The organism is Rhodanobacter sp. G1 (assembly GCF_055397855.1).
Genome location: NZ_AP039674.1, coordinates 3,485,759 through 3,540,194, shown reverse-complemented (window position 1 = coordinate 3,540,194; position 54,436 = coordinate 3,485,759). Strand labels below are relative to the sequence as shown.

General features: G+C 67.6%; 56 protein-coding genes and 1 tRNA gene (2 of these 57 cut by a window edge). 46 read left to right on the top strand and 11 right to left on the bottom strand.

Translation table 11 applies throughout. The annotated features are described in order from the left end of the window. The 7 genes from ACZ5Z2_RS15730 to ACZ5Z2_RS15700 form a co-directional block, all read left to right on the top strand. Window positions 1–475 carry the 3' portion of an ATP-binding protein gene (locus ACZ5Z2_RS15730; RefSeq protein ID WP_464759497.1) on the top strand. The gene continues 320 nt to the left of window position 1, outside the view, so 475 of the gene's 795 nt are visible here — the last part of the coding sequence; the start codon falls outside the window, past its left edge; the stop codon is at window positions 473–475. 86 nt (window positions 476–561) lie between these two features. Then, complete coding sequence (locus tag ACZ5Z2_RS15725; RefSeq protein WP_464759496.1) at window positions 562–882, top strand: hypothetical protein; 321 nt, start codon at window positions 562–564, stop codon at window positions 880–882. Between the two features lie 2 nt (window positions 883–884). Further along, window positions 885–1,091, top strand: a complete 207-nt coding sequence (locus ACZ5Z2_RS15720) for a helix-turn-helix domain-containing protein (protein ID WP_464759495.1) — start codon at window positions 885–887, stop codon at window positions 1,089–1,091. A gap of 86 nt (window positions 1,092–1,177) precedes the next feature. Further along, window positions 1,178–1,375 (top strand): hypothetical protein, encoded by a 198-nt coding sequence (locus ACZ5Z2_RS15715; RefSeq protein ID WP_464759494.1) that lies wholly within the window; start codon window positions 1,178–1,180, stop codon window positions 1,373–1,375. After that, complete coding sequence (locus ACZ5Z2_RS15710) at window positions 1,372–1,587, top strand: hypothetical protein (RefSeq protein ID WP_464759493.1); 216 nt, start codon at window positions 1,372–1,374, stop codon at window positions 1,585–1,587. Before ACZ5Z2_RS15715 ends, ACZ5Z2_RS15710 begins: the two co-directional genes overlap by 4 nt. 39 nt (window positions 1,588–1,626) lie before the next feature. After that, window positions 1,627–2,235 carry a DUF6445 family protein gene (locus tag ACZ5Z2_RS15705; protein WP_464759492.1) on the top strand — a complete coding sequence of 203 codons (609 nt, stop codon included), beginning with the start codon at window positions 1,627–1,629 and terminating at the stop codon, window positions 2,233–2,235. A 9-nt stretch (window positions 2,236–2,244) separates the two neighbouring features. Beyond that, complete coding sequence (locus ACZ5Z2_RS15700) at window positions 2,245–3,021, top strand: hypothetical protein (protein WP_464759491.1); 777 nt, start codon at window positions 2,245–2,247, stop codon at window positions 3,019–3,021. 7 nt (window positions 3,022–3,028) lie between these two features. Here the strand turns inward: ACZ5Z2_RS15700 and ACZ5Z2_RS15695 are convergent, their stop codons facing one another. After that, a complete protein-coding gene (locus ACZ5Z2_RS15695; protein WP_464759490.1) occupies window positions 3,029–3,736 on the bottom strand; it encodes a hypothetical protein in 708 nt (235 codons plus the stop codon). Here ACZ5Z2_RS15695 and ACZ5Z2_RS15690 point away from each other — a divergent pair. The 8 genes from ACZ5Z2_RS15690 (at window position 3,726) to ACZ5Z2_RS15655 (ending at window position 9,308) form a co-directional block, all read left to right on the top strand. Further along, a complete protein-coding gene (locus tag ACZ5Z2_RS15690; protein WP_464759489.1) occupies window positions 3,726–4,145 on the top strand; it encodes an SET domain-containing protein in 420 nt (139 codons plus the stop codon). The genes ACZ5Z2_RS15695 and ACZ5Z2_RS15690 overlap by 11 nt on opposite strands. Before the next feature lie 377 nt (window positions 4,146–4,522). Next, entirely contained in the window at window positions 4,523–4,768 is a 246-nt protein-coding gene (locus ACZ5Z2_RS15685) for a hypothetical protein (protein ID WP_464759488.1), read from the top strand. A gap of 340 nt (window positions 4,769–5,108) precedes the next feature. Then, window positions 5,109–5,729: a guanylate kinase gene (gene gmk / locus ACZ5Z2_RS15680; RefSeq protein WP_464759487.1), complete on the top strand. Its 621-nt coding sequence runs from the start codon at window positions 5,109–5,111 to the stop codon at window positions 5,727–5,729. A 70-nt stretch (window positions 5,730–5,799) separates the two neighbouring features. After that, a complete protein-coding gene (locus ACZ5Z2_RS15675; protein ID WP_464759486.1) occupies window positions 5,800–6,627 on the top strand; it encodes an ABC transporter ATP-binding protein in 828 nt (275 codons plus the stop codon). Continuing rightward, window positions 6,624–7,397 (top strand): lipid asymmetry maintenance ABC transporter permease subunit MlaE, encoded by a 774-nt coding sequence (gene mlaE, locus ACZ5Z2_RS15670; RefSeq protein ID WP_464759485.1) that lies wholly within the window; start codon window positions 6,624–6,626, stop codon window positions 7,395–7,397. Before ACZ5Z2_RS15675 ends, mlaE begins: the two co-directional genes overlap by 4 nt. Before the next feature lie 40 nt (window positions 7,398–7,437). After that, a complete protein-coding gene (mlaD, locus tag ACZ5Z2_RS15665; RefSeq protein WP_464759484.1) occupies window positions 7,438–8,307 on the top strand; it encodes an outer membrane lipid asymmetry maintenance protein MlaD in 870 nt (289 codons plus the stop codon). A gap of 31 nt (window positions 8,308–8,338) precedes the next feature. Further along, window positions 8,339–9,016: an MlaC/ttg2D family ABC transporter substrate-binding protein gene (locus ACZ5Z2_RS15660; protein ID WP_464759483.1), complete on the top strand. Its 678-nt coding sequence runs from the start codon at window positions 8,339–8,341 to the stop codon at window positions 9,014–9,016. After that, complete coding sequence (locus ACZ5Z2_RS15655; RefSeq protein ID WP_464759482.1) at window positions 9,006–9,308, top strand: STAS domain-containing protein; 303 nt, start codon at window positions 9,006–9,008, stop codon at window positions 9,306–9,308. Before ACZ5Z2_RS15660 ends, ACZ5Z2_RS15655 begins: the two co-directional genes overlap by 11 nt. A 52-nt stretch (window positions 9,309–9,360) precedes the next feature. On the opposite strand, the gene ACZ5Z2_RS15650 is transcribed toward ACZ5Z2_RS15655, so the two are convergent. Further along, the gene (locus tag ACZ5Z2_RS15650) at window positions 9,361–10,218 is read right to left on the bottom strand and encodes an MlaA family lipoprotein (protein ID WP_464759481.1); all 858 of its coding nucleotides are present in this window, start codon (window positions 10,216–10,218) and stop codon (window positions 9,361–9,363) included. A gap of 198 nt (window positions 10,219–10,416) precedes the next feature. On the opposite strand from ACZ5Z2_RS15650, the gene rpoZ reads away from it, so the two are divergent. The 8 genes from rpoZ to ACZ5Z2_RS15610 all read left to right on the top strand — a co-directional run bounded on the left by rpoZ (window position 10,417) and on the right by ACZ5Z2_RS15610 (window position 19,191). Continuing rightward, window positions 10,417–10,704 (top strand): DNA-directed RNA polymerase subunit omega, encoded by a 288-nt coding sequence (gene rpoZ, locus ACZ5Z2_RS15645; RefSeq protein ID WP_192162576.1) that lies wholly within the window; start codon window positions 10,417–10,419, stop codon window positions 10,702–10,704. Between the two features lie 106 nt (window positions 10,705–10,810). Next, window positions 10,811–13,000, top strand: a complete 2,190-nt coding sequence (locus tag ACZ5Z2_RS15640) for a RelA/SpoT family protein (RefSeq protein WP_464759480.1) — start codon at window positions 10,811–10,813, stop codon at window positions 12,998–13,000. 16 nt (window positions 13,001–13,016) lie between these two features. Further along, window positions 13,017–13,553, top strand: a complete 537-nt coding sequence (locus ACZ5Z2_RS15635) for a cysteine hydrolase family protein (protein WP_464759479.1) — start codon at window positions 13,017–13,019, stop codon at window positions 13,551–13,553. Between the two features lie 65 nt (window positions 13,554–13,618). Next, complete coding sequence (locus ACZ5Z2_RS15630) at window positions 13,619–14,005, top strand: RidA family protein (protein ID WP_464759478.1); 387 nt, start codon at window positions 13,619–13,621, stop codon at window positions 14,003–14,005. A gap of 13 nt (window positions 14,006–14,018) precedes the next feature. Next, window positions 14,019–16,121, top strand: coding sequence for an ATP-dependent DNA helicase RecG (recG, locus tag ACZ5Z2_RS15625; protein WP_464759477.1), 2,103 nt, complete (start codon window positions 14,019–14,021; stop codon window positions 16,119–16,121). A 232-nt stretch (window positions 16,122–16,353) separates the two neighbouring features. Further along, complete coding sequence (locus tag ACZ5Z2_RS15620) at window positions 16,354–17,286, top strand: nucleoside hydrolase (RefSeq protein WP_464759476.1); 933 nt, start codon at window positions 16,354–16,356, stop codon at window positions 17,284–17,286. Window positions 17,287–17,344: 58 nt separating this feature from the next. Beyond that, a complete protein-coding gene (locus ACZ5Z2_RS15615) occupies window positions 17,345–17,590 on the top strand; it encodes a type B 50S ribosomal protein L31 (protein ID WP_192105394.1) in 246 nt (81 codons plus the stop codon). 305 nt (window positions 17,591–17,895) lie between these two features. Next, the gene (locus ACZ5Z2_RS15610) at window positions 17,896–19,191 is read left to right on the top strand and encodes a citrate synthase (RefSeq protein ID WP_464759475.1); all 1,296 of its coding nucleotides are present in this window, start codon (window positions 17,896–17,898) and stop codon (window positions 19,189–19,191) included. A 169-nt stretch (window positions 19,192–19,360) separates the two neighbouring features. Here the strand turns inward: ACZ5Z2_RS15610 and ACZ5Z2_RS15605 are convergent, their stop codons facing one another. Together ACZ5Z2_RS15605 and ACZ5Z2_RS15600 are read right to left on the bottom strand one after the other, a co-directional pair. Next, entirely contained in the window at window positions 19,361–20,029 is a 669-nt protein-coding gene (locus ACZ5Z2_RS15605) for a hypothetical protein (RefSeq protein ID WP_464759474.1), read from the bottom strand. A 71-nt stretch (window positions 20,030–20,100) separates the two neighbouring features. Continuing rightward, window positions 20,101–22,626, bottom strand: coding sequence for a penicillin-binding protein 1A (locus ACZ5Z2_RS15600; protein ID WP_464759473.1), 2,526 nt, complete (start codon window positions 22,624–22,626; stop codon window positions 20,101–20,103). 296 nt (window positions 22,627–22,922) lie between these two features. On the opposite strand from ACZ5Z2_RS15600, the gene ACZ5Z2_RS15595 reads away from it, so the two are divergent. The 11 genes from ACZ5Z2_RS15595 to ACZ5Z2_RS15545 all read left to right on the top strand — a co-directional run bounded on the left by ACZ5Z2_RS15595 (window position 22,923) and on the right by ACZ5Z2_RS15545 (window position 35,577). Next, complete coding sequence (locus ACZ5Z2_RS15595) at window positions 22,923–23,981, top strand: pilus assembly protein PilM (RefSeq protein ID WP_464759472.1); 1,059 nt, start codon at window positions 22,923–22,925, stop codon at window positions 23,979–23,981. Beyond that, window positions 23,981–24,706: a PilN domain-containing protein gene (locus ACZ5Z2_RS15590; RefSeq protein WP_464759471.1), complete on the top strand. Its 726-nt coding sequence runs from the start codon at window positions 23,981–23,983 to the stop codon at window positions 24,704–24,706. Before ACZ5Z2_RS15595 ends, ACZ5Z2_RS15590 begins: the two co-directional genes overlap by 1 nt. Further along, window positions 24,703–25,365, top strand: coding sequence for a type IV pilus inner membrane component PilO (locus ACZ5Z2_RS15585; RefSeq protein WP_464759470.1), 663 nt, complete (start codon window positions 24,703–24,705; stop codon window positions 25,363–25,365). Before ACZ5Z2_RS15590 ends, ACZ5Z2_RS15585 begins: the two co-directional genes overlap by 4 nt. Next, on the top strand, window positions 25,365–25,901 hold the full coding sequence (locus tag ACZ5Z2_RS15580) for a pilus assembly protein PilP (protein WP_464761727.1): 537 nt from the start codon (window positions 25,365–25,367) through the stop codon (window positions 25,899–25,901). The genes ACZ5Z2_RS15585 and ACZ5Z2_RS15580 overlap by 1 nt, the downstream gene beginning before the upstream one ends. A gap of 20 nt (window positions 25,902–25,921) precedes the next feature. Then, entirely contained in the window at window positions 25,922–28,231 is a 2,310-nt protein-coding gene (gene pilQ / locus ACZ5Z2_RS15575; protein ID WP_464759469.1) for a type IV pilus secretin PilQ, read from the top strand. A 140-nt stretch (window positions 28,232–28,371) separates the two neighbouring features. Next, a complete protein-coding gene (locus ACZ5Z2_RS15570; protein ID WP_464761726.1) occupies window positions 28,372–29,367 on the top strand; it encodes an AAA family ATPase in 996 nt (331 codons plus the stop codon). After that, window positions 29,364–30,299 (top strand): DUF58 domain-containing protein, encoded by a 936-nt coding sequence (locus ACZ5Z2_RS15565; protein WP_464759468.1) that lies wholly within the window; start codon window positions 29,364–29,366, stop codon window positions 30,297–30,299. The genes ACZ5Z2_RS15570 and ACZ5Z2_RS15565 overlap by 4 nt, the downstream gene beginning before the upstream one ends. Before the next feature lie 8 nt (window positions 30,300–30,307). Continuing rightward, window positions 30,308–30,814, top strand: a complete 507-nt coding sequence (locus ACZ5Z2_RS15560) for a DUF4381 domain-containing protein (RefSeq protein ID WP_464759467.1) — start codon at window positions 30,308–30,310, stop codon at window positions 30,812–30,814. Further along, on the top strand, window positions 30,807–31,787 hold the full coding sequence (locus tag ACZ5Z2_RS15555; protein WP_464759466.1) for a VWA domain-containing protein: 981 nt from the start codon (window positions 30,807–30,809) through the stop codon (window positions 31,785–31,787). The genes ACZ5Z2_RS15560 and ACZ5Z2_RS15555 overlap by 8 nt, the downstream gene beginning before the upstream one ends. Next, complete coding sequence (locus ACZ5Z2_RS15550; RefSeq protein ID WP_464759465.1) at window positions 31,784–33,772, top strand: tetratricopeptide repeat protein; 1,989 nt, start codon at window positions 31,784–31,786, stop codon at window positions 33,770–33,772. Before ACZ5Z2_RS15555 ends, ACZ5Z2_RS15550 begins: the two co-directional genes overlap by 4 nt. 92 nt (window positions 33,773–33,864) lie before the next feature. Continuing rightward, window positions 33,865–35,577 carry a BatD family protein gene (locus ACZ5Z2_RS15545; RefSeq protein ID WP_464759464.1) on the top strand — a complete coding sequence of 571 codons (1,713 nt, stop codon included), beginning with the start codon at window positions 33,865–33,867 and terminating at the stop codon, window positions 35,575–35,577. Between the two features lie 15 nt (window positions 35,578–35,592). Here ACZ5Z2_RS15545 and ACZ5Z2_RS15540 read toward each other — a convergent pair whose 3' ends face one another. Beyond that, a complete protein-coding gene (locus ACZ5Z2_RS15540; protein ID WP_464759463.1) occupies window positions 35,593–36,114 on the bottom strand; it encodes an O-acetyl-ADP-ribose deacetylase in 522 nt (173 codons plus the stop codon). A 46-nt stretch (window positions 36,115–36,160) separates the two neighbouring features. Between ACZ5Z2_RS15540 and ACZ5Z2_RS15535 the strand changes: the two genes are divergently transcribed. The 3 genes from ACZ5Z2_RS15535 (at window position 36,161) to ACZ5Z2_RS15525 (ending at window position 41,285) form a co-directional block, all read left to right on the top strand. Further along, the gene (locus ACZ5Z2_RS15535) at window positions 36,161–36,625 is read left to right on the top strand and encodes a MarR family winged helix-turn-helix transcriptional regulator (RefSeq protein ID WP_464759462.1); all 465 of its coding nucleotides are present in this window, start codon (window positions 36,161–36,163) and stop codon (window positions 36,623–36,625) included. A 222-nt stretch (window positions 36,626–36,847) separates the two neighbouring features. Then, window positions 36,848–37,945, top strand: a complete 1,098-nt coding sequence (locus ACZ5Z2_RS15530; RefSeq protein WP_464759461.1) for an efflux RND transporter periplasmic adaptor subunit — start codon at window positions 36,848–36,850, stop codon at window positions 37,943–37,945. 229 nt (window positions 37,946–38,174) lie between these two features. Then, window positions 38,175–41,285 (top strand): efflux RND transporter permease subunit, encoded by a 3,111-nt coding sequence (locus ACZ5Z2_RS15525; protein WP_464759460.1) that lies wholly within the window; start codon window positions 38,175–38,177, stop codon window positions 41,283–41,285. Here ACZ5Z2_RS15525 and dinG read toward each other — a convergent pair. Continuing rightward, complete coding sequence (gene dinG, locus ACZ5Z2_RS15520; RefSeq protein ID WP_464759459.1) at window positions 41,263–43,359, bottom strand: ATP-dependent DNA helicase DinG; 2,097 nt, start codon at window positions 43,357–43,359, stop codon at window positions 41,263–41,265. The two genes, ACZ5Z2_RS15525 and dinG, sit on opposite strands and share 23 nt — an antisense overlap. A gap of 111 nt (window positions 43,360–43,470) precedes the next feature. Between dinG and ACZ5Z2_RS15515 the strand changes: the two genes are divergently transcribed. Beyond that, a complete protein-coding gene (locus tag ACZ5Z2_RS15515; RefSeq protein ID WP_464759458.1) occupies window positions 43,471–46,377 on the top strand; it encodes a bifunctional diguanylate cyclase/phosphodiesterase in 2,907 nt (968 codons plus the stop codon). An 86-nt stretch (window positions 46,378–46,463) separates the two neighbouring features. On the opposite strand, the gene crp is transcribed toward ACZ5Z2_RS15515, so the two are convergent. Continuing rightward, a complete protein-coding gene (gene crp / locus ACZ5Z2_RS15510) occupies window positions 46,464–47,159 on the bottom strand; it encodes a cAMP-activated global transcriptional regulator CRP (protein WP_464759457.1) in 696 nt (231 codons plus the stop codon). 249 nt (window positions 47,160–47,408) lie between these two features. On the opposite strand from crp, the gene speD reads away from it, so the two are divergent. Then, the gene (gene speD, locus ACZ5Z2_RS15505; protein WP_192162830.1) at window positions 47,409–48,194 is read left to right on the top strand and encodes an adenosylmethionine decarboxylase; all 786 of its coding nucleotides are present in this window, start codon (window positions 47,409–47,411) and stop codon (window positions 48,192–48,194) included. Window positions 48,195–48,326: 132 nt separating this feature from the next. Here speD and coq7 read toward each other — a convergent pair whose 3' ends face one another. Then, window positions 48,327–48,968 carry a 2-polyprenyl-3-methyl-6-methoxy-1,4-benzoquinone monooxygenase gene (gene coq7 / locus ACZ5Z2_RS15500; RefSeq protein WP_464759456.1) on the bottom strand — a complete coding sequence of 214 codons (642 nt, stop codon included), beginning with the start codon at window positions 48,966–48,968 and terminating at the stop codon, window positions 48,327–48,329. A gap of 201 nt (window positions 48,969–49,169) precedes the next feature. Between coq7 and rplM the strand changes: the two genes are divergently transcribed. From rplM to ACZ5Z2_RS15480, 4 genes are all read left to right on the top strand, one after another. After that, window positions 49,170–49,598, top strand: a complete 429-nt coding sequence (gene rplM / locus ACZ5Z2_RS15495; protein ID WP_192107329.1) for a 50S ribosomal protein L13 — start codon at window positions 49,170–49,172, stop codon at window positions 49,596–49,598. 67 nt (window positions 49,599–49,665) lie between these two features. After that, window positions 49,666–50,058, top strand: coding sequence for a 30S ribosomal protein S9 (gene rpsI / locus ACZ5Z2_RS15490; RefSeq protein ID WP_077484758.1), 393 nt, complete (start codon window positions 49,666–49,668; stop codon window positions 50,056–50,058). Window positions 50,059–50,112: 54 nt separating this feature from the next. Next, window positions 50,113–50,186, top strand: a tRNA-Gln gene (locus ACZ5Z2_RS15485). 271 nt (window positions 50,187–50,457) lie between these two features. Beyond that, window positions 50,458–50,721 (top strand): hypothetical protein, encoded by a 264-nt coding sequence (locus ACZ5Z2_RS15480; RefSeq protein WP_464759455.1) that lies wholly within the window; start codon window positions 50,458–50,460, stop codon window positions 50,719–50,721. A 332-nt stretch (window positions 50,722–51,053) separates the two neighbouring features. Here the strand turns inward: ACZ5Z2_RS15480 and ACZ5Z2_RS15475 are convergent, their stop codons facing one another. From ACZ5Z2_RS15475 to ACZ5Z2_RS15465, 3 genes are all read right to left on the bottom strand, one after another. Then, window positions 51,054–51,458: a hypothetical protein gene (locus tag ACZ5Z2_RS15475; protein WP_464759454.1), complete on the bottom strand. Its 405-nt coding sequence runs from the start codon at window positions 51,456–51,458 to the stop codon at window positions 51,054–51,056. Further along, window positions 51,455–51,946, bottom strand: a complete 492-nt coding sequence (locus ACZ5Z2_RS15470; protein WP_464759453.1) for an Mpo1 family 2-hydroxy fatty acid dioxygenase — start codon at window positions 51,944–51,946, stop codon at window positions 51,455–51,457. The genes ACZ5Z2_RS15475 and ACZ5Z2_RS15470 overlap by 4 nt, the downstream gene beginning before the upstream one ends. Window positions 51,947–52,225: 279 nt before the next feature. Then, the gene (locus tag ACZ5Z2_RS15465) at window positions 52,226–53,122 is read right to left on the bottom strand and encodes a phosphoribosylaminoimidazolesuccinocarboxamide synthase (protein ID WP_464759452.1); all 897 of its coding nucleotides are present in this window, start codon (window positions 53,120–53,122) and stop codon (window positions 52,226–52,228) included. 116 nt (window positions 53,123–53,238) lie between these two features. On the opposite strand from ACZ5Z2_RS15465, the gene ACZ5Z2_RS15460 reads away from it, so the two are divergent. The 3 genes in view from ACZ5Z2_RS15460 to rpe are tightly spaced (at most 15 nt apart) and all read left to right on the top strand, a layout consistent with a single transcriptional unit that may run on beyond the window. After that, a complete protein-coding gene (locus ACZ5Z2_RS15460) occupies window positions 53,239–53,553 on the top strand; it encodes a c-type cytochrome (protein WP_464759451.1) in 315 nt (104 codons plus the stop codon). Further along, window positions 53,550–54,359 carry a co-chaperone DjlA gene (djlA, locus tag ACZ5Z2_RS15455; protein ID WP_464759450.1) on the top strand — a complete coding sequence of 270 codons (810 nt, stop codon included), beginning with the start codon at window positions 53,550–53,552 and terminating at the stop codon, window positions 54,357–54,359. The genes ACZ5Z2_RS15460 and djlA overlap by 4 nt, the downstream gene beginning before the upstream one ends. A 15-nt stretch (window positions 54,360–54,374) precedes the next feature. Continuing rightward, window positions 54,375–54,436 carry the start of a ribulose-phosphate 3-epimerase gene (gene rpe, locus ACZ5Z2_RS15450; RefSeq protein WP_464759449.1) on the top strand. Its footprint extends 607 nt past the window's final position, so 62 of the gene's 669 nt are visible here — the first part of the coding sequence; its start codon is at window positions 54,375–54,377; the stop codon falls past the right edge of the window.

Sequence of the window (54,436 nt, the reverse complement as noted above, 5' to 3'; positions counted from 1 at the left end):
CGCCAGCCTCGCCGAGAAGAAGAACCCCGGTTGGTTGGTGCTCACCGGACGCCCTGGCACCGGCAAGACGATGCTGCTGGGCTGCATGGTTCGCGCCCTAGCCGGCGTCCGCATCGTGTCGTGCTACACCACGCAGGCGGCCATGGGGCGCGAGTTCCGGGCCACCTACCAGCGCAATGCGGAGATCAGCGAGGCCGAGCTGTTCGACCGGTACGCCGAGGTGCCTGTGCTGATGCTCGACGAGCTGGCGGTCTTCAGCACCGAAGGCACCGACCGCGTGCTGTTCGAGTTGCTCGACACGCGCTACGCGAACGGACGCCCCACGGTGATCGCCACCAACCACCCACGCAACCGCCTAGAGGACGTGCTGGGCGAGCGCCTGTTCGACCGCCTGCGCGAGGCAGCCACGTTCCTCGCATTCGATTGGGAAAGTGCCCGCAAGCCGGCAGGCCAGCGAAACCAGACACCCGCGTGAATCTTCCCGACCAGCAGCCATCGAAAGCGAACGCACGATGTATCGGCGGCTCTGCAATTGCAGCAATCAGCTAGGAGTTGAAATCAATGGCATTCCAGAAAGGTGTTTCAGGCTGCCCGGGTGGCCGCACAGACCCACGCAAGACCAGGGCGCGCATTGCTATCACGCGCGTAGTCGAGGAAAACGCGGAGCGGATATCCGCCTGGTTCGAAGCTATCGCGCGTGATGATGGCCCCAAGGCGGCACTCGATGCGTTCCTCAAGCTCGCCGAGTATGCGCTGCCCAAGCTCCAACGGACGGAAATCAGCGGCGACTTCCAGTCACGTATTGGGCAGATGAGCGATGCCGAACTTGAAGAACGGATTGCAGAGCTACTGCAGGGAATCGCCGCGACGGGCAAAGGCTAATCGTGAGCGGCCATATCTGCCCGGATGGCCGACACGACGAAAGGGCGGCGGCGCATTACCTGGGAGTTCAACCGGGCACGCTGCGCGCGTGGCGTGCCCGTGACCAGGGGCCGGCGTACATCAAGGCCGGACGCATCTGGTACTCCCTGGAGGACATGGACGTGTGGCTCGCCAAGCAGCGGTATGCGCCAGCCAATGATCAAGAGTGATGCAAAGGTGTATGGATGTATTGCATTGTGTATGGATGTGCATCGATGAGGATGCCATTTCTGTCCCCATCGGGTTCACTAGGCCCATGGAACAGTCACAGGAAAAAGTCGTCGCCAAGCTTCGCATTGCACCGGAACTGCACCGTGCGTTGCGGATCATGGCCGCCGATAGGCATATGACCATCTCGGCTCTCGCGAGTGAGATTTTCTCTCTGGCGGTATCGCAAACCACTCGCCCCATTGCTCAGCCCAATGGGGCGAATCACTGCGGAGCGATGGCATGACTATTCCGTCGCAGATGGATGCCCGTGTCTGCCCTGATGGACTGTTGCAGGAAGACGCCAGCGTCGAGATCAAAGTCCACCCGACGATATATCGAACTTTGGGGGTCATCGCTGCCGACACGGGAAAGAGCGTCTCGGCTATCGCGAACGAATTCATCTACAACGCGCTGCCATGGTCGGGCATTCCCTTTGACCATAACAGCCCCAACTAGCGCCGACATGGCACGAGCAAATCAGCACGAGGCCACTGAATGAGCTATCTCGTTGTCGATGAATTCTGTCCCGAACTCGATCAAGTCCGATTCAGTGCGCTCGCTGCTGGCTTCGATACGTGGAAGCCGAACAAGGGCGAAGTCGGAAGCTCCGTCTACGAGGGCATGGGCTTCTGGGGTGACCACGCCCTGATGGTTCGTTCGCTGATGCGCGTCGTGGGTGGAGTCGTTCTACCGAACACCATGTATTTCCGCTACACGGTACCCGGCATGGAGCGCGCCTACATCCACAGCGATCGCGAGTCGGGCAATCACACCTGCGTTGTATATCTGACGGATCACGACGAGGAATACGGCACGGCGTTCTATCGGCACAAGCACACGGGCCTGATCGAGATGCCCTCGTTCCAGCAGATGCACGACGCTGGAATCCTGGAAGAACTCAAGGCCGACATGGTGTCGCGCGATCCGGCCAAGTGGGTGCAAACCGACTTCGTTCGCGGCCAGAAAAACCGGGCGTTGATCTTCAATGCGCCGCTCTTCCACTCACGCCTTCCCGTTGGCGGCATCGGTACGGACGCCACCGATGCCCGCATGGTGTGGGTGAGCCATTTCAACAAGCTGGCGCCTAACGGCGACTTCGCGTAGGAGAAGACCATGTCAGAGGTTTGGGTAGCGGCTGGAGCCGCCGTTTCTGCTGGCGCCGCCATCTATTCGGCCAACAAGCAAGCCGGTGCTGCCAAGGCTGCGGGAAATGCCAGCGCGCAGGCGGCGCAGGCCAGCATCGACGAACAGCGCCGCGAGTTCGACACCAACCAGCAGAACCAGGCGCCATGGCTCAACACGGGCAAGTCGGCCCTGTCGGTCTTGGCTGGCATGTCTGGCCTCAAGGATGATGGTTCGGGCATGTCGGGGAGTTCGCCGGACTACTCCGCGTTCTACAACTCGCCCGATTACCAGTTCGCGCTGCAGCAAGGTCAGGGCGCCTTGGATCGTGATGCGGCTGCGCGTGGAACGCTCTACAGCGGTGGACACACGGCGGACGCGATCAGCTTCGGTCAGGGACTCGCCAGCCAGCAGTTCGGCAACTTCTACAACCGGATGGCGGGACTCGCTGGCGTCGGCCAGACCACGGCCAACAATCTCGGCCAGCAGGGCATGCAGATGGCGTCGAACATCGGCAACCTGAACATGCAGAACGCCTCGAACCAGATGAACTCCAGCTACAACCAGGCGAATGCGTGGAGCAACTTGGCGGGGCAGGTGGGGCAGATCGGTGGGCAACTGGCTGGGTACTACATGAACCAGCCGTCCAACCCATGGAGCACCCCGATTGTGGGTTCCAACTATGCGACGCCCACCATCAGCGCGCCGAGCACATCGCTAACGATGCCGAACTACCACCCGACCCTTGCGCCGGTGTCTTACATGTAGCAGCAAACTATTGAGAAAGGCTGCTTACACGAGTCGGTGACGATGACCTGTTGTTAGGATCACGGAGCATCTTCACGACCGAGCGCGCGACTTGCGCAATATCGTCGCTGTGCTGCGGATCGGCCATGGTTGCCCATTCGCCAGTCAGATCCTTTCGCTGTTCGGGGCTGAGTAGGAGACGATTACAGCTCGCGGCACCTGGATCGCATCCCCTGATCAGCATTGCGGCCATGGTTGCGGTAAGGGCCAGATTGTTCATTGCGTCCTGCTGTTTCAGCGTGTCGGCCGCACTGTCGTTGATCAATTGGGCTTTCGGCAGTGGGTGGCCCGACAGTGCGGAGTTCACTCGATCAAGTATTCGCTGCGCACCCCAATGTAGCGTTTGTAGGGATGTCATCATCAGCTGAGCAGCTGTTGCGATCTTGTCGTCTGTGCTGTGCTGAAATGGTGCGACGAGTGACCAAGCACATTCCAGCCGCGAGAGGTTTGATCGAAGTGCATAGACCACATCGAACGGTGATTGCGGCGTCGCTGTGGTTGCTTTAAGCACCTCGTAGCCACCGGCTTGCGTTTGGTGATCTGCCAGTGTGACTGCTCTGAAGAATTGTCCGGCCTCATTGCTTGCGCCTGAACTTGGCAATGGGCAGACAGCAACCGCTTTTGCCGGTGCGAACAAGGCGGACAGTGCTAGGAGAACGGTGAGAATGCGGATCATGACGTTGCCCCCTATGTCAATGCGGAGAAGTGTAAGGCCATCCTGCCCCGCTGACTTTCAAGCGTTTCTCGATGAGATAGGGGTAACGCAGGCACAGATGGACATGGCTCGTGCCGCGTCTCCCCCTCCCGTGGAAGTTGCCGATGACCGAATCCACCGTGTGCAATCCTCTCCCATTGAGGGGCTTGGGGTATTCAGTGGCACTGGCTACAAGACAGGGGATCACGTCTGCACGTTGCGGCTTGGTGCGAGATGGACGGTATGTGGCCGGTATATCAATCACGCCCCGCGACCGAACGCCATGGCAATCATGGACGGGGACGGAACTATCGCTATCGCAACGCGTGATATCTGCGAGGGCGATGAAATCACCCTGGATTATCGCCAAGTCAAAGCGGCGCTTTCCTGAGAACGGGTGAGACAACTTGTCCCACCTGTTGAGGTAGCCAAACACGACACGCATCGCGCGCGAGGGCACCCCAGTCATCGGCCCGCGCCTGACTTTCGCGCGTCGGCTTCGCCTGGACGGCCCATCGGATGAGGCCTGACGGCTGGAGCATCGGCAGCATGCGTCAGTGCGCAGCATGGCGCTGTAGGCGCTCTCCGACAGCCTGTGTGGGCTCGTGGGGATCGGACAGGCTGATGCAGGGCTCCCTGACAATCCTGTCAGGGAATGCCGACATCGGTCAGTTCACCGCTCCGGCATCCTTGCGATTGCCTCGCGAGCCCAACTCTGGGGCGGCCATTGTCCAAGGCCTACCTTCAACCCAGCCCAAGGCGCCAAACATGAACATCCTGTTCGCCATCCGGGAAGATGACGCTGGCATGTGGTGCATCTGCCGCGCACAGACCTGCCTGAGAAACCGCCTCACCCTGGCGCAGGCCATCACCGAGGCGCGCAAGCTGGCACGGGATCACTACGAGCGAACCGGCTTGACCGCTTCCGTGGATCTGGTCAGTCCGGAAAGCGCGACCCGCTTAAGCCACTACGCTCGCCCCAGCACTGAGTCTGACGGCGCCGCTGTGGCCTAGCTTCGGGTGTTGCCCTGCTATCAGGGCGGAACAGGTGGTCACCGCGACGCGCTGGGGGCGAAAGGTAGGTGGCGATCATCCGGTGGCTCGCGCCTGGTCGGGCGGTACTGCATCCCCCGCTATACTGACGCCCCTGTCATCCAACGCACTATGCCGATGCCTAGCGCCCCATTTGGTTGTACCCATGCCTGTACCCACAGGGAAAAGCTAAGTGTGGGAACCCTTTTATGGCGCGGTTTGTGCGCCCTACTGGTGGTTTAGGTGCAATCCGGCAAGCCCTGGCCCCTCACCCCAACCCTCTCCCCGGCGGGGAGAGGGGGCGAACGGACTGCGCGCTTTCATGAATATTGAACCGAGCACCCTGTTCGTGGTCGCCGCGCCCTCCGGCGCCGGCAAGTCCACCCTGGTCAACGCGCTGCTGGAGCGCGAGCCGGCGATCTCGCTGTCGGTCTCGCACACCACGCGGCCGCCGCGGCCGGGCGAGCTGTACGGACGCCACTACTACTTCACCGAGCGCGCGGAGTTCGAGCGCGAGATCGCCGAAGGCATCTTCCTCGAACACGCCGAGGTGCACGGCAACCTGTACGGCACCTCGCGCGACAAGGTGGACGCGCTGCTGGCGCAGGGCCGCGACGTGCTGTTGGAGATCGACTGGCAGGGCGCGGCGCAGATCCGCCGGAGCAAGCCGGACTGCGTGAGCGTGTTCATCCTGCCGCCGTCGCGCGCGGAACTGGAGCGCCGTTTGCGCGGTCGAGGTTCGGACGCGCCGGAGGTGATCGATCGGCGCCTCGCCAATTCGCGGGGCGAGATCGCGCACGCCCACGAGTTCGACTACATCATCGTCAACGACCGCTTCGAGGAGGCGCTGGACGAACTGCAGGCCATCGTGCGCGCGGTGCGCCTGCGCAGTTCCTTGCAATGCCGCCGGCACGAAGCCCTGATCGCCGAGCTGCTGGCCTGAACGCCGCGCCATCGCCCGGGACGTTTCCCGGCTTGGCTGCCTTCCGCCGCTCCGCTAACGTAGCCCGCCTATGAACGCCGCCGCCCCCTCCGACGACACGCTGATCCGCATCCGCGGCCTCACCACCGTGCTCAACGGCAAGAAAGTCTTCGACGCGCTGGACATGGACATCCCGCGCGGCAAGGTCACCGCGATCATGGGCCCCAGCGGCACCGGCAAGACCACCCTGCTCAAGCACATCACCGGACAGATGCGTGGCGACGCCGGGCAGGTGCTGGTGGACGGAAAGAACGTGCCGGAACTGAACCGCGAGGCGTTGTACGCGCTGCGCGAGAAGATCGGCTACCTGTTCCAGAACTCGGCCCTGCTCACCGACTTCGACGTGTTCGAGAACGTGGCCTTCCCGCTGCGCCAGCACACGCAGTTGCCCGAGGTGCTGATCCGCAACATCGTGATGACCAAGCTGCAGGCGGTGGGCCTGCGCGGCGCGGCGCCGCTGATGCCCAGCGAACTGTCCGGCGGCATGGCGCGGCGCGTGGCGCTGGCGCGGGCGATCGTGTTCGACCCGATGCTGATTCTTTACGACGAGCCGTTTGTGGGCCTCGACCCGATCGCGCTGAACCAGGTGCTGAAGCTGATCCGCACGCTCAACCAGACGCTGGGCATCACCAGCGTGCTGGTGGCGCACGAACTGGAGGCGATCAAGCAGGTCGCCGACCATATCTACCTGATCGCCAACGGCAAGGTGGTGGCGCAGGGCGACCCGAAGACGATTGCCGACGACGGCTCGCCGTGGACGCGGCAGTTCTTCGGTGGCGAGGCGGACGGCCCGGTGCCGTTCCAGTACCCGGCCGGCGACTACGCCGAGGCGCTGGGTTTTCCGGGAGGCAAGGCATGAACGCGCGGGTCGGCGACGACAACATCGTGGTGCGCTCGCTGTCGCAGATCGGCGATTGCGGGCTGTTCCTGCTGCAGGTGCTCGCGGCGATCCCGCGCAGCCTGCGCCACGGGCGCGAGACGGTGCGCCAGCTGTGGTTCGTGGGCGCGATGAGCCTCACCATCATCATGACCTGCGGTCTGTTCGTGGGCATGGTGCTGGAGCTGCAGCTCTACCACGTGCTGTCGATGTTCGGCAGCACCTCGATGAGCGGCACGGTGGTGGCGATCGCGACCTACCGCGAGCTGGGGCCGGTGGTCACCGCGCTGCTGTTCGCGGGGCGCGCCGGCACCGCGATCACCGCCGAGATCGGCCTGATGCGCGCCACCGACCAGATCGCCGCGATGGAGCTGATGGCGGTCGATCCGCTGGCCTACGTGGCGGCGCCGCGCTTCATCGCCGGGCTGTTCGCGATGCCGCTGCTGTGCTGCGTGTTCTGCGCGCTGGCGGTGTTCGGCGGGCACCTGGTGGGCGTGTCGTGGCTGGGCATCGACAACGGCACGTTCTGGTCGAACATGACTGCCACCGTGGACGTGTGGCAGGACATCGTCAGCGGCGTGATCTGGAAAAGCCTCGCCTTCGGCGCGGTGGTGGCGCTGATCGCGGTGTTCCAGGGCTATACCGCACCGCCCACCAGCGAGGGCGTGGCCTACGCCACCACCCGCACCGTGGTCGCCTCGTCCATCGCCATCCTGGCGCTGGACTTCGTGCTGACCGCGTTCCTGATGTGACCGTTTCGATGATGACCCGATTTCCCCTGAGGATGCAGCCGTGAGCCAGAGAAAATCCTATGCCGTCGGCACCGGCCTGTTCATCGTGCTCGGCTTCGCCGCGCTGGCCTATCTCGCCACCCAGACCAGCTCGGTGGCGAACCACAACCAGGGCGCCAGCTACACGGTGGACGCGCAGTTCGAGAACGTCGGCCAGCTCAAGGAGCGCGCCCCGGTGAAGATCGCCGGCGTGCGCGTGGGCCAGGTGCAGTCGATCGCGCTGGAGCCGGGCAAGTCGGTGGCCGACGTGAAGCTGGCCATCGACAAGCGCTATGCCGACATCCCCGCCGACTCGGTGGCGACGATCTTCACCAGCGGCCTGCTCGGCGACCAGTACGTGGGCATCGAGTACGGTCACGCCAAGAAGTACGTGGCCGACGGCGGTAAGCTGGCGCTGACCCGTTCCAGCGAGCCGCTGGAGGAGATGATCGGCAAGTTCTTCGGCGCCGGCGGCGCGGCCGACAACATCGGCGGCAGCTACGAAGTCACCGCCCGCTTCAGCAACGTGGGCACGCTGTCGGCGGGCTCGCCGGTGAAGATGGCGGGCGTGCCGATCGGCCAGGTGCTGTCGGTGCAGGCCGAGCCGGCCAAGCTCGACGCGCTGGTGACGCTGGCCATCGACAACCGCTACAACCAGATTCCCGACGACTCCGCCGCCGCGGTGTTCACCAGCGGTTTGATCGGCAGCCAGTACGTTGCGATCCAGCCCGGCGGCTCGCCGGACATGCTGAAGAACGGCGACGAGATGATCCTCACGCAGTCGGCGATGCAGCTGGAAGACCTGATCGGCAAGTTCCTGGTCAACGGTTCCGGCAGCGGCGACGGCAAGCAGGGCGCCAACCCCACAACGACCCCCGCCGGCAAGCATTGAGCCGGCACGCGACAGACACAGGAGTTTCCGCATGATGCGTCATCTGGCCCTCGCCCTCGCCGTCGCTTTCGGCGGCACGCTCGCCGCGCCGGCCTTCGCCCAGCAGGCGGCGCAGCAGCCCGCCGCCCAGCAGACACCGACCCAGGTGGTGCAGGGCATCACCCAGCAGCTCGATGCCGCCGTGGCCGGCCACAAGGCCGAGCTGCAGCAGAACCAGGAGAAGCTGATCGGCGTCATCAACGGCGTGTTCCTGCCGCACTTCGACGTGGATTACGCGGCGATCCTGGTGCTCGGCCAGCACGCGCGCGAGGCTTCTCCCGGGCAACGCGCCGAGTTCGCCAAGGCGTTCTACAACTCGATCACGCGCCGTTACGCGCAGGGCCTGCTCAACTACACCGCGGGCGTGGTGAAGGTGCTGCCGACCGACGCCGGCGACCTCAACGCCAAGCGCAGCGTGGTGCGCACCCAGGTGGCCACCGGCGACGGCAAGACGGTGTCGGTGGACTTCGTGTTCCGCAAGACCGCCAGCGGCGAGTGGAAGGCCTACGACGTGGTGATCGAAGGCATCTCCTACATCACCAACTACCGCAACCAGGTCGATGCGGAGATCCGCAAGGTCGGCCTCGACCAGCTGATCAAGAACCTGCAGACCCAGGGCGACCAGGCGCTGAAGTCGATGGAGCAGGACGGCAAGGGCCATGGCGGCTGACGGCGGGTTCAAGCTGGATCGCGCCACGCCAGGAGCGCTGGCGCTGTCCGGCACGCTGGGCTTCGCCACGGCTGCTGCGGCCTTGCGGGACTTGAGCGAGGCGCTGCGCGCGGGCGATCGCACGCAGCTCGACCTTGCCGGCGTGCGCAGCAGCGACAGCGCCGGGCTGGCATGCATGCTGGCGGTGCTCGCCGAGGCGCGCGGACGTGGCCAGGATGTGGGTCTGCTTCACGTGCCCGAAGGCATGCGCACGCTCGCGCAGGTCAGCGGCGTGGAAGCGCTGCTGGGTTGAGCCGTGCCGAGGTACGCATGCGGAAACGGGGCCAGCTGGCCCCGTTCTCGTTTCATTGCTTCGCTGGCGTCGTCGATGCCGGTGCCGATGTCGATGAGCCTTGCTGCTGCTCCCATTGCTTCTGCTGTTCCAGCAATTCGTCGGGATCGAAGCCCTGCTGGTCGACACCCTGCATCTTCTCGATCACCTCGGCCGGCGGGTTGCCGTCGTACAGCATGTACAGCCGGCGCTGGCGATACGCGTCGCGCAGGAAGGCATAGGGATCGTAGGCGGATTGCAGGAAGCCTTCCGCGTCGATCAGCTGCGAGCGCATCGACACCACGTACAGCACCTGCGGCAGGTAGTACTGGCCGTAGCTGAAGTAGTGGGTGCGCGCGACGATGCTCAGCGGATCGAAGAAATAGCCGTCCACCGGGTAGTGCCATATATCGCGCGCCGTGCTGGGGCCGAGCAGGGGCAGCATCACGAAATCGCCTTCCGGCACGCCCCAGCGCGCGAGGGTGATGCCGAAGTCGGTGCTCTGCTGCGGTAGCCCCAGTTTGGTGGCGGGATCGAAGATGCCGCCCACGCCGACCGTGAGGTTGATCAGGAAGCGCCCGGTATTCCCCAGCGCCTGCGAAGGCCGCGCCTGCAGCAGGTCGTTGGCGATGGTGACCGGCAGCTCGATGTTGGTGAAGAAGTTGTTGACCGCGCGCCGCACCGGCGGATTGGTCACCTTGCGGTAGCCCACCGCCGCGGGGCGCAGCACGGCCTTGTCCAGCGTGTCGTTGAACGCGTAGACCTTGCGGTTGACCTTCTGCAGCGGATCGTCGGTGCGCGGCGGCGCGATGGCGCAGCCGGCCAGCAGCACCACGGCAAGCAGGGTCAGGCTGCGGCGCGGGAAAAATCGGGACAGTGGAGGCATCGGCATGGAGGCGCGGCCAGGTGGGGAGCGTGGCTGGGGGGGCGTTGGGATTTTAATAGTGTACTGCCTGGTTTTATATCTTGCACGGGTTTCGCCGTGCTTTCGCATCCCGTTGGCGTCCGCGCACGGCTTGCGTTGCCAGTCCGGCGCCGGCTGCTCTAAACTGTCACCTTGTATAAGTCTATATTTCCCTAAGGATTTGGCATGGCACGCATTACCGTGGAAGACTGCCTCGAGGTGGTCGACAACCGATTCGAGCTGGTATTGATGGCGACCAAGCGCGCCCGTCAGCTCGCCAAGGGCGCCGAACCGGCAGTCAACCCGAACAACGACAAGCCGTCGGTGCTTGCGCTGCGCGAGATCGCCGGTCGCCGCATCGACCAGGCCACCATCGACGAGATCGACAAGGCCGAGCGCGAGCGCGCCGAGCGCGAGGCGCTGGAATGGGCTGCCGCCGAGGTGGATGACGACCTCAAGGTCGGCGACGATTGATGGAGTGTGGCTGTAGACCGCGCACGCATCGCATCGGGGCAACCGATGGACATGCACGCGCGGTCGGCCGCCTTCAGCCCTGCCGCATGACCGCGCCGTTGGCGCGATGCCTCAGGCGAGTCCTCCAATGACCGCCGCCAGCACGCCAGTCGTCATCGATCCCGCCTCGTTGCCGCCGTACGTGCTGGCCTTGAAAGACCAGCTTGGCTATCTGCCGGAAGCGCAGCTGCAGCGGGTGCTGCGCGCGTTCGAGGTCGGCGCGCAGGCGCACGAAGGGCAGACCCGCAAGAGCGGCGAGCCCTACATCACCCATCCGGTCGCCGTGGCCGGCATCCTCGCCGAACTGGGCATGGACGCCGAGACCATCATCGCGGCGATCCTGCACGACACGCTGGAAGATACCGCGCTCAGCCGCAGCGCGCTGGCCGCCGAATTCGGCGAGACCGTGGCCGAGCTGGTGGACGGCGTCACCAAGCTGGACAAGATGCGCTTCGGCAGCCGCCAGGAGGCGGATGCGGAGAGCTTCCGCAAGATGCTGCTGGCGATGGCGCGCGACCTGCGCGTGATCCTGATCAAGCTGGCCGACCGCCTGCACAACATGCGCACGCTGGGCGCGAAGGACGCGCCATCGCGCCGCCGCATCGCGCGCGAGACGCTGGAGATCTACGCGCCCATCGCGCAGCGCCTGGGCATGAACGCGATCAAGGCCGAGCTGCAGGATCTCGGTTTCCGCGCATTGCATCCGGATCGCTACCGCGTCATCAGCGAGCGCATCCGCGCCGCGCTGGGCAACCGCCGCGAGGCGATGGGCAAGATCGAGGCCGCGTTGTCGCAGCGGCTGGCCGGCGAGCACCTGTCGGGACGCGTGGTGGGGCGGATCAAGTCGGCGTGGAGCATCTATTCCAAGATGCGCCACGAGCACAAGAGCTTCGCCCAGCTGATGGACGTGTACGGCTTCCGCGTGGTGGTCGACAGCGCGCTGGATTGCTACAAGGCGCTGGGCGTGGTGCACGGGCTGTACAAGCCGGTGGATCGGCGCTTCAAGGACTTCATCGCGATCCCCAAGGCGAACGGCTACCAGTCGCTGCACACCGTGCTGCTCGGCCCGTTCGGCGCGCCGATCGAGGTGCAGATCCGCACCGCCGAGATGGACTCGGTGGCCGAGCGCGGCGTGGCCGCGCACTGGGCCTACAAGACCGATTCGGGCCCGGCGAACAGCGCGCAGGCGCGCGCGCGCGAGTGGCTGTCCTCGCTGGCCGACAGCCAGATCAACACCGCCTCGTCGGCCGAGTTCATCGAGAACGTCAAGATCGACCTGTTCCCGGACGAGGTCTACCTGTTCACCCCGCGCGGCGACATCCTCGCCTTGCCGCGCAACGCCACCGCGCTGGACTTCGCCTACGCCGTGCATACCGACGTGGGCGACCACGCGGTGGCCGCGCGCGTGGACAAGAAGCTGCTGCCGCTGCGCACGCGGCTGGAATCGGGCCAACTGGTGGAGATCATCACCGCGCCGTCGGCGGTGCCGAACCCGGCGTGGCTGGAATCGGTGGTCACCGGCAAGGCGCGCACCGCGATCCGCCAATACCTCAAGCACCTGCAGCACGAGGACGCGGTGGACTTCGGCCATCGCATGCTCGACCGCGCGCTGGACGCGCGCGGCAGCAGCCTCGACGCGATTCCGACCGACGTGCTGGATCGCTTCCTGCACGAAGCGCGGCTGAAACGGCTGGAGGAGCTGCTGGCCGAGATCGCGCTGGGCAACCGCATGCCCGACGTGGTGGCGCGCCACCTGCTGGCGCTGCGCGACGGCCAGTCCGACGATGCCGCGCCGGGCGCCGGCATGGCGCACGACAAGATCCGCATCACCGGCGCCGAGCGCGGCGTGCTCAGCTTCGCCAATTGCTGCCACCCGCTGCCGGGCGATGCGATCTTCGGCTACCTGTCGCCGGGCAAGGGCATCGTGGTGCATCGCGAGGAATGCCCGAACGTGGCCGAACTGCGCAAGTCGCCCGAGCGTTGCGTGGCGATCGAATGGGATCACGACGTGCAGGGCGACTACCGCGCCGAGCTGCGCATCGAGGTGATCAACCGCCCCGGCGTGCTCGCCACCATCGCCGCGGCCATCGCGGCGGCGGACTCCAACATCGACAACGTGGAATACGTCGAGCGCGACCTTGCCGCCGCCGCCCTGCTGTTCGCCATCGAGGTGAAGAACCGCAAGCACCTTGCCGAGGTGATCCGCCGCGTGCGCCGCACCGGCGTGGTGAGCGGCGTCTACCGCTATCCGCTGTGACGCGCAGGGCGCCGCGATGGGTTCCACGACCGCGCTACTGGTGATCGACCTGCAGGCCGGCGTGCTGGAAGGCTGCTTCGACGTCGAGGGCGTGGTCGCGCGCGCCGGCACCCTCGTGGCGCGCGCGCGCCGCGAAGGCGTGCCGGTGGTCTGGGTACAGCATGAGGAAACGGAGATGCCGCACGGCAGCGCGGGGTGGCGGCTCATGCCGGGTCTTGTGCCGACGCCTGGCGAGGCGACGATCCGCAAGACCTACTGCGACGCCTTCGTCGACACGCCCTTGCGCGGCGTGCTCGACGGCCTCGGTGCGAAGCGGCTGGTGCTCGCCGGCGCGCAGAGCGACTACTGCATACGCGCCACCGCGCAGCGCGCGGTGACCGAAGGCTATTCCATCGCGCTGGTCAGCGACGTGCACACTACCGCCGATGCCGCCTTCGGAGGCGTGGCGATCAGCGGCGAACAGATCGTGGCGCACCTCAATCGATCCGTCGGCGGCCTGGCGTGCCCGGGCGTCGCGGTCGAGCTCGCCACGCACGATGCCGTGATGTTGTGACGTCTGCGACGCGGGGCCTGCTCGTTTAGACTGGCGGGCCTGAATGCAGCCGCGAGGTTCCCGCCATGCCGTCCCGCCAGATCATCGCCACCACCCATGCGCCCGCCGCCATCGGCCCGTATTCGCAGGCGGTGCGCGTCGGCGACACCGTGTATTTCTCCGGGCAGATCCCGCTCGACCCGGCCACCGGCAATCTCGTCGGCGGCGACATCACGGCGCAGGCGCGGCGCGTGTTCGACAACCTGGTGGCGGTGGCGCAGGCGGCCGGCGGTTCGCTGGCGGAGGTCGTGCGCGTGGGCATCTACGTCACCGACCTGGCCAACTTCGCCGAGGTGAATGCGGTGATGGCCGAGTACTTCCAGCAGCCGTATCCGGCGCGCTCCACCATCGAGGTATCGGCGCTGCCCAAGGGCGCGCAGGTGGAGGTGGACGCGATCATGGTGCTGGGCTGATCCGCATCGCCCGATGACGAGCGTCGCCGTCGCAGCGGATGCAGGCGCGCAGCCCGTGGCCGGGCTGCCGGGCGTGGGGCCGGCGCTGCAGGAGCTGTTGCGCAAGCTGGGCCTGGAGCGGGTGCAGGATCTGTGGTTCCACCTGCCGCTGCGCTACGAGGATCGCACCTGCGTCACCGCCATCGCCGACCTGCGTCCGGGCCAGAGCGCCCAGGTGGTGGGTACGGTCGAAGCGGTGGAGCGCGGTTTCCGTTATCGCCCGCAGCTGAAGGTGGCGATAGCCGACGACTCGCAGCAAACCCTGCAACTGCGCTTCTTCCACTTCAACCGTGCGCAGGCCGAACAGCTCGCGCCGGGAGCGCGCCTGTTGTGCTTCGGCGAAGTACGCCATGCGGCGCAGGGGCTGGAGATGGTGCATCCGCAATACCGTCGGCTGGCTGCGGGCGAGGATGCCGCGGTGGAGGATCGGCTGAGCCCGGTCTATCCGACCACCGAAGGGCTGGGGCAGAAGCGGCTGGCCGGCGTGATCGCCAAGGCGCTGGCCTTGCTGCCGCCGGAGTCGGCGCTGGAGCTGATTCCGCACGACCTGTGCGCGGCGCATGGTCTTGCCTCGTTGCGCGATGCCCTGCTCACCGTGCACCGCCCCCCGCCCGATGCGAGGCTGGATCTGCTGCTGCATGGCCGGCATCCCGCGCAACAGCGCCTGGCCTTCGAGGAACTGCTGACCCAGCACCTCAGCCTGAAGCGCATGCGCGCGGCCGTGCAGAGGCGCCGGGCGCCGCGGCTGGCCGCTGCGGGAGCGTTGCGCGAGCGCTTGCTGGCGTCGCTGCCGTTCGCGCTCACCGCCGCGCAGCAGCGCGTGGACGCGGAGGTGCGGCGCGACCTCGCGCAGGCGAGCCCGATGCTGCGGCTGGTGCAGGGCGACGTGGGTTCGGGCAAGACCGTGGTCGCGGCGCTGGCGGCGCTGGCGGCGGTGGAGTCCGGCCAGCAGGTGGCGCTGGTGGCGCCCACCGAGCTGCTGGCCGAACAGCACCTGCGCAATTTTCGCCACTGGCTGACGCCGCTGGGCGTGGACGTGGAGTGGCTGGCCGGCAAGCAGCAGGGCAGGGCGCGGCAGGCGGCGATGTGCCGCGTGGCCGAGGGCGCGCCGGTGACAGTGGGCACGCATGCGCTGATGCAGGAAGGCGTGGCGTTCGCACGGCTGGGGCTGGTGATCGTGGACGAACAGCACCGCTTCGGCGTGCAGCAGCGTCTCGCGCTGCACGACAAAGGGGCCGATCATGCGCGCGGCGAGGTGCCGCACCAGTTGGTGCTCACCGCCACGCCGATACCGCGCACGCTGGCGATGAGCGCCTACGCTGACCTCGACGTGTCCGCCATCGACGAATTGCCGCCGGGCCGCACGCCGGTGCAGACGGTGGCGGTGTCCAATGCGCGCCGCGCCGAAGTGGTCGAGCGCATCCGCGTAGCCTGCGCCGAAGGGCGCCAGGCCTACTGGGTATGCACGCTGATCGAGGAGTCCGAGCAGTTGCGCGCGCAGGCTGCCGAGGTGGCGCACGTGGAACTCTCCGCCGCGCTCGCCGGTTGCAGGGTGGGCCTGATCCACGGCCGCCTGAAGCCGAAGGAGAAGCAGGCGGTGATGGACGCGTTCAAGGTCGGCGAACTGGCCGTGCTGGTCGCCACCACGGTGATCGAGGTGGGCGTGGACGTGCCCAACGCCAGCCTGATGGTGATCGAGAATTCGGAGCGCCTCGGACTGGCCCAACTGCACCAGTTGCGCGGTCGCGTGGGTCGCGGCGCGGTGGCTTCGAACTGCGTGCTGCTGTACCAGCCGCCGCTGGGACAGCTCGCGCGCGAGCGCCTGGCCGTGATGCGCGAGACGAACGACGGATTCCGCATCGCCGAGAAGGATCTGGAGCTGCGCGGCCCCGGCGAAGTGCTGGGCACGCGCCAGACCGGCCAGCTCAGCTTCCGCATCGCCGACCTTTCGCGCGATGCGCACTTGCTGCCTGCCGTGCAGCAGGTGGGCGAGCGTCTGCTGGCCGGACATCCGCGCGAGGCGGATCGGCTGATCGCGCGCTGGATCGGCGGCGCGGCGCGCTACGCAAGGGCGTGACTTTTGCGATCATCCCCGATCGCGAAAAAATCGTCTGGAACGATTTTTGACATCGCGTCAGCGATGGCCCAAAGGGCGGCCGCCAAGGATGGCGGTCGCAAGATCAAACGGGCGGCCGTCCTTGGCCGCACTTGGTCGGTATTTTTGCAATCATCCCCGATTGCGAAGGTCAAACGGGCGGCCATCCATGGCTGCACTTTTCAATTCTTGTGACTATCCATCCATGGGCACCATGAGCAAACCGCAACTGCTGATCGACACCGACCCCGGCGTGGACGACGCGCTGGCCATCCTGATGGCGCATGCCCATGCCGACATCGCCGCGTTGAGCGTGGCCGCCGGCAACGTGGGGCTGGGCCACACCGTGCGCAACGCGCGCACCCTGCGCGACCTGCTGGGCGCCAGTTTCCCGGTATTTCCGGGTTGCGCCACGCCGCTGGTGCGTGCGCCGGACGAGGATGCCGCCTTCGTGCACGGCGCGGACGGCCTGGGTGACGTGGGCTTCCCCGAACCCGAGGCGGCGGCCGAGGACGAGGCCGCTGCGCTGGCGCTGCTGCGGCTCACCCGCGAGCGTCCCGGCGAGTTGACCCTGGTGGCGCTGGCGCCGCTGACCAACCTCGCGCTGGCGCTCAGGCTCGACCCGACGTTGCCGCAGCGCGTGAAGCGGCTGGTGGTGATGGGCGGCGCGGTGACCGGCCACGGCAACACCGGCAAGGTGCCGGCCGAGTTCAACGTGGGCTTCGATCCGGAGGCCGCGCATGTGGTGTTCGAGGCTTTTCCCGCCTTCGACCTGGTCGATTGGGAAGCCACGTTGCGCCACGGTTTCGACGACGCCGAGTTCGACGGCTGGATCGCCGCGGGCGACCATCGCGCGAAGTTCTTCGCGCAGGTGTTCCGCACCGCACGCGAATACAACGCCACGCACGACCGCAACGGGGTGGTTGCCGCGGATGCGCTGGCGATGGCGGTGGCGATCGATCCCGCCATCGTCGTGCGCAGCGAGACGCGCGCGGTGGCGGTGGAGCTGGACGGCCGCCTCACCCGCGGCGCCACCGTGGTGGATTGGGCGAAGCGGCTGGGCTGGCGCGCGCAGGCGCGCATCGTGCTGGAAGTGGATCAGGCGCGCTTCGCGGCGATGGTGCGCAAGGCGCTGGGCGCGGCTTGACGCACTGCCGCGCGGCTGGTTACACTTTCCCTCTTTTCACGTTGCAACAGAGCCCGTCATGAAGCCCGATATCCATCCGAATTACCGCCCGGTGGTGTTCCAGGATCTGTCGTCCGACTTCGCGTTCCTGACGCGTTCGACGATTGCCGCCAAGGACACCGTCAAGTGGACGGACGGCAACGAGTACCCGCTGATCAAGGTGGATATCTCCAGCCATTCGCACCCGTTCTACACCGGCAAGCAGAAGACGCTGGACGTCGGCGGCCGCGTCGACAAGTTCCGCAAGCGCTACGCGCAGAAGTAAGCGCGTTCCGCGTCCGCCGCGTTGCGGCGGCCCGAAGCATCCGCACACGGGGCAGGCAGCAGCCTGCCCCGTGTGTTTTTGCGCCTCTCGTCATTGGCGGAACCCCTCGCGACATCGCTGGCGCGATGCCGGAAACGCCTGGCGATTCCGGCGTGCGGCGTACGACCATCCGCGAACGCATGGCTGTTTGCCGTTGTGCGATAATGAACGGATTGCATCGAGGCATTTGCTGGTTCGGTGCCTGTTCCCCTTCGCCACGGCGCCGCCCCACGGCCCTGGCGACGACCCATGCTAAGGAGGTTCCCGTGTCCGATTCCAAGACTGTGAAGCTGGTGGACGAGTCGACCCAGCGCAGCAGCACCATGCCGCTGGTTTCCGGCACCCTCGGCCCGGCCTGCATCGACATCAGCACGCTGTACAAGGACACCGGCCACTTCACCTACGACGTCGGCTACGGTTCGACCGCCAGCACCAAGAGCGCGATCACCTACATCGACGGCGACCAGGGCGTGCTGCTGTACCGCGGCTACCCGATCGAACAGCTGGCGGAGAAGTCCAGTTTCCTCGAAGTGGCCTACCTGCTGCTCAACGGCGAGCTGCCGAAGCAGGACGAGTTCGCGGCCTTCGAGAACCAGATCACGCATCACACGATGATGCACGAGTCGCAGAAGCGCTTCTTCGAAGGCTTCCACCACGATGCCCATCCGATGGCGATGCTGGCTGCTTCGGTGGCCTCGCTGTCGGCGTTCTACCACGACGATCTCGACGTCGAGAATCCGGCCGACCGCAAGCTCGCCGCGATTCGCCTGATCGCCAAGATGCCGACCATCGCGGCGGCCTGCTACCGCTACTCGATCGGCTGGCCGTTCCGCTATCCGCGCAACAACCTCGAATACGTCGACCGCTTCCTGCACATGATGTTCGAGGTGCCGAGCGAGCCGCTGCAGATGAACCCGGTGGCGGCCAAGGCGCTGGATCTGCTGTTCATCCTGCACGCCGACCACGAGCAGAACGCCTCGACCTCGACCGTGCGCTTGGTCGGTTCCACCGGCGCCAATCCGTACGCCTCCATCGCCGCGGGCATCACCGCGCTGTGGGGGCCCGCGCACGGCGGTGCCAACGAGGCGGTGCTCAAGCAGCTCCAGGAAATCGGCACGCCGGACAACGTCGAGTCGGCGGTGCTGCGCGCCAAGGACAAGAACGACAGCTTCCGCCTGATGGGCTTCGGCCATCGCGTGTACAAGAACTTCGACCCGCGCGCGAAGATCATCCGCGAGATGTGCCACAAGGTGCTGGCCGAGCTGGGCGTCAACGACCCGCTGCTGGACGTGGCGATGAAGCTGGAAGAGGCGGCGCTGAAGGACGACTACTTCGTCGAGCGCAAGCTGTACCCGAACGTGGATTTCTACTCCGGCATCATCTACAAGGCGCTGGGCATCCCCACCGAGATGTTCACCGTGATGTTCGCCATCGCCCGCACCGCCGGCTGGATCGCGCACTGGATCGAGCAGCACGAAACCCCCGGCGCCCGCATCGGCCGCCCGCGCCAGATCTATACCGGCGCCGGCGTGCGCGACTACGTGGCTTCCGGCAAGCGCTGAGCGCCTGCTCTTCTCCCTCTCCCCTCCGGGGAGAGGGCTGGGGAGAGGGGTCATTCTTGCCTCGATCTTTAAAGAGGCGGTGCCCCGAGCCAGCGCCTCCGCGAGCACCCGCCCCTCACCTCAATCCTCTCTCCGAAGGGGAGGGGAGGCAAAAGTGCCGTGCGTCTCGCTAGCGCAGCGCGGCCAGCCTGTGCTCCAGCGATTCGGCTTCGTCGGCGGCCAGCAGTTCTTCCACGGCGGGCAGGGCGGCGCGGCGCATCGGCTTCTCGTCGACGCGATCCAGCGGCGCCTGGCGCAGCGCGTCGTGCGGCAGCACCGTGAGGTCGAACGACAGCGCGTCGGCGGCGAACAGCAGCACCGGGAATTCGGCCTGTTCGTCGCGGCTGGTGCGCAGGCGGCGCGTCTGCGCCTCGAACGGCACGCCGTGTTCGTGCAGGTGGCGGTGCACGGCATCGGGGTCGTCGCTGAACACGTGCAGGCAGATCGCCGAATGCGCGTCGGCGGTGCCGTCGAGCACGGCGCCGACCAGCCGCGGCTCGAAGCGGGCGAGGAAACGCATCGCCTCCACCGCCGCCTCGCGGCGTTCCTGCAGCAGGCGCGGCTGGCTGTCGGCGTGAAACAGGCGCTGGTGCTCGCGCAGCGCCTGCTCGATCTCCTGGTTGCGCGGCAGCGCCTGCTCGTCGAGGATGCCCAGCCGCTCGGCGGCCTTGAGCTTGGCGCGGTGGAAGTCGCGGATGCCGTGCTCGCTCATCAGGCGGGCGGCTTCCTGCGCCACGCGCAACCGGTTGCGCTGCTGGCGGTCACTTGCATGGATGCGGTGATGTTCGCCTCGTGCCATGTCGGTTCCTCCGCCGCGTGCGCGGCCAGACTAGCGCACGCGGCGGGATACCGGAACCGGTTGATCCGCGCTCAGAAGATGTTGAACGGGTTCTGCTGTTCCTGTTGCTGCTGAGTGGCCTGGCTGCGCAGGCGCTCCAGGTCTTCGACCTTGAAGTACTCGGTCATGCTGTCCGCATCGTCCGGCGTGGTGGGCAGGCCGCTGGAGCGGTCGATCAGCGCGGTGGCGATGCCCGGCGGCATCGGCAGCGAATTCTCCGGCTGGCCCTTCAGCGCGGCGCCCATGTAGTCCATCCAGATCGGCAGCGCCGCCTGGGCGCCGAACTCGCCGTGGCCCAGCGAGCCGTAGTTGTCGAAGCCCACCCATACCGCGGTGGAGACATCGCCGTTGAAGCCCAGGAACCAGGCGTCGCGGAAGTCGTTGCTGGTGCCGGTCTTGCCGGCAAGGTCGGTGCGACCCAGCGACTTGGCCGCGAAGCCGGTGCCGCGCAGTATCACGTCCTTCATCAGCGAGGTGATCAGGAAGTCGGTGCGCGGGCCGAGCACGTGCGGCGCCAGCACGGGCGCGTGCTCGCCGTTGCCGGCGTCCGCCGGGAGGGTTTCCACGCCGGAATCGTCGGTACTGGCGGCGCTGGCCGGGGGCGCGGCGCTGGCGTCCACGGCGAGCCGGTTGGCCGGGTGCCTGCCCATGTCCGCGGGCGGCGGGCCGGCGGGCGCGTTTTCCAGCAGGCGCGCCTGGCATTCGCGGCAGGCGCGCGCGGGGTTGGCGACGTAGACCGGCTTGCCGTCGCGGTCGTCGATCTCGCTGATGAAGTACGGCGTGACCAGGTAGCCGCCGTTGGCGAACACCGCGTAGCCGCGCGCCATGTTGATCGGCGACACGGAGGCGGTGCCCAGCGCCATCGACAGGTTGGCCGGCAGCGCGTCCAGCGGGAAGCCGAAGCGAGTGATGAAATCGCGCGCGTAGCGTACGCCGATGGCGTCGAGCAGGCGGATCGATACCAGGTTCTTCGACTGCACCAGCGCTTCGCGCAGGCGCATCGGGCCGGCGAACTTGTCGTCGTCGTTGCTCGGCGTCCACAGCCCGCCGGGGCGCGAGGGGTCGGGCAGCGCCAGCGGCGCGTCGTTGAGGATGGAGGCCGGCGTGAAGCCGTGGTCGAACGCCGCCGAGTACAGGTAGGGCTTGAAGCTGGAGCCGGGCTGGCGTGCCGCCATCACCGCGCGGTTGAACTTGCTGCGGGCGAAGTTGAAGCCGCCCACCAGCGCCTCGATGGCGCCGTCCTCGGGCCGGATCGAGGCCAGCGCGCCTTGCACGGCGGGGATCTGCGCCAGTTGCCAGCCGCCCTTGTCGTCCTGCGTCACGCGCACGATGTCGCCGCGCTTGAGCACCGCGTCCACGCGTTTCGGCGCCGGGCCGCTGCGGCTGTCGTTGATGTACGGGCGCGCCCACGCCACGGCGGGGAGGTCGAGGTTTACGCTCTGGCCGGAAGCGAGGAAGACGGTGGCCGAGCCGGCGGAGCTGGCGGTCACCAGGCCGGGCGCGAGGCCGGAGACGTCGCCGAAGCCGGCCAGCGCGCGCGCGTAGTCCTGCGCGCCGGCGTCGTCGGCGAGATCCTGGTGGGCCTCGGGGCCGCGCCAGCCGTGGCGGCGGTCGTAGTCGATCAAGCCCTTGCGCACGGCGTCCACCGCCACCTGCTGCTTCGCGCTCTGGATGGTGGTCTTCACCACGTAGCCTTCGGTGAGCGCGTCGTTGCCCAGGCGGTCGAGCACCTGCCGGCGCACCATCTCGGCGAGGTAGGGCGCGTTCACCTGGATCGGCGCCTCGTGCGGCGCGGCGTTGTTCGGCTCGGCGACGGCCGCCTTGTACTGCGCCTCGGTGATGTAGCCGTGCCGCAGCATCTCGCTCAGCACCCAGTTGCGCCGCGCCAGCAGGCGCGCCTGGCTGTTCAGCGGGTTCACCAGCGAGGGCAACTGGAAGGTGGAGGCGATCGCCGCGCACTGCGCGATGCTGAGCTGATCCAGCGTCTTGCCGTAGTAGTACTCGGCGGCGGCGGCCACGCCGTAGGAGCGGTGGCCGAGGAACATCTTGTTGAGGTACAGCTCCAGGATCTGATCCTTGCTCAACTCCTGCTCCATGCGCAGCGCGGTGAAGATCTCGATCAGCTTGCGCGAGTAGAGCTTCTGCGGGCTGAGGAAGAAGTTGCGCGCCACCTGCTGGGTGATGGTGGAGCCGCCCTGCACCTTGTCCCCGCCGGCCAGGATCACGTGCCAGCCGGCGCGCACGATGCCGTGCCAGTCGACGCCGGGGTGGTGGTAGAAGTCGGCGTCCTCGGCTGACAGCACGGCGTGCTTGAGGTTGTCCGGCACGTTCGCGATGGCTATCGGGATGCGCCGCGTCTCGCCAAAGGTGGCGATCAGCTTGCCGTCGGCGCTTTCCACGCGCAGCGGCACCTGCATGTGGTAGTCCTTCAATACGGCCACCGAAGGCAGCCTCGGCGCCACCAGCCAGTACGCCACGCCGATCGCGAGTACCGCCAGCAGGAGGCCCGAGAACGCCAGGATCACTGCCCAGCGCAGCAGACGCTTGAAAATATGCATGTGTCGCGGATCGCCTGTGTCGAAACCCGGCAGAGTATAGAGGTTGTGCCGCCGGCCACTTCGGATCGGCACATCTTCGGATGCCGGGTTGTCCGGGGCGCAAGATGCTGCGTTCGCGCCGAAGCGTGGCCTTCGTCACGTCCCGGAAAGGCGTTGATTCAAATGTGGGCGCCATCACGGGAAATACATGAAAAAAACTCGCCAGGCCATTGCGGGGGCGTTAATTTTTCGATCTAATGCGACCGCGCATCGGTCGGAAACCCGGCCTTGCCGCCCAGGGGCAAAGGGGGAACACCGTGGGGCTCTTCACACCCAAGAAGCCGGCACTGATCGGCGTCGACATCAGCTCGACCGCAGTCAAGCTGCTGGAGCTCAGCCAGTCGGGCGGGCGTTACCGCGTGGAGCATTACGCGGTTGAGCCGCTGCCGCCGAACGCCGTGGTCGAGAAGAACATCGTCGAGGTCGAAGCCGTGGGCGAGGCGATCCGCCGTGCGCTGGCGCGCTCCGGCGCCAAGCTCAGGACGGCATCCGCCGCGGTGGCCGGCTCGGCCGTGATCACGCGCATCATCCCGATGCCCAGCGAATTGAGCGAAGAAGACCTGGAAGGCCAGATCCAGGTCGAAGCGAACCAGTACATCCCTTACCCGATCGAGGAAGTGAGCCTCGACTTCGAGGTACTGGGCCCGGTGCGCGACAACCCGGAAATGAACAACATCCTGCTCGCCGCCTCGCGCACCGAGAACGTGGACATGCGCGTGGCCGCGCTGGAGTTGGGCGGGCTCACCGCCAAGGTGGTCGACGTGGAAGCGTTCGCCATGGAAAACGCGTTCGCGCTGCTCGTCGATCAGCTCAACGTCGGCCGCGACGCGCTGGTGGCGGTGGTGGACGTGGGCGCCACCATGACCACGCTGTCGGTGCTGCGCAACCAGCGCACGATCTATTCGCGCGAGCAGGTGTTCGGCGGCAAGCAGCTCACCGACGAGATCATGCGCCGCTACGGGCTCTCCTACGAGGAGGCTGGCCGCGCCAAACGCAAGGGCGGCCTGCCCGAGTCCTACCAGAGCGAGGCGCTGGAGCCGTTCAAGGAATCGCTGGTGCAGCAGGTCAGCCGCCTGCTGCAGTTCTTCTTCGCCGGCAGCGAGTACAGCAAGGTCGACCAGGTGGTGCTGGCCGGCGGTTGCGCCACCATCGACGGCATCGCCGGGATGCTCGAAGAGCACATCGGCGTGCCCTGCGTGGTGGCCAACCCGCTGGCGCGCATGTCGATGTCGCCCAAGGTGCAGGGGCAGACGCTGTCCCAGGATGCGCCGGCGCTGATGGTCGCGGTCGGCCTCGCCCTGAGGAGCTTCGACTGATGGCACACGTCAACCTCCTGCCCTGGCGTGCCGAGCGGCGCAAGCTGCGCGAGCGCGAATTCTTCGGTCAGCTCGGCATGGCCTTCGTGGCCGGCCTGGGCGTCGTGCTGCTGTGGGCGCTGTGGATGGGCGCGAGCATCGACAACCAGAACGACCGCAACACCATCCTGCAAGACGAGATCAAGCAGGTCGACGTGAAGATCGCCAAGATCAAGGATCTGGAGAAAGTGCGCGAGCACCTGCTGGCGCGCAAGCAGATCATCGAGCAGTTGCAGTCCGACCGCTCGAAGATGGTGCACCTGTTCGACGAGCTGGTGAAGACGATCCCGTCCAGCGCACGCCTCACGTCGCTCAAGCAGGCCGGCGACACCATGTCGCTGGACGGCGTGGCGCAATCCAACGCCAGCGTGGCCGAGTACATGCGCAACATCGAAGTCTCGCCGTGGATGGGCCACGTGGATCTGCGCAGCACCGTCAACAGCCACGACGCCACGCGCATGCCCTACGGCTTCGGTCTGACCGTGAAGCTGAGCAAGCCGAAGGCGGACGACAACGGCGCGCCGGCTGGCGCCAGCACGGCTGCGGCGCCGGCGAATGCCGGCAGGCCCTCGGCATCGCTGCCGCCCGCTCCTGCCACCGCTCCCGCCGCGAAGCCGGCTGCCGCGCCCTCCAAGCCGGAAGCCAAGCCGACTGCTGCAGCCGCCAAGGGAGGGGCCAAGGCATGAAACTCCTGGACGATCTGCGCGGCCTCGACCGCAACAACATCGGCGGCTGGCCCAAGTCGGTCAAGATCTTCTTCACCACCTTGCTTTTCCTGGTGGTGGTGCTGGCCGGCTGGTACTTCTATGTCAGCAGCCAGCAGGACGAACTGGCCACGCTGGCGAACAAGGAAGAGCAGCTCAGGAAGGAGTTCAGCGAAAAGCAGGCCAAGGCGGTGAATCTCGATGCGCTGCAGCAGCAGCTCGACGAGATGAAGGACATGCTGCGCCAGTTGTTGCGCCAACTGCCCAGCAAAACCGAAATGCCCGAGCTGCTGATCGACGTCTCGCAGACCGCGTTGTCCGCCGGCCTGCAGGTGGATTCCTTCGTGCCGCAACCCGAGGTGCCGAAGGACTTCTACGCCGAGAAGCCGATCCAGCTGAAGATGGTGGGCACCTACCACCAGTTCGGTGCCTTCATCAGCGGCGTGGCATCGCTGCCTCGCGTGGTGATCCTGACCATGCATGATGTGTCGCTCACGCCGCAGCATGCAAGCAAGGACGGCACCTCCACCGACGGCCAACTAGTGCTGCAGGGTACGGTGAAGACCTACCGTTACCTGGACGAGGACGAGGCCGCCGCAGCCGCGAAGGGCACGGCCAAGAAGGCGGGAGGGCGCAAGTGATGAAGCTGTCCACTGCCATGAAGCCGGCGACACTGTCGCGTATCGCCCTGCTGCTGGTCGCCGTGCTGATGCTGGGGGGCTGTACCCGCGGCACCAGCGACCTGCGCGAATGGATTTCTCAGCAGAAGGCCAAGAAGGGCGTGCCGATCCCGCCGCTGCCGGTCATCAAGACCTTTGAAACCTTCACGTACGCCGACCAGGATCTGCGCGATCCGTTCGGGCCCAGTGCTGCCGAGCAGGAAACCACCAACGCGGGCCCGCGGCCGGATCAGAACCGGCCCAAGCAGCCGTTGGAAATGTTCGCACTGGACAGCCTCAAGATGGTCGGCACCATCGGTACCGGGCCGGGTACCGAGGCCCTCATCAAGGATCCGCAGGGCGTGATCCACCCGGTACACGATGGCGAATACATGGGCCAGAACTATGGCCGCATCACCGCGATCAGCGACGACCACATCGACCTGGTCGAGCTGGTATCCAACGGCAATGGTGGCTGGATGGAACGTCCGACCAGCGTCGCACTCGGCGAGAAATAGGGGACACAGGGGCTGATGCAATGAGCAACCACATTCAATCCGTCCGGGGCCGGGTCATGCGCCACGCCATTCGTAGTCTCCTTTCGCTATTGCTGCTCGCCGGTGCGGGTTTCAGCCAGTCCGCGCTGGCTGCCAGCAGCACGCTGAAGGACATCAACTACACCACCCTGCCAGGCGGCAGCGTGCAGTTGCACCTGAATTTCATCGGTGCGGTACCGCAGCCGCGCATCTTCACCACCGACAATCCGGCACGCATCGCCATCGATTTCGCCGATACCGGCACCACGGCGCAGCGGCATACCGATATCGGGCAGGGCGCCACGTCCGGCGTCTCGGCCGTATCCGCTGGCGGCCGCACCCGCGTGATCGTGGAGCTGATGCGTCCGGCGTCGTACCAGTCCGCGATCGAAGGCAACAGCCTGGTACTTACGGTCGACAATAGTGGAAACGGCGCAGCGCAGACGGCGGCAGCCGCTCCGGCGCAGCGTAGCGTCACCACCGCGGCCATCATCGATCCATCCAAGCGCCTGCCGGCGACCGCCGCTGGCGCCATCAGCATCACCAACATTGATTTCCGCCGTGGCGCGAACGGGCAGGGTCGGGTGCTGATCACCTTCAGCGGCCCCGGTGCCGATGCGCAGATGCGCACCATCGGCGACAAGGTCGAGGTCAGCATCCCGAACGCCAACGTGCCGGCGAACCTCGCGCAGCGATTGGATACCGTGGACTTCGCCACGCCGGTGCAGTCCGTCAGCACCCACACCGGACTCGCCGGCGGCGTGCAGATGACCATTGCCACCAAGGGGGTGGTCGACACTGCGGCCTGGCAGGAAGGCAACCAGTACGTGGTCGAGGTGGCCGCGAAGAAGGGCGACAATCCGAATATGCCCGCGGGCGGCAGGATTGGCTCGCTGGATCAGCACCCGGTCTACACGGGCACTCGCGCCACCTTCAACTTCCAGGACATCCCGGTGCGCTCGGTGCTGCAGCTGATTGCGGACACCTCCAAGCTCAATATCGTGGCGGCTGACAGCGTCACCGGCAGCATCACACTGCGCCTGGTGAACGTGCCCTGGGATCAGGCGCTGGATGTGATCCTGCGCGCCAAGGGCTTGGACAAGCGTCGCGACGGCAACGTGATCTGGGTGGCGCCGCAGCAGGAACTGGCCAAGTACGAAGAGAACGTCGCCGACGCGCGCATGAAGGCCGAGGACAACGCTCCGCTGGTCAGTACCTACATCCCGATCAGCTATGGCAAGGCGGCCGATATCGCCAAGTTGTTGACCACCGGTAGCATGCAAGGAGGCGGTGGGGCGGCCGGTGCGAGCGCGTCGCGCGGCTTCCTCTCCCCGCGTGGCAGCGTCTCCTTCGACGAACGCACCAATACCCTGCTGCTCAACGACACCGCCGACAAGACCGAACAGGTTCGCAAACTGGTGGCTGTGCTGGACAAGCCGGTGCAGCAGGTGCTGATCGAGTCGCGCATCGTGATCGCCTCGGACAGCTTCACCCGCGATCTGGGCGTGAAGTGGGGCGTATCGGGTACCCGGGTCAATAGCAACAACATCGTGTCGACCAATCCGACTGGCGATGGTGCCGGCCAGTATGCAACCAACGTCTGGAACAACAACGTCAACTACCAGAACGCGATGAGCGACTGGGTGGCGAACGGTGCACAGGGCGCCCAGCCGCATCCCGGCTCGGTCACGATTCCGGGCGGCTACAATGTCAACCTGCCAGTGACCAATCCGGCTGGCCAGCTTGGTCTCGCCATTCTTGGCAAGAACTATCTGGTCGATCTCGAGCTGTCGGCTGCGCAGACCGAAGGACGTGGCGAGGTGATCTCCAGCCCGCGTGTCATCACCGCCAATCAGCAGGAGGCTGTGATCCGCCAGGGTCAGGAAATCGGCTACGTCACCTATCAGGGAGGCGTCGGTGGTGGTACCGCCACTGGCCAGACCGCTTCGGTGCAGTTCAAGGATGCGGTGCTGGAGCTCAAGGTCACGCCGACCATCACTGCCGACAACCGCGTGTATCTCGCGATCAACGTGAAGAAGGATTCTCTGGACAAGTTCCTCACCACGCCGAACGGCCAGGTGCCGGAGATCAACACCCAGTCGGTGAACACCTCGGTGCTGGTGGATAACGGCCAGACCGTGGTACTCGGCGGCATCTACGAGATCAACAAGAGCAACACGGTGACCAAGGTGCCCGGCCTGGGCGATATCCCCGGCATCGGTTTCCTGTTCCGCAATACCAGTCGCAACAACACCAAGGCGGAACTGCTGATCTTCGTCACGCCGCGCATCCTCAACGATTCGTTGCAGTAAGTCGCTACGTTCATGCGATATGCAAGGGGGCGGCTTCGGCCGCCCCTTTGCGTTGCGGGCCTGAATGCGCGGATACCGTCGACTAAACTTCCGGGCTCCGCCGCGGTCAACAGCGGCGACCTGACGCCGGAACCACCATGATGGACATGCCTGAAACCCAATCCCGCAGCCGTTTGCAACAGGCTTTCGCGCAACTGCGCGACGAATTGCGGACTTGCATCATCGGCCAGCCGAAGCTGGTGGATTGCCTGCTGGTGGCGTTGCTCGCCGACGGCCATCTGCTGGTGGAAGGTGCGCCCGGTCTGGCCAAGACCACCGCGGTGAAGGCGCTGGCCGCGCGCATCGAGGCGGATTTCCATCGCGTGCAGTTCACGCCCGACCTACTGCCTGCCGACCTCACCGGCACCGACGTGTTCCGCCCGCAATCCGGCAATTTCGAATTCGAGCACGGGCCGCTGTTCCACAACATCGTGCTGGCCGACGAGATCAACCGCGCCCCGGCCAAGGTGCAGTCGGCCCTGCTTGAAGCGATGGCCGAGCGGCAGATCACCGTGGGCCGCGCCACGCGCCCGTTGCCGGAGCTGTTCATGGTGATGGCCACGCAGAACCCGATCGAGCAAGAGGGTACGTTCGCGTTGCCAGAGGCCCAGCTCGACCGCTTCCTGCTGCACGTCACCATCGGCTACCCCGATGCGGCGGCCGAGCTGGCGATCCTGCGCCTTGCTCGCGAACAGGCCAGCCGCCGCGCGCATCCGGCACCCGCATCCGCGCCTGCGCTGAAGCAGTCCGACGTGTTCGCCGCGCGCGATGCCGCGATGGCGCTGCACATGGCGCCGGCGCTGGAGGAATACCTGGCCCAGCTCGTGCTGGCCACGCGCGACGCGGGCCGTTACGGGCCGGAGCTGAAACGCTGGATCGCCTGGGGCGCCAGCCCGCGCGCCACCATCGCGCTGGATCGCTGTGCGCGCGCGCAGGCCTGGCTGGCCGGCCGCGACTACGTGTTGCCCGAAGACGTGCACGCCATCGCGCACGAGGCGCTGCGCCACCGCGTGCTGCTCAGCTACGAGGCGGAGGCGGAGGGCGTGCGCAGCGACCAGGTGATCGCCCGCTTGCTGGATCTCGTGCCGCTGCCGTGAGCGCCGTGTCGCCGAATCGTGTCGATGGCGACGGCCGCACGAGCGTGTCGCTGGCCGAACTGATCGCGTTGGGCGCGCGCGCCGGACGCGCGAAGCTGTTGCCGTCGGAGAGCCGCGCGGCGCGCAGCGGCGCCCAGTCTAGCCGCCTCTACGGGCGCGGCATGGACTACGCCGAGTCGCGCGTCTACCAGGCCGGCGACGACGTGCGCCGGCTGGACTGGCGGCTCACCGCGCGCAGCGGCAGGTTGCACACCAAGCTGTTCCAGGAGGAGCGCGAAGGCCGCCTGCTGATCCTGCTGGACACCCACGCCAGCCTGCGCTTCGGCACCCGCGTCCGCTTCAAGTCGGTGCAGGCGGCACGCGCGGCTGCCATCGCTGCCTGGCTGGCCGTGCGCGCAGGCGAACGCGTGGGGATGATGGCCTTCGGCAACCACGATCGCCTGCTGCGTCCGCAGGGCGCCGCGCGTGGCGCGCTCGCCGTGTGCGGCGCGCTGGCGGAATGGGATGCGCAGCCGGCGACGGATCGCGCCGAGCCCTTGTCCGAAGCCTTGCTGCGCGCACGGCGCCTGCAACGCGGCGCCAGCCGCGTGCTGCTGCTCAGCGACGGATTCAGCGCAGACGACGAAGCGCGGCAGCACCTGCTGGAACTGAAGGCGCGCGCCCACGTCGGCGTGCTGGTGGTGGCCGATGCGCTGGAACGCGAGCCGCCGCCGCCGGGCCGTTATCCGCTGGAACACGATGGCGAGCGCCGCGACGTGGTGCTGCTCGGCGAGCGCCAGCGGCGCGAATTCCAGCAGGCCGTGGGCAGCGGCCCCGCACGATTGGAAGCCCTGGCGCGCGGCGCGGGCCTGCGCTGCCGCGTGCTCGACACGCGCGACGATCCGTTGCCTGCCGTCGGCGATCTGCTGGGTGCGACGGGGATGCGGCGATGATGCCTTCCATGCCTCCGTCGAACGGCCCGGTGCTGCGCGACATCCACCTGCCGCCCGCGCCCGCGTGGTGGCCGTTCGCGCCGGGCTGGTGGGTGCTGGCCGGGCTGGTGCTGCTGGCGCTGGCCGTCGCCGCGTGGTTCTGGCGCCGCCATCGGCGCCTGCGGAAACAGTGCCGCCTGCTGCTGGACGAACTGGAAAAGCTGGCGGCCCGCCATGCGCGCGATGGCGACGCCGTCGCGCTGGCCGCTTCGATTCACCAGTTGCTGCGCCGCGTAGCGCGTCGCCACGACGAAGCCGCGACCCGGCAGCGCGGCGACCGTTGGCGACAGACGCTGGCACGCGTACCGGTGGCGACGGCCGTGCTGGATCGCCTGATGGCGCTGGAGCAGGCGATCTATCGGCCGCAGGCACAATTCGACGCGCCTGCCACGCTGGCCGCGGCGCGCGACTGGCTGCGGGCGGCGGCACGTCCACGCGCGTGGAAGTCGCTGGGCACGGAGACGGGCCATGTTTGAATTCGCGTGGCCTTGGCTGTTTCTGCTGCTGCCGCTGCCCTTGCTGCTGCGCCGCGTGCTGCCGCCGGTAATGCCGGGGCAGGCCTTGCGCCTGCCGCAGCCGGGCCTGCGTCTCGCGGCGACGGGCGGCAACGCGGCGCGCAGCGCCACGCCTTGGCTGCTGGCGCTGGCATGGTCGTGCATGGTGGTGGCCGCCGCGCGCCCGCAATGGGTGGGGCCGCCGCAGGCGCAGCAGCGCAGCGGTCGCGCCCTGCTGCTGGCGGTGGATCTCTCCGGCAGCATGAACACGCAGGACATGGAACTGGCCGGCCAGCCGGTGAGCCGCTTCGGCGCGGTGAAGGCGATTGCCGGCAACTTCATCGACCGTCGGCGCGGCGACGAGATGGGCCTGATCCTGTTCGGCAGCCAGGCTTTCCTAGTGACGCCGCTCACCTACGACCTCGACGCGGTGCGTGCGCAACTGCAGGGCGCGGCGGTGGGGTTGGCCGGCAGCGAAACCGCCATCGGCGACGCCATCGCCATCGCGGTGAAGCGCCTGTCCGCGCTGCCGGAGCAGGCGCGCGTGCTGGTGCTGCTCACCGACGGCGTCAACAACGCCGGCAGCATCGCGCCGCTGGAGGCCATGCGCGCTGCCAAGGCGGCCGGCGTGCGCATCTACACCGTGGGCATCGGCGCGGAGCGCATGCGTGTGCCGGGCTTCTTCGGCGCGCAGATCGTCAACCCTTCGGCCGACCTCGATGCGGCCATGCTGACCAAGCTCGCGGACGAAACCGGCGGCCGCTTCTTCCGCGCCACCGACAGCGCGCAACTGGCCGACGCGTATCGCGCCATCGATGCGCTGGAGCCGATGCGGCAGCACGGCCCCAGCCTGCGGCCGCGCACGGAATGGTTCGTCTGGCCGCTGGTGGCGGCGCTGTTGTTGTGGTTGCTGGCCGCGTGGCCGCGCTGGCGTGCGCGCGAGGTGGCCGCATGAGCGCGGCGCTGGCGCAATTCCACTTCCTGCGGCCGTGGTGGCTGTATGCACTGCTCGTGCTGCCGTGGCTGCTGTGGCAGGCCTCGCGGCGCAGCCGTGGCCTGCAGGCCCTGTCGCGGCTGGTGGATGCGGAGCTGTTGCCGCAACTGCTGGAGGGGAGCGCCACGCGGCAGCGCCTGCCGCTGGGCCTGCTCGCGCTGGCCTGGCTGCTGGCGGTGCTGGCGCTGGCCGGGCCGACGTGGAGCCGCGTGGAGCAGCCGCTGTACGCGCGCCGCGCCGCGCAGGTGGTGGCGATCTCGTTGTCGCAGCGCATGCTGTCGCGCGACGTGGCGCCCAGCCGCATCGACCTTGCGCGCCACAAGGCGCACGACTTGCTCGCGGCGAACCGGGACGGCCTGAACGCCCTGGTCGGCTACGCCGGCGAGGCCTTCACGGTGGCGCCGCTCACTTCGGATGCGCACAGCCTGTCCACCCTGCTGGACGCGATGGCGCCGGACACCATGCCGGTGGACGGCGAGAACGCGGCGGCGGCGATCGCGCGCGGCGCCGCGCTGATCCGCGACGCCAAGGCCGGCGGCGGTTCGCTGGTGCTGATCGCCGACAGCGCGGACGCCTCGGCGCGCCAGGCCGCGCGCCAGGCGCTGGCCGAGGGCGTGCGCGTCTCCGTGCTGGGCGTGGGCACGCCGCAGGGCGCGCCGGTGCCGCTGCCGGGCGGCGGCTTCCTGCACGATGCGAACGGCAACCTGCAGCTCGCCGCGCGCGACGATGCCGCCCTGTCGGCGGTGGCCGAGGCCGGCGGTGGCCGCTATGTGGCGATGACGACGGACGACGCCGATGTCGCCGCGCTCAAGGACGAATTGCGCGCCGGCTCCGCGCAGGCCGCGCAAGGCCTGCGCGGCGACGAATGGCAGGATCGCGGCCCGTGGCTGCTGCTGCTCCTGCTGCCGCTGGCGGCATTGGCCTTCCGCCGCGGCTGGTTGCTGCTGTTGCCGCTGGTGTTGCTGCCGTTGCTGCCGGGCACGGCGCACGCCACGGGTTGGCGTGACCTCTGGCGGAACCGCAACCAGCAGGCCGCCGCGGCGCTCGCGCGCGGCGACGCGAAGCAGGCGATGCAACTGGCGAACGATCCCGCCCTGCGCGGCGCGGCGGCCTATCGCGCCGGCGACTACGCCGCCGCCGCACAGGCATTGCGCGCGGCAAAGGGCAGCGACGCGAGCTACAACCTCGGCAACGCGCTGGCGCGCGAAGGCCGCTACGAGGACGCGATCCACGCCTACGACGAGGCGCTCAAGCGCGATCCCGCCAATGCCGACGCGAAGGCGAACAGGCAGGCGGTCGAAGACTGGCTGCGCAAGCAGAAAAACCAGCAGCAGGAACCGCAACAAAACTCTTCTTCGTCGCAGCAGCAACAGAAGCAGGGCGGATCATCCTCGTCGCAGGGCAAGGGCAGCGACGGGCAAGGCGCGGGCCAGAAGAACCAGGGCCAGGACGGCAAGGATCAGCAAGGTCAGAATCAGCAAAGCCAAGGCAAGGCCGATGGCCAGTCCGGCAAGCAGCAAGGCAAGGATGCGAAGCGGCAAGGCCAGCAGGATCCCTCGGGCGATGCCGGTGGCCAATCGCCGCAGGACAAGGCGAAGCAGGGCGATCAAGCGTCCGCAGGAAATCCCGGCACCCAGCACGGCGACCAGGCGCAACCGACGCCCGCGCAGCAAGCCGCCCAGCAGGCGCAGGCCGAACAGGCGCAGCAGGCACTGAAGCGGCAGCTCGACAGGCAACTGGGCACGCCCGGCCAGCAGGCCGCGAAGCAGCCGCCAACCCATGAGCTGGGCGCGGAAGCCGCCGACGATCCGCAGGCCAAGCTCCCGGCGGATGTGCGCCAGGCCCTGCAGCGCGTGCCCGACGATCCCGGCGCCCTGCTGCGCCGCAAGTTCCAGCTGGAATACCAGCGCCGCCATGGCGGTGCGCCCGACGAGGATGGGCCGTGATGCTTCGACGACAGGGTTTGCTTCCGTGGCCGTCCTTGGCCGCGAGAACCGAATGGACGGCTATTCTGCACTGTTCATTTTTGCGCTCGTCCATGATCGCGAAGGTCAAACGGGTGGCCATCCATGGCCGCACTCTTCAGTATCTGTGCCTGTTGCTGTTTCTCGCCGTGCCGCTGGCGGCGCGTGCGGCCAGCGTGCAGGCCACGCTGGATCGGGACACCGTGCAGCTGGGCGAAACGGTGACCTTGAACCTGCACATCACGGGAACCGGCAGCGCGGCGATGCCCGATCTCGGCCCGCTGACGCAGGACTTCGACGTGCTCGGCAGCTCGCAGAGCAGCAACCTCAGCATCGTCAACGGCCAGCGCAGCGCCGAGCTGGTGATCGGCGTGGTGCTGCGGCCGAAGCACGTGGGCACGCTCGCCATCCCGTCGCTCGTCGTGGCCGGCGCGCAGACCGCGCCGCTGCAGCTGCGGGTCGATCCGCCGGATCCGGCGGCTGCCGCGGCGACGGGCAAGAGCGTGTTCATGGAAGCCGAGACCGAGCCGAAGCAGGCGTGGGTGGGCCAGCAGATCAGCTACGTGGTGCGGCTGTACGTCAGCGGCGGCGTCACCAACGGCACGCTGGACACGCCGCAGGTCGGCGGCGTGCAGCTTCGCCAGGTCGGTGGCGACCTGCGCTACGACAAGGTGCGCGGCGGCCGCGATTACCGCGTGATCGAGCGGCGCTACGCGCTGGTGCCGCAGCACGCGGGCACGCTGACGATTCCCGCGCTGGGCTTCCAGGGCGTGGCGCTGGATCCCAACGATCCCGACAGCTTCTTTGGCGCGGGCACGCAGGTCGGCGCCAGCGCTCCTGCGCAGACGGTGCAGGTGCAGGCCGTGCCAGCGAACTGGGGATCGTCGGCGTGGCTGCCGGCGCGCGCGCTCAGCCTTACGCTCGCCGGCTGGCCCGATGCGGGCACGCCGGCGCGCGTGGGCCAGCCGATCAACCTCACCATGACGCTCAGCGCCACCGGCCTGTCCGCCGATGCGCTGCCGCAGCTCAGCCTGCCCGCGGTGCAGGGCGCCACCGTGTATCCCGACCAGCCCAAGACCGCCACCGCGGAGGACGACGCGTGGCTGCAGGGCAGCAGCACGCGCGGCTTTGCGGTGGTGCCGGAACGGGCCGGCACGCTGACCCTGCCCGCGACCACGCTGCGCTGGTTCGACGTGACGTCGGGGCAGGTGCAGACCGCCGAGATTCCCGCGCACAGCATCACCGTGCTGCCGGCGGCCGGTGCGGCCGCCGCGCCGTCGTCTTCCTCTGCCGCACCGGCGGCGGCGCCGGTGGCCGCGATAGCGCAGGGCGCGGCGCCGCAGAACCCGCCGTGGCGCTGGATCGCGCTGGCCAGCCTGCTGCTGTGGCTGCTCACCGTGCTGGCGTGGTGGCTGTGGCGGCGCCGCGCACCGCGCCGTCCGGTTGCCGTTGCGGCGGGCGGTGCCACCAGCGAGTCCGCGCGCCGGCTGAAGCAGGCGTTCCTCGCCGCCGCGCGCGGCGGCGACGCGTCGATGCAGCTGCGCAGCCTGCTGGCGTGGGCGCAGGCCGAGCGACCGGCGATCCGCCATGCCGGCGAACTGGACGCCGTGTTGGCGGACGGGGAGCAGCGGCAGGCCATCGCCGCGTTGCAGCGCCGCTGCTATGGCGGTGCGGGGGAAGCGGCACGCGTCGATCTGGCGAAAACCTTCGAGCGCGGCTTCGCGTGGCGCAGCGACGGGCGCGAGGACGACGACGGCCTGCCGCCGCTGTATCCGTTCAAGCTGTAGATGCGCCTCCCGCGGTCAGGCGTGGTCGAGCGCTAGCTGGAACACCGTGCGCATGCGTTCGCCGCGGCAGCACAGGACGACGTCGAGCGAAGGGTCGAGCGCCAGCGCTTCGCGCAACGTGCCGATCGCGACGGTGGCGGCCAGCGGCGCCGGATAGCCGAACACGCCGCAGCTGATTGCCGGGAACGCGATGCTTTGCAGGCCATGTGCTTGCGCGAGCCGCAGCGCGTTGCGATGGCAGTTCGCCAGCAAGGCCGCTTCGCCGCGCCCGCCGCCGTGCCAGACCGGCCCCACGGTGTGGATCACCCAGCGCGCGGGCAGGGCGAAGCCGGGCGTGATGTGTGCCTCGCCGGTGCGGCAGCGCACGCCGGGCGCGACCTGCGGGATCGCGCGGCAGGCGTCCAGCAAGGCGGGGCCGGCGGCACGGTGGATGGCGCCGTCGACCCCGCCGCCACCGAGCAGGGTTTCGTTGGCGGCGTTGACGATGGCGTCCACGGCCAGCGTGGTGATGTCGGCGTCGACGACGGCGAGAGGCATGTCCGCGTTATATGCTTGGCCAGGTAACGGCGAGGTTGCGACGATCATGGCGAAAACGGAAGAGCTTTCCTTCGGCTACCTGCTGAACGACGTGACCTTGCTGTTCCGCAAGCACTTCGACCGCCGCGCGGTGAAGTTCGGCCTGACCCGTGCGCAGTGGCGCGCCACCAAGATGCTCTACCACCGGCCCGGCCTGCGCCAGAACGAACTGGCCGAGGCGCTGGAGATGGAGCCGATCGCGGTGGGCCGGGTGATCGACCGCCTGCAGGCCGCCGGCTTCGTGGAGCGCCGGCCCGACCCCAACGACCGCCGCGCGTGGCGGCTGCACGTCACCGCGCAGGCGCACGAGGTGGTGGACGACATGGAGCGCATCGCGCGCGAGCTGCGCCGCGAAGCCACCGCGGGCATCGAGTACGACGAGCTGAAGCATGCGCTGGAAGTGATCGGCCAGCTCAAGGAAAACCTGCAGGCACTGGATGCGGCCGAAGAGCCGTCCACGCACAAGGAATAGGCGGCTAGCCGCGTCCTCCGCGCTTGCCAAGCGTCGGATGTAATGGGCATCGCGGCATCGGTGCGGCGCAAGAGTATGTCGTGACAGTCAACGCATGCCCGCGTGGCGCGTTGATGCCGTGTTTCGATCCCCATCGAATCGCATCGTCCCCATCGGCTGGCGCGACGGTTCGGATCCACCCGTGGAGACCCCATGCCACAGCGCATGTCCTGGAAAAAGCCCGTGGCCCTGCTGGTTGTGGTGGCGCTGGCCGCGTGGATCGCGCATGCGTGGTCGAACCACGGCAAGGCCGATGCGGCCCGATCCGGCGCCGCACAGGCAGTGCCGGTAAAGGTGGCGACGGCCGCGCGCGGCGACCTCGTGCTCTCGCTCAAGGTGAACGGCTACGCCGAAGCGTATTCCACCGTGACCGTGCAGTCGCGCGTCAGCGGCCAGTTGCAGTCCATCGCGTTCGCACCGGGCGGCCGCGTGCGCAAGGGCGAGGTGATCGCGCGCATCGACCCCAGCCTGTTGCAGGCGCAGCTCGATCAGGCGCGCGGCAATCTCGCCAAGGATCAGGCCCAGCTCGCGAATGCCCGGCAGGTGCTGCGCCGCTACACGCCGATGCTGGCCAAGGGCTACGTGTCGAAGACCGACTACGACAACTACGAAGCCAACGTGGGCATCTACGCCGCCTCGGTGAAGGCGGATCAGGCCGCGGTGGAGATGGCGCAGACCCAGCTCGGCTACGCGCAGATCGAGGCGCCGGCGGACAGCATCGCGGGTGCGCCGCTGGCCTATCCCGGCGCGCAGGTGAGCGCGAACAGCACCAGCCTTGTGGTGCTCAACCAGGTGCGGCCGATCCACGTGACCTTCGCCGTGCCCGAATCGTCGCTGGGCGACATCCGGGCCGCGACCGCGCACGGCAGGCTGGCGGTGAATGTGCAGGTGCCGGGCGCGGGCGGTTCGCCGCTGCAGGCCACGCTGGACTTCATCAACAACGCGGTGGACACCGGCACCGGCACGATCCAGCTGAAGGCCAGCTACGCCAATGCCGACGATCGCCTCACGCCTGGCGAGTTCGTGCAGGTGACCCTGCCCACCGCGCGATTGCACGACGTGGTGACGGTGCCGGCGACGGCGCTGCAGAACTCGCCGAACGGCAGCTTCGTGTTCGTGATCGATGCGGACGGCAAGGCGCGGCAGCGCATGGTCACCGCGGGCGCGGGCAACGGCGGCAGCATCGTGATCGAGAAGGGCCTGAGCGGCGGCGAGCGGGTGGTCACCGACGGGCAGATGCTGCTGACGGACGGCACGAAGGTGCAGGTGGTGGCGCAGTGAGCGCCGCGATGTTTCGCCGTAGGAGCGCACCCCGTGCGCGAATGTCCTTCGCTCGGCTGATCACGTGCAAGGCGTGCTCCAGTGGTGCTTCGGCGGGAGTCGCGGCGAGACTGGCCCCTCTCCTCAACCCTCTCCCCGGAGGGGAGAGGGGGCGAACGGGCCGTGCGGGTTCGCCTGTTTGGCGGCACGGTGACCTTGGAATGCGCTGCTCGCATGGAGGTTGTGCCCTTTGAACCTTCCCGCCCTGTGCATCCGCCGTCCGGTGATGACGGCGCTGCTGATGATCGCGCTGGTCGTGTTCGGCGTGGCGGCGTATCCGAAGCTGCCGGTGAACGAGCTGCCGAACGTGGACTTCCCCACCATCTCGGTGAGCGCGAGCCTGCCCGGCGCCTCGCCGGAGACGATGGCGACCGCGGTGGCCACGCCGCTGGAGAACCAGTTCTCCACCATCGCCGGCATCAGCCAGATGACCTCGACCAGCGCGCTGGGCTCGACCTCGATCACGCTGACCTTCGACCTCAGCCGCAACATCGACGGCGCCGCGCAGGACGTGCAGGCGGCGATCTCGGCGGCGCAGCGCCAGCTGCCCACCAACATGCCCACGCCGCCCACCTTCCGCAAGGTGAACCCGGCGGACAAGGCCATCCTCTACCTCGCGCTCAGTTCCGACACGCTGCCGCTGTCCACCGTGGATCAATACGGCGAGACGCAGCTGGCGCAGGAGCTGTCGATGATCGAGGGCGTGGCGCAGGTGAGCGTGTTCGGCTCGCAGAAGTACGCCGTGCGCATCAGCATCGACCCGGCGAAGCTCGCCGCCAACGGCATCGGCATCGACACGCTGCAGCAGGCCGTGGCGAACGCCAACGTCAACCTCGCCACCGGTTCGCTCAACGGTGCGCGCCAGCTGCTGCAGGTGAAGTCGAACGGGCAGTTGCAGCAGGCGGCGCCGTACAACGACATCGTGGTGGCGTGGCGCAACGGCGCGCCGGTGACGCTGTCGCAGCTCGGCAAGGCCGAGGACGGCGTGCAGAACGACCAGGTGGCGAGCTGGTTCAACGGCAAGCGCGCGGTGGTGCTGGCGATCGACCGCCAGCCCGGCTCCAACACCGTGGCCACCATCGACCGCATCCGCGCGGTGCTGCCGCAGTTCGAGGCCACGCTGCCGCCGTCGATCAAGCTGCAGACGCTGTACGACCGCTCCGATTCGATCCGCGCCTCGGTGGACGACGTGCAGTTCACCCTGCTGCTGGCCGGCGTGCTGGTGGTGCTGGTGATCTACCTGTTCCTCGGCAACGCCTCGGCCACGCTGATCCCCGCGCTGGCGCTGCCGGTGTCGGTGATCGGCACGTTCGGCGTGATGTACGCGCTGGGCTACAGCCTGGACAACCTCTCGCTGCTGGCGCTCACCCTGGTGGTGGGCTTCGTGGTGGACGACGCGATCGTGATGCTGGAGAACATCGTGCGTCACGTCGAGGCCGGCATGGATCCGTACGAGGCCTCGATCAAGGGATCCGGCGAGATCGGCTTCACCATCTTCTCGATGACGCTGTCGCTGGTGGCGGTGTTCCTGCCGGTGATGTTCATGGGCGGCATCGTGGGCCGGCTGTTCCACGAGTTCGCGGTGGTGATTTCCACCGCGATCCTGATCTCCGGCTTCGTCTCGATCACGCTCACGCCGATGCTGTGCAGCCGCTTCGTGAAGCATGCGGAGCACGAGCACAAGTCGCGCGTGGCGCTGGCCTTCGACCGCGGCTTCAACCACGTGCGCGATGGCTACAACCGTTCGCTGGCCTGGGCGGTGGCGCGCCCGCGCGTGGTGCTCGGAGTGTTCTTCGCCAGCCTGCTCGCCACCGTGGCGCTGTTCTACGTGGTGAACAAGGATTTCATCCCCGCCGGCGACACCGGCCAGCTGATCGTCAACACCGAAGGCCCGGACGACATCTCCATCGCCGGCATGAGCGCGCGCCAGCAGCAGCTGGCGGCCATTGTGGGCAAGGATCCGAACATCGCCTCCTACATGTCCTCGGTGGGTTCGGGCGGCTCGCGCACCACCACCAACAACGGCTCGATCTTCATGCGGCTGAAGCCGGCCGGCGAGCGCAAGCTGGATCCCGAGCAGATCATCCAGGAGCTGCGGCCGAAGTTCGCCAAGGTTCCGGGCATCCGCGCCTACATCCAGAACCCGCCGGCGATCCAGGTAGGCGGCCGCGCGTCGAAGGCGGAGTATCAGTACACGCTGCAATCGACCGACCTCGACGCGCTGTACGCCGAGTCGGGCAAGGTGCTCGACGCGTTTGCGAAATTGCCCGGCTTCCAGGACGTCACCAGCGACCTCGACCTCAACGGCCCGGCGATCGACGTGAAGGTGGATCGCGCCAAGCTGGCGCCGCTCGGCCTCACCATGTACCAGGTGCAGAACGCGCTGGGCACCGCGTTCGGCGAGGGCCAGGTCTCCACCATCTACGGCGCGGCCACGCAGTACTGGGTGATCCTGCAGGTGAAGTACGCGCTGCAGAACGATCCGGCGGTGCTGTCGCAGCTCTACGTGACGTCGAACACCGGCGCGCTGGTGCCGCTGAGCACGGTGGCCAGCTTCACGCGCACTTCGCAGCCGCTCACGGTGAACCACCAGGGCGAGCTGCCGGCGGTGACGATCTCGTTCAACCTCGCTCCCGGCGTCAGCCTCAGCCAGGCGGTGAACGAGATCGACGGCGCGATGCGCCAACTCGACCTGCCCGCCTCCATCACCGGCAGCGTGCAGGGCACCGCGCAGGCGTTCGAGCAGTCGATGCAGGGCATGGGCCTGTTGCTGGCGCTGGCGCTGTTCGTGATCTACCTGGTGCTGGGCATCCTGTACGAGAGCTTCATCCATCCGCTGACGATCCTCTCCGGCCTGCCCGCCGCGGGCGTGGGCGCGCTGCTCACGCTGATGATCTTCCGCGCGCCGCTGGATCTGTTCTCCTTCGTGGGCATCGTGATGCTGATCGGCATCGTGAAGAAGAACGCGATCATGCTGATCGACTTCGCGCTGGAGCGGCAGCGCGAGGAAGGCATGTCGCCGGCGGAGGCCATCGTGGAGGCCTGCCACGTGCGCTTCCGCCCGATCATGATGACCACCATGGCCGCGTTCGCCGGCACCCTGCCGATCGCGCTGGGCATCGGCGCGGGCGCCTCCTCGCGCCGCCCGCTGGGCCTGGCGGTGGTGGGCGGCCTGGTGGTGTCGCAGGTGCTCACCCTGTACCTGACGCCGGTGATCTACCTCTACATGGACAAGCTGCAGCAACGCTTCGGCGGCAAGCGCCGCCAGGACGCCGCGCCTAGCGCTCGATCACCCGCCTGAACGGCGGCAGCGCGCGCAGCATGCCGGCGCCGTAGCGTTTGGTGACCACGCGGCGATCCAGCAGCACGATGCGGCCGGTGTCGCTCTCGTTGCGGATAAGCCGGCCGCAGTACTGGGTGAGCAGGCGGGTGGCCTCGGGGATGCTCACCTCGATGAAGGGATTGCGGCCGCGCGATTCCAGCCACTCGGCATAGGTGGCGCCCACCGGGTCGGTGGGCACGGCGAACGGCAGTTGGGTGATGACCACCGTCTCGCACAGCTTGCCGGGCAGGTCGAGGCCTTCGCCGAAGCTGGCAAGGCCGAACAGCGTGCTGCCCTTGCCGGCCTCCACGTCGGCGACGTGCTCGGCGATCAGTTGCGTCTTGCCCAGCGAACCCTGCGCGCGCACCTTGCGCACCTTGTCGATCGGCAGGCGTTGCAGCACGCGGTCGAGCTTGGCGCGCGAGGTGAATAGCACCAGGTTGCCCGCGTTCCAGTCCAGATGCTCGGCCAGCCAGTCGCTGATCGCCTGCGCGTGTTCCTCGCGTGCGTCGGGCAGTGCGTCCATCGCCGGCACTTCGAGCTGGGCCTGCGCGGCGAGGTCGAAGGGCGAGGGCAGGCTCAGCGTCACCGCGTCGTCGGGCAGGCCCACCGCGTCGGCGTAGCCGCGGAAGTTGCCGCCCGCGCTCAAGGTGGCCGAGGTGAGCGCCACGCCACTGGCATTGCCCCATAGCACGCTGCGCAGCAGCCCGGCGGCGGACACCGCCGAGGCATGGCAGACCAGTTGCTGGTCGCCGGTGAGCGTGACCCAGCGCGCCAGCGGCGGCACCTTGTCGGGATCTTCGGTCGCCCATGCCTGCCAGCAGGAAGCCTGCTTGCCGATGCGTTCCAGCGCGATGCCCAGCTCGCGCGACAGCGCTTCCTGGGTGGGGCCGCCGTCGGTCATCTCCACCACGGCGCGGCGCACCGCGGCGAGCCAGCGCTGCACCTCGCCGGTCTGCAGGCTGAGCAGGCGCGCGTGTTCGACCCAGGCCTCGGGCAGGCGGCCCAGCGAGCCGCGGTACATCGGCTCGCTCTCGGCGGGATCGGGCAGCCAGCCGAGGCGGATCTCCTTCTCCAGCGCTTCGAGCGAATCGCTCAACTCCTGCAGCTTCGCGTCGCCGGCATCCAGCGTGAGCTTGCCGAGGTTTTCCTTGTCGGTGAGCGAGTAGGCCGCGTGCACCTGCCGCCCGAGCCGGCTCAGCTGGCGCACGGTGCTGGCCAGGTGCACGTCCGAAGCGCCGCGGTCGATGGCCTTGCCGGGGATATGGTGGGCCTCGTCGAACACGTACAGCGTCTCGTCCGGGCGCGGCAGGATCACGCCGCCCCAGTTGTCGTCCTCGCCCGGCATGGTGAGGTCGGCCAGCACCAGATCCTGGTTGGCCACGATGATGTCGGCGTCGTCCACCGCGCGGCGCGCCGCGAAGAACGGGCAGATCATGAAGTGGCCGCACTTGCGGTTGGTGCAGCCGCCGGCGCTGGTGGTGAGCATGGGGCGCAGCAGGTCGCCCACCGGCTCGGGCGCGGCATCCATGTCGCCGTTCCATTTGCCCTCGTCGAAGGCCTGCGCGAGCTTGGCCAGGGCCTGTTTGTCGCGCTCCGCGGGCGGCTTGCTCCACAGCGCCAGGTCGGCGTCGAAGCCGAAGCCCGCCTGCGTCGGGCCGGCGAGGCTGTTGTGCGCCATCGCCAGGTTGCGCGGGCATAGATAACGGCCGCGGCCCTTGGCCAACGCCACCTTGGCCGTGTGGCCGGAGAGCTGTAGGTAGAGCGGAATGTCGCGCTCCACCAGTTGTTCCTGCAGCGCCACGGTGGCGGTGGCGATCAGCAGCTTCTTCTTCTGCGCGCGCGCCACTTCGTGGCCGGCGATCAGGTAGGCCATGGACTTGCCGGTGCCGGTGGGCGCCTCGATCGCGGCGACGCCGCCCTCGCTGGCCAGCGCCTTGGCCACCTCGGCGATCATCTTTCCCTGCGAGGCGCGCGGGCGGAAGCCCGGCAGGCCGTCTTTCAGGCGCGCATAGGCGGCGCGGATGGCGTCCTTGGTGGTGTCGACGAGCATGCGGCAGTCCGGGGCGGGCCGGTCATTCTAGCGGGCGCGGCCTTCACGGGTTCATGCTGGGCGACGCCGTGGCGGCGCGCTACCATCGGCCGCAGGGGGAATCATCCGCGCATGAATCAACTCCACAGGCCGCATGTTGCGATTCCGGGCGAGGCCGACCAACTGGCTTGGCTGGGGCGGCTGATCGGCGCAACCACGCCACGGGCGGTGGCCGAGTTGACGGTGGATCTGGTGCGCATGTGTCCGGCCGGTGGCGACGCCCGCGTGGCATGGCTGGAGCGGGGCGAGTGTCGCGCCACCCGGGGCACGCCCGACGTGCGGATGGCGGCGTGGCTGCACGCGTCGGGCGACAACGACGAGGCCCCGGCTTCCGCGGACGGCGAGTTGGCGATACGGCTGGCGCCGGGCGTGCCTGCCGTGCTGACGCTGGCGCCGGCGGATGCGCAGGCCGGGCAGCAACTGCGCGAGGCGCTGGCGCCTTGCCTCGCGCTGGCCGGGCGGCAGCTGCAGCAACTGCTGGCGCTGGGCGAACTGCACGATTCGCACGACCAGCTGGAACGCTCGGAGAACCTGCAGCGCGCGTTGTTCGCCATCTCCGACCTGGCCGGCGCCGACCGCGACATGGACGAGTTGCTGCGCGGCATCCACGGCATCGTCGGCACGCTGATGTACGCGGAGAACTTCTACATCGTGCGGCACGACGCCGAGCGCGGCACCACGCGCTTCCTCTATTACGCCGACACGGTGGACGCCGAGGGGCCCGAAATCGTGCGCGAGGAGTCGCTGGACGCGATGCGCGGCTCGCTCACTTGGCATCTGCTCGTGCACGGCAAGCCGATGATGGGCAGCCCCGAGCAGCTGGCCGAGCAGACCAGCGGGCCGCTGGAGGTGATCGGCACGGACAGCGTGGACTGGCTGGGCGTGCCGATGCTGCGGGATGGCCGCGTGCATGGCGCGCTGGTGGTGCAGAGCTACCGGCCGGGCATCGGCTACACCAGCGAGGATCGCGCGGTGCTGGAGTTCGTCGCCCAGCACGTGCTCACCGCGCTGGAACGCAAGCAGAGCAAGGACGAGCTGGAGCGCAGGGTGCAGCAGCGCACCAGCGAGCTGGCTGCCGCCAACCGCGAGTTGCAGGAGGAAGTGCAGGAGCGCCAGCGTGCCGAGCGCCTGCAGTCGGTGCTGTTCCGGCTGGCCGAACTGGGCACGGCCGACATCGACGAAGGCGCGTTCTACCGGCACGTGCACGCCGAGGTGGGCAGCCTGCTCGATGCGTCGAACTTCTACATCGCCCTGCTCGACGAGCAGCGGCAATGGCTGGATTTCCCCTACTACGTGGATGCCGGCGTGCAGAGCGCGTTCGGCGTGCCGATGGAGCACGGCGTCACCGCCTACGTGCTGCGCACCGGCAGGCCGCTGCTGGCCAACCGGCACGAGCTCGACGCGCTGGCGGCGGCGGGCGAAGTGGTGCCCAGCATCATCGGCACGCCGTCGTCGTCCTGGCTGGGCGTGCCGCTGCGCGCGGGCGAAAAGGTGATCGGCGTGGTCACCGTGCAGAGCTACGGCGACGAAACCTATTTCGGCATCGCCGACCAGGAACTGCTCAGCTTCGCCGCGATGCAGATCGCCAACAGCATCCAGCGCCGGCGCGCCGCCACGGCGCTGCTGCAGGCCAACCTGCAGCTGGAGCACAGGGTGGAGGAGCGCACCCGCGAGCTGCGCGAGCAGATCGCCGAGCGCGAGCAGATCCAGCGGCAGTTGCGCCACGAGGTGATGCACGACCCGCTCACCGGCCTGCCGAACCGCGGCTTCCTGCGCGAACGGCTGGGCGAGCGGCTGGCGCGGCTGTCGACGGGAGCCCCCTGCGCGCTGCTGTACCTGGACGTGGATCGCTTCAAGGTGATCAACGACAGCCTGGGCCACCTGGCCGGCGACGCTTTCCTGCAGGCGGTGGCGAATCGCCTGCGCGCCTGCGTGGTCGCGCCGGACGTGGTGGCGCGGCTGGCCGGCGACGAGTTCGCGATACTGCTGGACGCCGTGGTCGAGCCGGTGGTGGCCGAGCGCATGGCGCAGGGCGTGCTGCAGGCGCTGCGGCAGCCGCTGTCCATCGGCGGCCGCGAGCTGGAGCCTTCGGCCAGCGTGGGCATCGCCATTGCCGGCCGCCACGAGCGCGCCGATGCCCTGCTGCGCGACGCCGACATCGCGCTGTACCGCGCCAAGCAGATGGGGCGAGGCCGCTACGCGCTGTTCGACGAGACGATGGCGCGCAACGCGGTGGACGAGCTGGCGCTGGAGGTCGAGCTGCGCCACGCCCTGCAGCACGGCGAGTTCACGCCGTATTACCAGCCCATCTTCCGGCTGGACACCGGCGAGGTGGTGGGGCACGAGGCACTGCTGCGCTGGAACCACCCGCGCCGCGGCCTGCTGCCGCCGGGCGACTTCGTGCGCGTGGCACACGACTGCGGCCAGCTCGAAGCCATCGACTGGCAGATGTACGGCATGGTCTGCGAGCGCATGGCCCGGCCGGATGCCGGCACCGGCTTCGTGACGATCAACGTCTCGCCGCTGCACCTGCGCCACGCGGATTTCGACCGCCGCCTGCTGCAGCTGGTGGCGCGCAGCGGGCTGCCGCCGGAGCGCCTGCTGATCGAGCTGACCGAGGGCGCGCTGCTCGACGATCCGGTGCTGGTGCGCGCCACGCTGGAGCGCCTGCGCGCGGCGGGGGTGCAGACGGCGCTGGACGATTTCGGCACCGGCTATTCCTCGTTGAGCTACCTGCACTCGCTGCCGTTGGGCAAGCTGAAGATCGACCAGGTGTTCGTGCGCGAACTGGATTCCGCCGCAGCCGCCGGCGCCAACAACGTGGTGCTGGCGATCCTCGCGCTGGCCCGTGCGCTGGGCATCGGCGTGATCGCCGAAGGCATCGAAACCGAAGCGCAGCGCGACGCGCTGCTGGCGATGGGTTGCGAATTCGGACAGGGCTTCCTGCAGGGGCACCCGGCGCCGGAACCTTGCGGCTGAGGCGGGTGCCCCGGCGCGTTGCCCCCGATCCGTGCCGCGCCATGCCCGCAGGATGAAGCGGGCAGGGTAGCGGAGCCGGACGGCCTTCAGCGCGTGCCGCGCACCACGATGGTCTTGCCCGAGACGTCGATCATGCCCTGTTCCTCCAGCTGCTTGAGCACGCGGCCGACCATCTCGCGCGAGCAGCCCACGATGCGGCTCACTTCCTGGCGCGAGATGCGGATCTGCGTGCCGTCCGGATGGCTCATCGCGTCCGGTTCCTCGCACAGGTCGAGCAGGGTGCGCGAGATGCGGCTGGTGACGTCCATGAAGGCCATGCGGCTCACCTGGCGCGAGGTGCGCAGCAGGCGGTTGGTGAGCTGGGAGCCGATGGCGAACAGGATCTTCGGGCATTCCTCGGCCAGCGGGCCCTTCATCAGGGTGAACAGGCGTTCGTAGCTGACTTCGGCCATTTCGCACACGCTGCGCGTGCGCACCACCGACTCGCGCTGCGCCTGCTCCACGAACAGGCCCATCTCGCCGATGAACTGGCCGCGGTTGATGTAGGCGAGGATCAGCTCGCGGCCCTGCTCGTCCTCGGTGCACACCGCCAGCGAGCCCTCGATCACGTAATACAACGTGTTGGCCGGGTCGCCGGGTCGGATGATCGCGGTCTTGCTCGGATAGCGGCGGCGGTGGCAGAGCGCGAGGAAGCGCTCCATCGAGGCCGGATCCGGGGCGAAGGCCAGCGGCGCCTGGGAGCGCTCGAAGGCCTGTTGCAGCTGGTATTTGAGTAGCGCCACTGTGCTGGGTTCCCCTCGGAAGATGGCTCGATCCCCGGATTCCGCATTATGGCAAACGCGGGCGGATTGACGGAGGTTCTGTTTTCGGCAATTTTGCCGCATACTTCGCAGTCTTTCGCTTGCGACCGGTGGTCGGGGCGTTCACCGGGTCATGGGAGACAAGGGTCCCCATGGCCCGAATTCCCGCGGGGACCCTTGCTGCTAACCCGCCTCGTCTGCTGACCGTCGATCCGGTCATGGAGAGTCGCCGTGGTCAAGCCGCTTCCCCGCCTGCGCCTGCAGGGCTTCAACAACCTCACCAAGGCGTTGAGCTTCAACATCTACGACATCTGTTACGCGGTGTCGGAAGAACAGCGCCAGCGCTACATCGAGTACATCGACGAGCAGTACGACGCCGACCGCCTCACCCAGATCCTCACCGACGTGGCCGAGATCATCGGCGCCAACATCCTCAACGTGGCCCGCCAGGACTACGACCCGCAGGGCGCCTCGGTGACCATCCTGATCTCCGAGGAGCCCATCGTCGAGAAGCTCGGCCGCGACTCGATCGCGGGCGCGGTGGTGGCGCACATGGACAAGAGCCACATCACCGTCCACACCTACCCCGAGACGCACCCGCACAACGGCATCGCCACCTTCCGCGCGGACATCGACGTGGCCACCTGCGGCGTGATCTCGCCGCTGAAGGCGCTGAACTACCTGATCGACAGCTTCGAGTCGGACATCGTGGTGTGCGACTACCGCGTGCGCGGCTTCACCCGCGACGTGAAGGGCAAGAAGCACTTCATCGACCACAAGATCAACTCGGTGCAGGACTACCTGGCGCGCCACATCCGCCAGAAGTACGAGATGTTCGACGTCAACGTGTACCAGGAAAACATGTTCCACACGAAGATGCACGTGAAGGACTTCGACCTCGACACCTACCTGTTCGACGCCCACGCCGACGACCTCTCGTTCAAGGAGCGCCAGCGCATCGAGTCGCTGCTGCGCCGGGAGATCGAGGAGCTGTTCCACGGCCGCAACCTGATGTGACGAAAAACCCGCCGAGAGGCGGGTTTTTCTTTGAACAGCGGCGCTCGCCAGGAGGCGGGGCTTTCGCCCTCTCCCCCTTGGGGAGAGGGCCGGGGTGAGGGGCGGGCGCTCGCGAAAGCCTTCCCCAAGCCGTCAAACCCGGTACGCCACCGCCTTCATCACCATCGAACTGGCCTGCATCAGCTGCGGGATCGGAAACGGCAGATCGATGCCGCCGCGTGCCCGAGCATCCTGCCCGTGGCGCACCTCGTCTTCCTGCATCTGCGCCAGCACGGCGCGCGAGCGTTCGTCCTGCGCGGGCAGCTTTTCCAGATGTTCAGCCAGGTGCGCCTCCACCTGACGCTCGGTTTCCACCACGAAGCCCAGGCTCACGGGGTCGCCGGCCAGCGCGGCCAGCGCGCCGATGGCGTAGCTGCCGGCGTACCACAGCGGGTTGAGCAGGCTGGGGCGGCTGTCCAGTTCCTTCAGGCGCTCGGCGCACCAGGCGAGATGGTCGGTTTCCTCGGCGGCGGCGTGCAGCAGGTGCTCGCGGTTCGCGTCGTTGCGGGCCAGCGCGGCCTGGCCGTCGTACAGCGCTTGCGCGCAGACCTCGCCGGTGTGGTTGATGCGCATCAGGCCGGCGGCGTGGCGGCGCTCGGCGTCGTCCAGCTCCGCGTCGGGCGTGCCGTGCGCGGGCGAGGCGCGATTCGCCTCCGGCGCGCCGGCCACAGTCTCCAGCGCGCGTTCGATGCCGGCCAGCAGGCGATCCAGCGGGCTCAGCGTACGTGCGTTCATGGGCGATCCTCCAGTGGTCGCGCCGGGCATTCCGGATAGGGGGCTATGCAAGCGGCGCACGGGACATGCTATCATTGCCAGCTCACAGCCCACCTGCTCGGTGGACTTGCGCCAACGATGACGGCTCCGCTATCATCTCGCGCCTTTGCTTCACCGATTATTGTGCAACCGCCCTCGTTGGCGGCATACGGGTATCTCGAAATGAAAACTTTCAGCGCCAAGGCAGAAAGCGTCAAGCGCGACTGGTTCGTGGTTGACGCCACCAACAAGACGCTCGGTCGCCTGTCGACCGAAATCGCGCGTCGCCTGCGCGGCAAGCACAAGCCTGAGTTCACCCCTCACGTGGACACCGGCGACTACATCGTCGTGGTCAACGCGCAGAAGGTGGCGGTCACCGGCGCCAAGCTGGACGACAAGATGTACCACCGCTTCACCGGCTACGTCGGCAACCTGAAGACCACCAGTCTGAAGGACATGCTGGCCACCCACCCGGAGCGCGTGATCGAGATCGCCGTCAAGGGCATGCTGCCGAAGAACGCACTGGGCCGCGAGATGTACCGCAAGCTCAAGGTGTACGGCGGCGCCGAGCACCCGCACACCGCGCAGCAGCCGCAGGCGCTGGAAGTTTAAGGCTTTATTGCGCAGTCCCTGCGCGTGAAAGCGGCCATCCATGGCCGCACTTTCTAAGAGTAAAACCATGGCGATTCAGCAGAATTACGGCACCGGCCGCCGCAAGACCTCCGCCGCCCGCGTGTTCCTGCGCAAGGGCACCGGCGCGATCGAAGTCAACGGCAAGACCCTCGACCAGTTCTTCGGTCGCGAGACCTCGCGCATGATCGTGCGCCAGCCGCTCGAACTGACCCAGAACACCGACAAGTTCGACATCAAGGTCACCGTCGAAGGCGGCGGCATCACCGGCCAGGCCGGCGCGATCCGTCTCGGCATCGCCCGCGCGCTGATCGAGTACGATGAAAGCCTGAAGTCGTCGCTGCGCAAGGCCGGCTTCGTGACCCGCGACGCCCGCGAGGTCGAGCGCAAGAAGGTCGGCCTCCACAAGGCCCGCCGCGCCACCCAGTTCTCGAAGCGCTAACCGCGCTTCGACGTGCGGCGCTCCAGGTCAGAGCGCGCCGCTACGCCAGGGTTTTGGGAGATCGTCTAATGGTAGGACTGCAGACTCTGACTCTGCCTATCTAGGTTCGAATCCTAGTCTCCCAGCCAACATCAAGGCTCCGCTTCGGCGGGGCCTTTTTGTTTCTGAAGCCGCCACAACGGCTTAGGGCACTTGAGCACGCCTCGTACCGGCAGGTAGCCGGCAGGAGGGCGCTCATGTCACCGCGCCTGTTTTCATCATGCTCCCGCCTCGCTTGTCGGGTATCTCTTGCACAATGCGACGGCCGTCACTGTTATGGTTTAATACCGTCGGCATCCAACAATGCCCATGTGCTGTCGGTACTGGCTAGACGATTCCCTGATCACCGGAGAGTGCTGCATGAGCATCGTCTTCAACATCATGGAAGACACCCGCGGCCTGTGGCGCGTCTGTCGCGAGGATGTGTCCGTCCTTGAAGATCTTTCCTTTGCATCGGCGATCAAGCATGCGCGCCAATTGGCTCGCGACATGCATGCCGCCACTCGGGTGACTACCAAGGTCGTCCTTTCGTCTCCCGAGTACGAAGTGATCCTGGTGCAACATGCGCGACTGGCCGATCCATCCGAGCCGTGGCAGCTGGATAAAGAGTCGGTGGCCGCCTGACGAACGGAGGCTCTCAGCGCATTGCGGCGAGCGTGTGTCAGTCGATGTCGTCGGGAACATCAGTTGAAGCAGTTGTTCCCGCCACGTCGCTGTCGTGTGCTGTGACGCCTGGATATTTGCCGCGCGGGCTCGGAATCGTTGAATCCCAGTCTCCCGGCCAAAAGCAAAAAGCCCTTGGTTTCCAGGGGCCTTTTTTTGCCCGAATGAAGCGTGCCTGGACACTTTATGCAAATGTCTCTTGGCTTCAGGATCGAACGAATCCGACTCCTCAAGCTTCTCGCATTTGCCAGCGTTCAAGCATGTCCAGTGCGCGACGGATCATGCATGTGATTTCAAACCAGACTGGTCGCCACCCCAAACCCCAGCGCCATCACCGCCGCCACTGCCAGGCACGCGCTTCCAGGCCTTACCCGATGCGCATCCACCCGCGGCGTCAACCGCCACAGCAGCAGCACCCCCGCCAACATGTCCACCACCAGCGCCCAGCGCAGCAGCCCGGAAGTGAGCAGTGCATGGAACGGCGGATGCAGGTGGCCTTCATATGAAGCCACGCCGACCACCAGCAGCAAGCCAAGCAGCGTCCATAGCAGGCAGGCAAGGTAGACCCGGTTGAATACCACGCTGCTGCGCTCGCTCCAGCGCAGCACCGACCAGGCGACCAGCGCGCAGAACAGCGCGCCGATGCTGCCGTAGAGCACCCACCACAGCAGGCTGCTGACGAAGGCGAGGAAATTCATACGACGTGCTTGAAGCCGAGCCGGCGCAGCAGCTTGGCCATCAGCCAGGCCGGACCGATCAGCAGGTAGGCGAGGTCGGTGAGGAAGCTGGGTTTGCGGCCCTCGAACTTGTGGCCGATGAACTGGCCGATCCATGCCACCACGAACACGCCGATGGCGAGCCAACGCAGGTTCGCCGCACCGAGCTGCACGTACAGGAAATTGGTGAGCAGGCCGAGGGCGGCGAACGCGATCAACAGCGCCAGCGCCAGCGTGCGCGAACGCTTCCAGTACCAGTAGAACGCCAGCACCATCACCGCCACCGCCCAGGCGCCGGGACGCAGCCACGCCTGCGGCACCGGGATCGTCCACAGCAGCGCGATCACCGTCCACACGATGGGCGGCACGCAGCACCAGTGAAAGACCTGGTTCACCGGATTGCGGTGGTCGTTGCTGTAGCTGTCCAGCCAGTCCTGCATGCTGCGCGGGTTTGCGGCTTGCGTAGTCATGGTGCGCTCCCCGTGTGGGTCAGGGGTGCAATAGCAACACGGTGATGGCAGGCATCGCAAGCGGGAGCGCGATGTTTTCAGGGGCGATCGGATTTTACTTGTCATCCCGGCGAAAGCCGGGATCCGGTGCCGTCACGTCATTGGGCGCGGCGGCGCTGGATGACTCGCTGCGCTCGCTCCTGCGGAGCCAGCCTGCGGCTGTTCAACGCGCGCTCCGTTCGCTTTTGTCCTGCTTGCGCAGGAATGACGGGTAGAAGGAGAGGGTATCCCCCTTGCCCTTCAGTCCAGCCGGATGCCCGCCAGCCGCTCCAGCGCCTCGGCGTACTTGGCGGCGGTGCGCGCAATTACCTCGTCGGGGATCACCGGGCCGGGCGCGGTCTTGTTCCACGGCTGGGTTTCCAGCCAGTCGCGCACGAACTGCTTGTCGTAGCTGGGCGGGCTGATGCCCACCTGGTAGCTGTCGGCGGGCCAGAAGCGCGAGGAGTCCGGCGTGAGCATCTCGTCCATCACGTAGAGCTTGCCGTCGGCATCGGTGCCGAACTCGAACTTGGTGTCGGCAATGATGATGCCGCGCTCGGCGGCATAGGTGGCGGCCCACTGGTAGATGGCCAGCGTGGCATCGCGCACCTGCCCGGCCAGCTCGCGGCCCACCGCGTTCACCACGGCATCGAAGCTCACGTTCTCGTCGTGGTCGCCCACGGCGGCCTTGGTCGAGGGAGTGAAGATCGGCGCGGGCAGCTGCTGCGCCTGCTTGAGGCCCGCGGGCAGCGCGATGCCGCACACCGTGCCGGTCTGCTGGTAGTCCTTCCAGCCGGAGCCGATGATGTAGCCGCGCGCGATGGCCTCCACCGGTACCGGCTTCAGGCGGCGGGTGACCACGGCGCGCTTCGCGTAGAGCGCGAGGTCGGTGCCGGGCGGCAGAACGTCGGCCAGTGGTACGTCGAGCAGGTGGTTGGGCATCAGGTGCGCGGTCTTGCCGAACCAGAAGTTGGAGATCTGCGTGAGCATCTCGCCCTTGCCGGGAATCGGGTTGGGCAGCACCACGTCGAACGCGGAGAGCCGGTCGGTGGCCACCATCAGCAGGCGTTGGTCGTCCAGCGCGTAGACGTCGCGCACCTTGCCGCGATGGATCAGTTCCAGGCCGGGCAGGTTCGATTGCGGCAGGGTGGTGGGCACGACAGCGGTTCCGTGGAGGCATGGGGAACGCGCATTGTACCGGTTGGCATCGGCGCCGCCGCAGTGAAAGATGAGCGGCGCTGCTAGAATTCGCGGCTTTGGCCCAGCTTCCGTCGATGCGCATCCTGTTGACCACGGCACTCTGCCTCGTCGTCGCCCTTCCGGGGTTGGCGCAAACGGCGCCGCCCAGGCCGTCGCGGCTGGGCCTGTGCGCGGCCTGCCACGGCGAAACCGGCACGGCCGTGATGCCCGGCGCGCCCAACCTGGCGGGCCAGCGGCTGGACTACCTGCGCGCGGCGCTGAAGCATTACCGCGACGGCAGCCGCGACGTGCCGGTGATGCGCGCCGCCATCGGCCCGCTCAGCGATGCCGAACTGGACGCGCTGGCACGCTGGTACAGCGCGCAAACTCCGGGGGTGGCCAAGCCATGAGCTTCGGCTACACGCTCTGGTTCGGCTTCTTCGGCCTGCTGATCGGCCATCTGCCCGGCGCGATCACCGGTGCGGTCATCGGTTTCGTGTTCGACAACCTGCGCCACAGCCAGCGCAAGCAGGCCACGCCGGAAGCGGGCGGTTTCGTCGGGCCGCTGTTCGCCCTGCTCGGCGCGGTGGCGAAATCCGACGGCCGCGTTTCCGAGGTGGAAATCGCCATCGCCGAACGCATGATGACGCGCATGGGGCTGGATGCCGCGCAGCGCCAGCAGGCCATCGCCAGCTTCAACGCGGGCAAGCAGCCCGAATTCGACGTGTCGCCCACCATCGACGACCTGCGCCGCTGGGCTGGCCTGCGGCGCGACCATGCGTTCCCGGTGCTGGACGTGGTGATCGACACCGTGATCGCGGAAGGCAATCCGCCGCCGGAGAAGATGGCGATACTGCGCCAGCTCGCCTTCGCGCTGCGCGTCAGCGACATGGAGCTGATGGCGCTGATGGCGATGAAGGGCTATGCGTGGAACGCGGGCGGCACGCATGGCCGCGGTGGTGGCCAGAACTACGGCGGTGGCGGCTACGTGCCGCCGCAGCGCAACACCCAGGGGCCCGATCCCTACGCCGTGCTCGGCATCGAGCGCAGCGTCGACGACCGCGCGGTGAAGCGCGCCTACCGCAAGCTGATTTCCGAACACCACCCCGACCGTCTCGGCGACCTGCCCGAGGCGATGCGCAAGCAGGCCGAGGCGCGCGCCAGCGAGATCAACGCGGCCTACGAGCGCATCAAGGCGGAACGCGGTTTCAAATAACCGGGAAGCACGAGCATGAGCAAGCAACCATCCATCATCGCCCCCTCCATCCTCGCCGCCGACTTCGCGCGGCTGGG

Excerpts from the sequence above, each read along its gene's own strand:
- djlA (WP_464759450.1), top strand. The coding sequence starts at position 53,550 with ATGAGCTTCGGCTACACGCTCTGGTTCGGCTTCTTCGGCCTGCTGATC.
- pilQ (WP_464759469.1), top strand. The coding sequence starts at position 25,922 with ATGAGCAACCACATTCAATCCGTCCGGGGCCGGGTCATGCGCCACGCC.
- ACZ5Z2_RS15540 (WP_464759463.1), bottom strand. The coding sequence starts at position 36,114 with ATGCCTCTCGCCGTCGTCGACGCCGACATCACCACGCTGGCCGTGGAC.
- coq7 (WP_464759456.1), bottom strand. The coding sequence starts at position 48,968 with ATGAACGCACGTACGCTGAGCCCGCTGGATCGCCTGCTGGCCGGCATC.
- ACZ5Z2_RS15555 (WP_464759466.1), top strand. The coding sequence starts at position 30,807 with ATGTTTGAATTCGCGTGGCCTTGGCTGTTTCTGCTGCTGCCGCTGCCC.
- ACZ5Z2_RS15550 (WP_464759465.1), top strand. The coding sequence starts at position 31,784 with ATGAGCGCGGCGCTGGCGCAATTCCACTTCCTGCGGCCGTGGTGGCTG.
- ACZ5Z2_RS15635 (WP_464759479.1), top strand. The coding sequence starts at position 13,017 with ATGGGTTCCACGACCGCGCTACTGGTGATCGACCTGCAGGCCGGCGTG.
- ACZ5Z2_RS15655 (WP_464759482.1), top strand. The coding sequence starts at position 9,006 with ATGGCGGCTGACGGCGGGTTCAAGCTGGATCGCGCCACGCCAGGAGCG.
- ACZ5Z2_RS15675 (WP_464759486.1), top strand. The coding sequence starts at position 5,800 with ATGAACGCCGCCGCCCCCTCCGACGACACGCTGATCCGCATCCGCGGC.
- ACZ5Z2_RS15705 (WP_464759492.1), top strand. The coding sequence starts at position 1,627 with ATGAGCTATCTCGTTGTCGATGAATTCTGTCCCGAACTCGATCAAGTC.
- ACZ5Z2_RS15560 (WP_464759467.1), top strand. The coding sequence starts at position 30,308 with ATGCCTCCGTCGAACGGCCCGGTGCTGCGCGACATCCACCTGCCGCCC.
- rplM (WP_192107329.1), top strand. The coding sequence starts at position 49,170 with ATGAAAACTTTCAGCGCCAAGGCAGAAAGCGTCAAGCGCGACTGGTTC.
- dinG (WP_464759459.1), bottom strand. The coding sequence starts at position 43,359 with ATGCTCGTCGACACCACCAAGGACGCCATCCGCGCCGCCTATGCGCGC.
- ACZ5Z2_RS15715 (WP_464759494.1), top strand. The coding sequence starts at position 1,178 with ATGGAACAGTCACAGGAAAAAGTCGTCGCCAAGCTTCGCATTGCACCG.
- ACZ5Z2_RS15660 (WP_464759483.1), top strand. The coding sequence starts at position 8,339 with ATGATGCGTCATCTGGCCCTCGCCCTCGCCGTCGCTTTCGGCGGCACG.
- gmk (WP_464759487.1), top strand. The coding sequence starts at position 5,109 with ATGAATATTGAACCGAGCACCCTGTTCGTGGTCGCCGCGCCCTCCGGC.
- ACZ5Z2_RS15475 (WP_464759454.1), bottom strand. The coding sequence starts at position 51,458 with ATGAATTTCCTCGCCTTCGTCAGCAGCCTGCTGTGGTGGGTGCTCTAC.
- rpsI (WP_077484758.1), top strand. The coding sequence starts at position 49,666 with ATGGCGATTCAGCAGAATTACGGCACCGGCCGCCGCAAGACCTCCGCC.
- ACZ5Z2_RS15640 (WP_464759480.1), top strand. The coding sequence starts at position 10,811 with ATGCCTCAGGCGAGTCCTCCAATGACCGCCGCCAGCACGCCAGTCGTC.
- ACZ5Z2_RS15570 (WP_464761726.1), top strand. The coding sequence starts at position 28,372 with ATGGACATGCCTGAAACCCAATCCCGCAGCCGTTTGCAACAGGCTTTC.
- rpoZ (WP_192162576.1), top strand. The coding sequence starts at position 10,417 with ATGGCACGCATTACCGTGGAAGACTGCCTCGAGGTGGTCGACAACCGA.
- ACZ5Z2_RS15615 (WP_192105394.1), top strand. The coding sequence starts at position 17,345 with ATGAAGCCCGATATCCATCCGAATTACCGCCCGGTGGTGTTCCAGGAT.
- ACZ5Z2_RS15470 (WP_464759453.1), bottom strand. The coding sequence starts at position 51,946 with ATGACTACGCAAGCCGCAAACCCGCGCAGCATGCAGGACTGGCTGGAC.
- ACZ5Z2_RS15630 (WP_464759478.1), top strand. The coding sequence starts at position 13,619 with ATGCCGTCCCGCCAGATCATCGCCACCACCCATGCGCCCGCCGCCATC.
- ACZ5Z2_RS15725 (WP_464759496.1), top strand. The coding sequence starts at position 562 with ATGGCATTCCAGAAAGGTGTTTCAGGCTGCCCGGGTGGCCGCACAGAC.
- ACZ5Z2_RS15695 (WP_464759490.1), bottom strand. The coding sequence starts at position 3,736 with ATGATCCGCATTCTCACCGTTCTCCTAGCACTGTCCGCCTTGTTCGCA.
- mlaE (WP_464759485.1), top strand. The coding sequence starts at position 6,624 with ATGAACGCGCGGGTCGGCGACGACAACATCGTGGTGCGCTCGCTGTCG.
- ACZ5Z2_RS15515 (WP_464759458.1), top strand. The coding sequence starts at position 43,471 with ATGAATCAACTCCACAGGCCGCATGTTGCGATTCCGGGCGAGGCCGAC.
- ACZ5Z2_RS15605 (WP_464759474.1), bottom strand. The coding sequence starts at position 20,029 with ATGGCACGAGGCGAACATCACCGCATCCATGCAAGTGACCGCCAGCAG.
- ACZ5Z2_RS15710 (WP_464759493.1), top strand. The coding sequence starts at position 1,372 with ATGACTATTCCGTCGCAGATGGATGCCCGTGTCTGCCCTGATGGACTG.
- ACZ5Z2_RS15685 (WP_464759488.1), top strand. The coding sequence starts at position 4,523 with ATGAACATCCTGTTCGCCATCCGGGAAGATGACGCTGGCATGTGGTGC.
- ACZ5Z2_RS15620 (WP_464759476.1), top strand. The coding sequence starts at position 16,354 with ATGAGCAAACCGCAACTGCTGATCGACACCGACCCCGGCGTGGACGAC.
- ACZ5Z2_RS15580 (WP_464761727.1), top strand. The coding sequence starts at position 25,365 with ATGAAGCTGTCCACTGCCATGAAGCCGGCGACACTGTCGCGTATCGCC.
- ACZ5Z2_RS15480 (WP_464759455.1), top strand. The coding sequence starts at position 50,458 with ATGAGCATCGTCTTCAACATCATGGAAGACACCCGCGGCCTGTGGCGC.
- ACZ5Z2_RS15700 (WP_464759491.1), top strand. The coding sequence starts at position 2,245 with ATGTCAGAGGTTTGGGTAGCGGCTGGAGCCGCCGTTTCTGCTGGCGCC.
- ACZ5Z2_RS15535 (WP_464759462.1), top strand. The coding sequence starts at position 36,161 with ATGGCGAAAACGGAAGAGCTTTCCTTCGGCTACCTGCTGAACGACGTG.
- ACZ5Z2_RS15690 (WP_464759489.1), top strand. The coding sequence starts at position 3,726 with ATGCGGATCATGACGTTGCCCCCTATGTCAATGCGGAGAAGTGTAAGG.
- ACZ5Z2_RS15590 (WP_464759471.1), top strand. The coding sequence starts at position 23,981 with ATGGCACACGTCAACCTCCTGCCCTGGCGTGCCGAGCGGCGCAAGCTG.
- ACZ5Z2_RS15650 (WP_464759481.1), bottom strand. The coding sequence starts at position 10,218 with ATGCCGATGCCTCCACTGTCCCGATTTTTCCCGCGCCGCAGCCTGACC.
- ACZ5Z2_RS15585 (WP_464759470.1), top strand. The coding sequence starts at position 24,703 with ATGAAACTCCTGGACGATCTGCGCGGCCTCGACCGCAACAACATCGGC.
- ACZ5Z2_RS15600 (WP_464759473.1), bottom strand. The coding sequence starts at position 22,626 with ATGCATATTTTCAAGCGTCTGCTGCGCTGGGCAGTGATCCTGGCGTTC.
- ACZ5Z2_RS15460 (WP_464759451.1), top strand. The coding sequence starts at position 53,239 with ATGCGCATCCTGTTGACCACGGCACTCTGCCTCGTCGTCGCCCTTCCG.
- recG (WP_464759477.1), top strand. The coding sequence starts at position 14,019 with ATGACGAGCGTCGCCGTCGCAGCGGATGCAGGCGCGCAGCCCGTGGCC.
- ACZ5Z2_RS15545 (WP_464759464.1), top strand. The coding sequence starts at position 33,865 with ATGATCGCGAAGGTCAAACGGGTGGCCATCCATGGCCGCACTCTTCAG.